This is a genomic window from Pseudobutyrivibrio ruminis DSM 9787 (assembly GCF_900218035.1).
GTDB lineage: Bacteria > Bacillota > Clostridia > Lachnospirales > Lachnospiraceae > Pseudobutyrivibrio > Pseudobutyrivibrio ruminis.
The window spans coordinates 57,672-115,342 of the sequence record NZ_OBMR01000011.1 but is presented as its reverse complement, the minus strand read 5'-3'; the positions used below and the strand labels follow the sequence as shown (position 1 = coordinate 115,342).

General features: G+C 38.4%; 51 protein-coding genes (2 of these 51 cut by a window edge). 43 read left to right on the top strand and 8 right to left on the bottom strand.

Features of this window, described 5'->3' with window-relative positions; translation table 11 throughout:
• The 11 genes from CRN97_RS11705 to holA all read left to right on the top strand — a co-directional run.
• Nucleotides 1-101: the 3' portion of a response regulator transcription factor gene (locus tag CRN97_RS11705; RefSeq protein ID WP_097077001.1), read on the top strand. 598 nt of this gene lie to the left of the window's left edge; the window shows 101 of its 699 coding nt (coding positions 599-699); its start codon lies off the left edge, out of view; its stop codon occupies nt 99-101.
• 12 nt (nt 102-113) lie between these two features.
• On the top strand, nt 114-1,550 hold the full coding sequence (locus CRN97_RS11700; protein ID WP_044934035.1) for a sensor histidine kinase: 1,437 nt from the start codon (nt 114-116) through the stop codon (nt 1,548-1,550).
• Complete coding sequence (locus CRN97_RS11695) at nt 1,550-2,539, top strand: GerMN domain-containing protein (RefSeq protein ID WP_097077000.1); 990 nt, start codon at nt 1,550-1,552, stop codon at nt 2,537-2,539. Before CRN97_RS11700 ends, CRN97_RS11695 begins: the two co-directional genes overlap by 1 nt.
• A 19-nt stretch (nt 2,540-2,558) precedes the next feature.
• Complete coding sequence (locus tag CRN97_RS11690) at nt 2,559-4,874, top strand: DNA internalization-related competence protein ComEC/Rec2 (protein ID WP_097076999.1); 2,316 nt, start codon at nt 2,559-2,561, stop codon at nt 4,872-4,874.
• A gap of 612 nt (nt 4,875-5,486) precedes the next feature.
• Nucleotides 5,487-6,278, top strand: a complete 792-nt coding sequence (locus tag CRN97_RS11685; RefSeq protein ID WP_097076998.1) for a hypothetical protein — start codon at nt 5,487-5,489, stop codon at nt 6,276-6,278.
• Nucleotides 6,279-6,394: 116 nt separating this feature from the next.
• Nucleotides 6,395-7,474, top strand: coding sequence for a lysozyme inhibitor LprI family protein (locus CRN97_RS11680; RefSeq protein WP_097076997.1), 1,080 nt, complete (start codon nt 6,395-6,397; stop codon nt 7,472-7,474).
• Between the two features lie 7 nt (nt 7,475-7,481).
• On the top strand, nt 7,482-7,952 hold the full coding sequence (locus CRN97_RS11675) for an NUDIX hydrolase (RefSeq protein WP_097076996.1): 471 nt from the start codon (nt 7,482-7,484) through the stop codon (nt 7,950-7,952).
• Nucleotides 7,953-8,060: 108 nt separating this feature from the next.
• Entirely contained in the window at nt 8,061-8,336 is a 276-nt protein-coding gene (locus tag CRN97_RS11670; protein WP_090394050.1) for a hypothetical protein, read from the top strand.
• 362 nt (nt 8,337-8,698) lie between these two features.
• Entirely contained in the window at nt 8,699-10,468 is a 1,770-nt protein-coding gene (thrS, locus tag CRN97_RS11665; protein ID WP_074790319.1) for a threonine--tRNA ligase, read from the top strand.
• A 47-nt stretch (nt 10,469-10,515) separates the two neighbouring features.
• A complete protein-coding gene (locus tag CRN97_RS11660) occupies nt 10,516-11,427 on the top strand; it encodes a radical SAM protein (RefSeq protein ID WP_097076995.1) in 912 nt (303 codons plus the stop codon).
• Nucleotides 11,428-11,495: 68 nt separating this feature from the next.
• Entirely contained in the window at nt 11,496-12,476 is a 981-nt protein-coding gene (gene holA / locus CRN97_RS11655; RefSeq protein ID WP_097076994.1) for a DNA polymerase III subunit delta, read from the top strand.
• Between the two features lie 38 nt (nt 12,477-12,514).
• On the opposite strand, the gene CRN97_RS11650 is transcribed toward holA, so the two are convergent.
• Nucleotides 12,515-14,284, bottom strand: coding sequence for a sensor domain-containing diguanylate cyclase (locus CRN97_RS11650; RefSeq protein WP_179670747.1), 1,770 nt, complete (start codon nt 14,282-14,284; stop codon nt 12,515-12,517).
• A 159-nt stretch (nt 14,285-14,443) separates the two neighbouring features.
• On the opposite strand from CRN97_RS11650, the gene CRN97_RS11645 reads away from it, so the two are divergent.
• Nucleotides 14,444-15,259, top strand: a complete 816-nt coding sequence (locus tag CRN97_RS11645; protein WP_097076992.1) for a PilZ domain-containing protein — start codon at nt 14,444-14,446, stop codon at nt 15,257-15,259.
• Nucleotides 15,260-15,321: 62 nt separating this feature from the next.
• Here the strand turns inward: CRN97_RS11645 and rpsT are convergent, their stop codons facing one another.
• From rpsT to lepA, 3 genes are all read right to left on the bottom strand, one after another.
• Complete coding sequence (gene rpsT / locus CRN97_RS11640; protein WP_033153945.1) at nt 15,322-15,585, bottom strand: 30S ribosomal protein S20; 264 nt, start codon at nt 15,583-15,585, stop codon at nt 15,322-15,324.
• 158 nt (nt 15,586-15,743) lie between these two features.
• Nucleotides 15,744-16,946, bottom strand: coding sequence for a radical SAM family heme chaperone HemW (hemW, locus tag CRN97_RS11635; protein ID WP_097076991.1), 1,203 nt, complete (start codon nt 16,944-16,946; stop codon nt 15,744-15,746).
• Between the two features lies 1 nt (nt 16,947).
• A complete protein-coding gene (gene lepA, locus CRN97_RS11630) occupies nt 16,948-18,753 on the bottom strand; it encodes a translation elongation factor 4 (RefSeq protein WP_074790330.1) in 1,806 nt (601 codons plus the stop codon).
• A 248-nt stretch (nt 18,754-19,001) separates the two neighbouring features.
• Here lepA and hrcA point away from each other — a divergent pair, with 248 nt between their 5' ends.
• From hrcA to CRN97_RS11600, 6 genes are all read left to right on the top strand, one after another.
• Nucleotides 19,002-20,057, top strand: a complete 1,056-nt coding sequence (gene hrcA / locus CRN97_RS11625; RefSeq protein WP_044934060.1) for a heat-inducible transcriptional repressor HrcA — start codon at nt 19,002-19,004, stop codon at nt 20,055-20,057.
• Between the two features lie 45 nt (nt 20,058-20,102).
• Nucleotides 20,103-20,708, top strand: a complete 606-nt coding sequence (gene grpE, locus CRN97_RS11620) for a nucleotide exchange factor GrpE (protein ID WP_097077012.1) — start codon at nt 20,103-20,105, stop codon at nt 20,706-20,708.
• 23 nt (nt 20,709-20,731) lie between these two features.
• Complete coding sequence (gene dnaK, locus CRN97_RS11615) at nt 20,732-22,621, top strand: molecular chaperone DnaK (RefSeq protein ID WP_097076990.1); 1,890 nt, start codon at nt 20,732-20,734, stop codon at nt 22,619-22,621.
• A 155-nt stretch (nt 22,622-22,776) separates the two neighbouring features.
• Nucleotides 22,777-23,946 carry a molecular chaperone DnaJ gene (gene dnaJ, locus CRN97_RS11610; RefSeq protein ID WP_097076989.1) on the top strand — a complete coding sequence of 390 codons (1,170 nt, stop codon included), beginning with the start codon at nt 22,777-22,779 and terminating at the stop codon, nt 23,944-23,946.
• A gap of 10 nt (nt 23,947-23,956) precedes the next feature.
• Nucleotides 23,957-24,898, top strand: coding sequence for a DUF1848 domain-containing protein (locus CRN97_RS11605; RefSeq protein ID WP_097076988.1), 942 nt, complete (start codon nt 23,957-23,959; stop codon nt 24,896-24,898).
• Between the two features lie 17 nt (nt 24,899-24,915).
• On the top strand, nt 24,916-25,641 hold the full coding sequence (locus CRN97_RS11600; RefSeq protein ID WP_097076987.1) for a sulfite exporter TauE/SafE family protein: 726 nt from the start codon (nt 24,916-24,918) through the stop codon (nt 25,639-25,641).
• Nucleotides 25,642-25,679: 38 nt separating this feature from the next.
• On the opposite strand, the gene CRN97_RS11595 is transcribed toward CRN97_RS11600, so the two are convergent.
• Together CRN97_RS11595 and CRN97_RS11590 are read right to left on the bottom strand one after the other, a co-directional pair.
• Nucleotides 25,680-26,159, bottom strand: coding sequence for a chemotaxis protein CheW (locus CRN97_RS11595; RefSeq protein ID WP_097076986.1), 480 nt, complete (start codon nt 26,157-26,159; stop codon nt 25,680-25,682).
• Nucleotides 26,160-26,188: 29 nt separating this feature from the next.
• Complete coding sequence (locus CRN97_RS11590) at nt 26,189-28,186, bottom strand: methyl-accepting chemotaxis protein (RefSeq protein ID WP_097076985.1); 1,998 nt, start codon at nt 28,184-28,186, stop codon at nt 26,189-26,191.
• A 296-nt stretch (nt 28,187-28,482) separates the two neighbouring features.
• Between CRN97_RS11590 and galT the strand changes: the two genes are divergently transcribed.
• Nucleotides 28,483-29,976, top strand: a complete 1,494-nt coding sequence (gene galT, locus CRN97_RS11585) for a UDP-glucose--hexose-1-phosphate uridylyltransferase (RefSeq protein WP_097076984.1) — start codon at nt 28,483-28,485, stop codon at nt 29,974-29,976.
• Between the two features lie 45 nt (nt 29,977-30,021).
• Here the strand turns inward: galT and CRN97_RS11580 are convergent, their stop codons facing one another.
• Nucleotides 30,022-30,804, bottom strand: a complete 783-nt coding sequence (locus CRN97_RS11580; protein WP_179670746.1) for a GGDEF domain-containing protein — start codon at nt 30,802-30,804, stop codon at nt 30,022-30,024.
• Between the two features lie 433 nt (nt 30,805-31,237).
• On the opposite strand from CRN97_RS11580, the gene gltX reads away from it, so the two are divergent.
• Nucleotides 31,238-32,689, top strand: coding sequence for a glutamate--tRNA ligase (gltX, locus tag CRN97_RS11575; RefSeq protein ID WP_074790347.1), 1,452 nt, complete (start codon nt 31,238-31,240; stop codon nt 32,687-32,689).
• A 60-nt stretch (nt 32,690-32,749) separates the two neighbouring features.
• A complete protein-coding gene (locus CRN97_RS11570; protein ID WP_097076982.1) occupies nt 32,750-34,576 on the top strand; it encodes an ATP-dependent helicase in 1,827 nt (608 codons plus the stop codon).
• Here CRN97_RS11570 and CRN97_RS11565 read toward each other — a convergent pair.
• A complete protein-coding gene (locus CRN97_RS11565) occupies nt 34,549-34,860 on the bottom strand; it encodes a DUF1292 domain-containing protein (RefSeq protein WP_074790351.1) in 312 nt (103 codons plus the stop codon). The two genes, CRN97_RS11570 and CRN97_RS11565, sit on opposite strands and share 28 nt — an antisense overlap.
• A gap of 130 nt (nt 34,861-34,990) precedes the next feature.
• On the opposite strand from CRN97_RS11565, the gene CRN97_RS11560 reads away from it, so the two are divergent.
• The 22 genes from CRN97_RS11560 to CRN97_RS11455 form a co-directional block, all read left to right on the top strand.
• Nucleotides 34,991-36,838 carry a GlgX family protein gene (locus CRN97_RS11560; protein WP_097076981.1) on the top strand — a complete coding sequence of 616 codons (1,848 nt, stop codon included), beginning with the start codon at nt 34,991-34,993 and terminating at the stop codon, nt 36,836-36,838.
• A 3-nt stretch (nt 36,839-36,841) separates the two neighbouring features.
• Complete coding sequence (locus tag CRN97_RS11555) at nt 36,842-37,378, top strand: DUF5662 family protein (RefSeq protein WP_044934095.1); 537 nt, start codon at nt 36,842-36,844, stop codon at nt 37,376-37,378.
• Between the two features lie 15 nt (nt 37,379-37,393).
• Nucleotides 37,394-38,401, top strand: a complete 1,008-nt coding sequence (gene trpS, locus CRN97_RS11550) for a tryptophan--tRNA ligase (protein ID WP_044934097.1) — start codon at nt 37,394-37,396, stop codon at nt 38,399-38,401.
• A gap of 84 nt (nt 38,402-38,485) precedes the next feature.
• Nucleotides 38,486-40,021, top strand: a complete 1,536-nt coding sequence (locus tag CRN97_RS11545; RefSeq protein WP_097076980.1) for a YifB family Mg chelatase-like AAA ATPase — start codon at nt 38,486-38,488, stop codon at nt 40,019-40,021.
• On the top strand, nt 40,021-41,118 hold the full coding sequence (gene dprA / locus CRN97_RS11540) for a DNA-processing protein DprA (protein ID WP_097076979.1): 1,098 nt from the start codon (nt 40,021-40,023) through the stop codon (nt 41,116-41,118). Before CRN97_RS11545 ends, dprA begins: the two co-directional genes overlap by 1 nt.
• Before the next feature lie 124 nt (nt 41,119-41,242).
• Nucleotides 41,243-43,315: a type I DNA topoisomerase gene (gene topA / locus CRN97_RS11535; RefSeq protein ID WP_090394036.1), complete on the top strand. Its 2,073-nt coding sequence runs from the start codon at nt 41,243-41,245 to the stop codon at nt 43,313-43,315.
• A gap of 137 nt (nt 43,316-43,452) precedes the next feature.
• Complete coding sequence (gene codY / locus CRN97_RS11530) at nt 43,453-44,229, top strand: GTP-sensing pleiotropic transcriptional regulator CodY (protein ID WP_044934105.1); 777 nt, start codon at nt 43,453-43,455, stop codon at nt 44,227-44,229.
• Nucleotides 44,230-44,516: 287 nt separating this feature from the next.
• A complete protein-coding gene (gene flgB, locus CRN97_RS11525) occupies nt 44,517-44,912 on the top strand; it encodes a flagellar basal body rod protein FlgB (protein ID WP_033153966.1) in 396 nt (131 codons plus the stop codon).
• Between the two features lie 31 nt (nt 44,913-44,943).
• Nucleotides 44,944-45,399 (top strand): flagellar basal body rod protein FlgC, encoded by a 456-nt coding sequence (flgC, locus tag CRN97_RS11520; protein WP_033153967.1) that lies wholly within the window; start codon nt 44,944-44,946, stop codon nt 45,397-45,399.
• A gap of 17 nt (nt 45,400-45,416) precedes the next feature.
• Nucleotides 45,417-45,719, top strand: a complete 303-nt coding sequence (gene fliE, locus CRN97_RS11515; RefSeq protein ID WP_033153968.1) for a flagellar hook-basal body complex protein FliE — start codon at nt 45,417-45,419, stop codon at nt 45,717-45,719.
• Nucleotides 45,720-45,745: 26 nt separating this feature from the next.
• Nucleotides 45,746-47,356 carry a flagellar M-ring protein FliF C-terminal domain-containing protein gene (locus CRN97_RS11510; RefSeq protein ID WP_097076978.1) on the top strand — a complete coding sequence of 537 codons (1,611 nt, stop codon included), beginning with the start codon at nt 45,746-45,748 and terminating at the stop codon, nt 47,354-47,356.
• A 3-nt stretch (nt 47,357-47,359) separates the two neighbouring features.
• Entirely contained in the window at nt 47,360-48,367 is a 1,008-nt protein-coding gene (fliG, locus tag CRN97_RS11505; RefSeq protein ID WP_033153970.1) for a flagellar motor switch protein FliG, read from the top strand.
• Nucleotides 48,360-49,247 (top strand): FliH/SctL family protein, encoded by an 888-nt coding sequence (locus CRN97_RS11500; RefSeq protein WP_097076977.1) that lies wholly within the window; start codon nt 48,360-48,362, stop codon nt 49,245-49,247. The genes fliG and CRN97_RS11500 overlap by 8 nt, the downstream gene beginning before the upstream one ends.
• Before the next feature lie 10 nt (nt 49,248-49,257).
• Nucleotides 49,258-50,568, top strand: a complete 1,311-nt coding sequence (gene fliI / locus CRN97_RS11495; RefSeq protein ID WP_305809632.1) for a flagellar protein export ATPase FliI — start codon at nt 49,258-49,260, stop codon at nt 50,566-50,568.
• Nucleotides 50,569-50,581: 13 nt separating this feature from the next.
• Complete coding sequence (gene fliJ, locus CRN97_RS11490) at nt 50,582-51,037, top strand: flagellar export protein FliJ (protein ID WP_044934116.1); 456 nt, start codon at nt 50,582-50,584, stop codon at nt 51,035-51,037.
• A gap of 3 nt (nt 51,038-51,040) precedes the next feature.
• Nucleotides 51,041-51,901, top strand: coding sequence for a MotE family protein (locus CRN97_RS11485; RefSeq protein ID WP_097076976.1), 861 nt, complete (start codon nt 51,041-51,043; stop codon nt 51,899-51,901).
• Nucleotides 51,902-51,949: 48 nt separating this feature from the next.
• Nucleotides 51,950-53,395: a flagellar hook-length control protein FliK gene (locus CRN97_RS11480; protein WP_097076975.1), complete on the top strand. Its 1,446-nt coding sequence runs from the start codon at nt 51,950-51,952 to the stop codon at nt 53,393-53,395.
• Nucleotides 53,396-53,411: 16 nt separating this feature from the next.
• Nucleotides 53,412-54,365 (top strand): flagellar hook assembly protein FlgD, encoded by a 954-nt coding sequence (locus CRN97_RS11475; RefSeq protein ID WP_097076974.1) that lies wholly within the window; start codon nt 53,412-53,414, stop codon nt 54,363-54,365.
• Nucleotides 54,366-54,380: 15 nt separating this feature from the next.
• Complete coding sequence (locus tag CRN97_RS11470; protein WP_074790374.1) at nt 54,381-54,782, top strand: TIGR02530 family flagellar biosynthesis protein; 402 nt, start codon at nt 54,381-54,383, stop codon at nt 54,780-54,782.
• An 89-nt stretch (nt 54,783-54,871) separates the two neighbouring features.
• Nucleotides 54,872-56,518, top strand: coding sequence for a flagellar hook protein FlgE (locus CRN97_RS11465; protein WP_097076973.1), 1,647 nt, complete (start codon nt 54,872-54,874; stop codon nt 56,516-56,518).
• Between the two features lie 244 nt (nt 56,519-56,762).
• Entirely contained in the window at nt 56,763-57,560 is a 798-nt protein-coding gene (locus CRN97_RS11460) for a motility protein A (RefSeq protein WP_044934124.1), read from the top strand.
• Nucleotides 57,560-57,671, top strand: partial view of an OmpA/MotB family protein gene (locus CRN97_RS11455; protein WP_097076972.1) — the start only. The gene runs 791 nt beyond the window's last position; only the first 112 of its 903 coding nucleotides appear in the window; the start codon lies at nt 57,560-57,562; its stop codon lies off the right edge, out of view. Before CRN97_RS11460 ends, CRN97_RS11455 begins: the two co-directional genes overlap by 1 nt.

The window sequence follows — 57,671 nt, the reverse complement described above, 5'->3', positions numbered from 1 at the left end:
TAGACGTTCATGTTAGACGTCTTAGAGAAAAGATAGAGCCAAATCCAAAGGAGCCAAAATACGTTCGCACAAAATGGGGCGTTGGCTATTATTATATGTAAAGTGGGTTGTTAATGAAAAAGTTATTTAGTCACGGTTATTTTCGCAGTATAGGTTTTAAAATAGCATTTATTATCATTTGCGTAGGCATCATTCCATTTGTGGTTTGCGTGCCTATTTCTATGCGTGCATATGAATCAGTTTCAATCAGAACTGATGCCACAAATCTTATGGCACAGGCCATTTCCTACAATAATCAAATAGTAACAAGCGGTTATCTTACAGGTGATGAGAATTCACTTCTTGACACCCAGCTTAAGGCTGTAGCGGAGAGTTACAATGGTCGAATTCTTGTGGTGAACTCTACCTTAAAGATAGTGAGAGATTCTTTTTCTGCAGATGTGGGAAAGACTGTTATTTGGGAAAATATCATTTATTCAATGCAGGGACAGTCATTGTATTACTATGATAAGTTGACCAATTATCTTATAGTTACAGTTCCTCTCACCAGCTCAGAGGGGGAGACTGTAGGTGTTTTGGTTATTAATAAATCAATGGATTACATCCTTACAAATGAAGATACTTTCCTTTCTTACATGTTGATAGGCGAGATTATTATTGTTTCATTGACACTTATAGTAGCGGTATTTTCTCATATTCATTTCACAAAGCCAATAAAGCGAATGTCTAAGTCGTTGGATGCTATTGTTCGTGAATATACAAGTGAGATGCCGGAGGAAGATTCATTCACAGAGCTACAGGATATTTCTTCTAAGTTCAACGAAGTAATTGGTAAACTACATTCCATAGATGAGTCTCGTCAGGAGTTTGTTTCAAACGTATCCCATGAGCTTAAGACACCACTTACGTCTATGAAGGTTTTAGCGGATTCTTTAAATGGATCAGAAGATGTACCTATAGAAATGTACAAGGAATTCATGCTTGATATTGGTGATGAAATCGACAGAGAAACCAAGATTATCAACGATCTTCTCAGTCTTGTTAGAATGGATAAGAGTGGTGCGCAGCTTAATGTTACAGCTGTAAATATCAACGAGCTTATTGAGCATATCTTAAAGAGACTTAAGCCTATTGCAGAGAAGTCTGATATTGAGGTTGTATATGAATCCTTCAGACCAGTTGTTGCTGAAGTTGATGAAGTTAAGTTTACACTGGTAGTTACAAATCTTGTTGAAAACGCTATTAAATATAATAACGAAGGTGGATGGGTTCATATTTCTTTGAACTCAGATCATCAATTCTTCTATATCAAGGTAGAAGACAATGGTCTTGGAATCCCTGAGGATTCAGTGGAACATATTTTTGAAAGATTTTATCGTGCAGACAAATCTCATTCTAGAGAAATTGGTGGAACAGGTCTTGGTTTGGCAATTACCAAGAGCGCCATTGCTATGCACAATGGTGAAATCAAGGTTCGTTCAAAGCTTAATGAAGGATCTACATTTGATGTGCGAATTCCTCTTAACTACATTGAAAAGGAGGTGCACTAATGAAAAGACTACTTAGCTTAATTCTTACAATTACATTAGCACTCTCTATGGTTTCATGTGGTTCAAAGAATGAAGAGTCGGACTATCAGATCTATTACTTGAAATCTGACAAAGCTGGAATCGTTCCAACTGCTTATACATTCCAGTCCGATGACACTGCAGAAATGGTGGAAGAGGCTATCAACGAGTTGGCTGAATCGCCAGATGACATAGACTACATCAATACAATCCCATCAGAGGTTGAAGCTAAAAGCTGGGAGATTAATGATGGAAACCTTAGTCTGTATTTAGTTGGCGGCTATGATTCGTTAGATACTTACACAGAGATACTTGTTAGAGCAGCTATCGTAAAGACGTTAGTGCAAATCGATGGTGTAGAATCTGTTTCTATCTACGTAAATGATGCGCCACTTGCTGATTCAAATGGCGATAGCATTGGTGCAATGACTGCAGATACTTTCATCGAGGATTTTGGTCAGGAGACAGACTCGCTTCTTTCTACAAATCTTACATTATATTTTGCTAGTGCAGATGGTATGTCTACAGTGGCAGAAACGAGAGAAGTTTACTACAGTCGTAATGTTACAATTGAGCGACTTGTCATAGAACAATTACTGAAGGGGCCTGATTCCGATGAGCTTCTTTCAGCAATTCCACCAGGAACAAAATTAAACTCAATTTCTGTTTCAGAAAGTGGAGTGTGTATAGTAAACTTTGACGCTGCTATTGAGTCTACAGTAACAGGTGTCACTGAAAATGTTACTGTGTACTCAATTGTAAACTCATTGACAGAACTGGATAATATTAAGCAAGTGCAGATTCTTGTTAATGGAGATACCCCCCACATTTCAAATGTGGATGTGGATTTATCGTCTTCAATTTCTCGTAATGAGGATATTATCAATGAGCTTGCTGATCAAGAGGAAGAGGACGAAGAGCTATATCTAGAAGATGATAGCGATTTCGACTATACAGAAACAGAAGAATAATTTTTAACAAGGAGGACATATGTTACGAGGTCGAAGACTTTGTAAGATTTCCTTGTTGATAATAATAACGATTGCTTTTAGTGTATATGGCCCCTGGGATTATCTGGGGGTCTATACAAAAGCTAATGCAGCTGATTGTATGCCAGAAGGCACTCAGGTGCAGGCTGTTGGCAGGGTTTATCATAAGGAAATCAAAAACGACAGTGTACTCTATTATGTAAGAAATGCTACCGTTGACTCTGAAATAGGTAGGCTTTCAAATACATCATTTATTTTCAAATTTAATTCAGATGAAATCCCAAATTATTGCAAACTAAATATTAAAGGTAAGGTTAGTCATTTTATGACTGCTAGAAATGATGGCGCTTTTGATATGAACAATTATTATCAGTCAATGGGGCTGTATTTTGAGCTGTCTAATCCTGAAGTTTTAGGATACAGCTGTGGCTTATTATCAGGAAAAGATATTTTATATAAGCTTAGCAAAGCGCTTGACGGTGTTTATCACTGGGCGCTACCAGGTGAAGAAGCAGGCTTTTTATCTAGCATTGCTATTGGTAATAAAGGTGATTTATTAGGAGACCTAAGAGAGCTTTTTCAAACGGTAGGAGTGGCGCATGTGCTTGCTGTTTCGGGACTTCATGTATCTGTTGTGTGCATGTCATTCTATAAACTTCTGAGACGACGGGGAAAAAGCTTTATTTGTGCTGGAATCCTTGCTGGAATAGTGGCTGTTTTTTACGGATTACTTACAGGGGGAAGTATATCTTCAGTGAGAGCGATTTGCATGTTTCTGATATTTCTTTTGGCGGACATTTTAGGAGAGGCATATGATTCTTTGACAGCGTTGGCTGTTGTGGCAGATTTTCTACTTCTGGGAAATCCATTGCTTATCAGAAATGGAAGCTTTATTTTTTCCTTTGGAGCAATTCTTGGTATTTGGTATGTAGCGCTACCTTTAAGTGGGATATATGGAAAGTATTGTAACGAAAGAAAGAAGCTTATGAAATCAGATGACGGCTTTGGAAAAGCAATTAAAAAGCCAATCCATAGAGTCATTGTTGAATATTTCGTATCTAGCTTTATTTTTTCTATTGGTATATATGGGGCAATGCTTCCGATTGTTACTCAAATGTATCATGAAACTCCGGTTTATTCTTCAATCCTTAATTTATTAATCTTGCCGCTTATGCCGGTGCTGCTTGGGCTAGGTTTGTTTGGTGGATTTCTTGGACTAATCTATTTACCACTGGGAAAGCTTATTCTGATGCCATGTCATTTTGTTATTTACATTTTTGAAATGATAGCGTCAATGTTTTCGAAGCTACCAAATGCTAATGCAATTGTTGGGCACCGTGGAATTATAAGAATTGTCATTTATTATGGATTAATATTTGTGGCATGGCGTCTTTCTGAATTGTTTAATAGCCATATCGATGCTGAGCTAATTAATCCTAGAACCAGAATATCGTATATACGAAGGAAAATGCTTGTTACAATGGGGCTTTTCATAGTAGTGATTTGCACATGGTTCATCCCTTCTAAACAATCATTCGAAGTGGATATCTTGGATGTAGGACAGGGGGATGGCATATATATTTCCTCTCAGGATGGTGTGAGATTTTTCATAGATGGAGGAAGCACCAGCTCCGATGCTGTTGGAAAATATACGTTGCTTCCTTTTCTTAAATATAAAGGAGCCAGCCATATTGATTATTGGTTTCTGTCTCATATGGACATGGATCATGTATCCGGTGTATTAGAACTACTTGAGTCTGGGTATAGAATCGATAATATTGTGCTTTCAGCAGAGATACCTAGCGACGAAACTTTGGGCCGATTACTGGAATTATGTATAGCTAATGGCACCAATGTTCTATACATGAACCAGGGAGATAAGTGTGGCAGTAGACATCTCACATTTACTTGCATCTATCCCTTTGATGGAATAGTCAGTGATGACATTAATGCACTGTCATTGGCATTATTGATGGAGTATGACAAGGATGGTGACGGAACTGTTGATTATTCAGGATTCTTTGGAGGAGATTTAGGCGCTGAGCAAGAGATAGCTATTGCCCAGTCGGGAAAAGTGGGACATGTTAACCTACTGAAAGTTAGCCACCATGGCAGCCGATTCAGCTCTGATTCAGAGTTTTTATCCCTACTGGCCCCTGATGTTGCTGTTATCAGTTGCGCCAAGGTAAATCGCTACGGCCACCCAGCCGCCGAAGCCGTCGAACGCATTGAGGCCGCGGCAGGAAGCATTTATTACACCATGGACTCAGGCCGCGTGAGAGCGAGGGCAGGGGGAGTTGATGTGTTTACACGGTAGTTATGCCTATTCTGGATGAACTACTATCTATGACTTCTTGTGGGCTACTTAAGGAAAAAGCCCACAAGAACTTGGCTTCGCCAAGCAATATTTTCTTTCAGAAAATATTGGTCTATGTCCGGTTCTTGTTTTTCTGATGAAAAACAAAAACCTATAGTTGATTTTTGCGCTTAGATAGTAGGGAATGAGCTGGTTCTTACTATCTAATGGCGAAAACATTATTTAGATAGTAATGAACTGGTGAAATCTTACTATCTGGTAAGAAAAAAGAGTTATAGATAGTAAGCCATGACAGATTTCTTACTATCTAATGGCGAAAATATTATTTAGATAGTAATGAATTGGTGAATTCTTACTATCTGGTAAGAAAAAAGAGTTATAGATAGTAAGCCATGACGGAAATCTTACTATCTGATGGTGAAAACATTATTTAGATAGTAATGAACTGGTGGTTTCTTACTATCTAGTGAGAAAAAAGAGTTATAGATAGTAAGCCATGACAGATTTCTTACTATCTAATGAGAAAAACTAGATTTAGATAGTAGGACATGAGTGAATGCTTACTATCTTGTGGATAAATAGTAATTTTGATAAAAGAAAGGAATTAAAAGTATGAATATAGAAGTATTAAAAGAGGAACTAACACAAATTACAGAACAGAAAAAATTTGTATTGAATGAACTATCAAATTATAGTGATCTTCTAGATAAAACTCTTGTATTGAAGAAAAGCAATGGCATTTACCAATACTATTATAGGGATGCAGATGATAATTTAGAGTATATTTCTGCAGCGGATAAGGATATAGCAAAACGTTTAGCGCAGAAAGATTATTATGAGAAAATGCTAACAAATCTTCATAGGCAGGAGATGGCCATAAAAAGATTTATATTAAAATATAATTGTGCTAGTGTTAGTAATTTGTATGAAAAGTTATCTGATGGAAGGAAACAATTGATAAATCCTATTATCAAATCAGATGCTGATTATATTAAAGAGTGGTATGGGAAGTATTGTGGAGCACAAAATAAATATGACAAGTCATCATCTTATACGACAAACAATGGTGAGGAGGTGAGGTCTAAATCAGAAAAGATTATTGCTGATTTGTTTTACCAATATGGTGTTATTTATCAATATGAGCCTGAGATAATCCTACATAATGGGATTAAGTGCTATCCAGATTTTGTTTTATTGAACATACGAGAAAGGAAGACTTATTTTTGGGAACATTTTGGCTTAACATCCGATAATACATATTCAGATAAAAATCTAGAAAAGCTTGCAAGATATGAGAAATCTGGAATTATTTCCGGAGAAAATCTAATAATATCTACAGAAGCCTATGGAATAAATTTGGATGTGAATTTGATTGAGCATAAAATTAAGTTATTTTTGTTGTAGTTCATATTGCGTGTAATCTAAATTCAGTAATTGTTCGGTGGTTCTTGGATGAAATAATAAATTGTTTGTAATACAATGTCTTTAGTGATGTTGTAAACAGAAAGGGAGAATGCTAGATGAAAACACAACATAAGAAAAGAAAGAAAAAAAGAATTAGGACTATTTTGATAATTGACTTTGTTTTATTATTACTAGCTGGAGGTTGCATTTTCTACATATTAAATGGAAAAGAATCAGATGATACAGCCACGGAGCTAAATGGAAATAACGAGATTCAGGAAGAGAGTTCGAAGGATTCAAGTGGTGATAATGGCAACGCTTCAGAAACTAGCGAAGATATTGATGATTCTACAATCACATTTGCAGATTTAGCGAAGTATAGCTATTCGTTTTCCAGCGGAGCTGGTGGTTGGGAAGATGATTTTGATATAGAAAAAGATGGATATTTTCATGGCAGTTATCACGATTCTGATATGGGTGATACTGGTGAAGATTATCCAGATGGCATTCGATATTATTGTGACTACGAAGGACATTTTGAGAATATTCAAAAGGTGGACGAATATACTTATAAAATGCAGATGAAGGATATTACAATTCTTAATGATGATAAGGAGTATATTGCTGATGGAGTGAAATATGTTCCACTTTCGCCATATGCCCTTAGTGGTGCAGATGAGGTTGATATTTATATGCCAGGTAAAACTGTTTCGGAAATTGATGAACAAGTACAGAGATGGTTATTCATAGACTATCAAGAGCAGCAGGATACATTAGAAAATTTGGCATTAGTAAATGTAGCAGAAAATCAAGGTATTGTCAGCAGTGAGAGAATTTCTGCAAAGAAAGAAGCTGAAGGTTTCTATAATACAACAGAAAACAGCTATGATTATTATAGCGATATGCTCTCTGAAGCGTTAACTACTGCTGATATGGTTGAAATAACTTCTTCACAGGTAAGAATTAGTGATGATTGCCTCAATAATATTTGGAGAGTAATAAAGTACAATACAGATGAGGTTGAATTTAACAAGATTCTTGAAGAACAGAGGCAATGGTTAAAGGACAGAGATGCTAAAGCACAAGAGTCAGCGGACGAATATGATGGTGGTAGCTTTGCGTCTGTTGCATATAATGATACTTATGCCAGTGTCACAATGGAGCGCTGCAAAAAGTTACTGGAGTATATAGAATAGGAAAAATATGACACTTACAACTTTATGCTATTTAATAAAAGATAATAAATATTTGATGCTACATCGCACCAAGAAGGAGCATGACATAAATGCTGGAAAATATATTGGTGTTGGTGGACATGTTGAAGAGGGAGAATCGCCTACTGATTGCATTAAGCGAGAGGTAATGGAAGAAACTGGATTGACACTAAATTCTGTAAAAATGCGAGGCTATATCACTTTCGTTATGGGGGATGAGACTGAGCATGCTATTCTTTTCACCAGCGATGATTTCTCTGGGGATTTGGCAGAATCTTGTAGCGAAGGTGAGCTGACTTGGGTTGATATTGATAAGGTGATGGACCTGAATCTTTGGGAGGGGGATAAGGCTTTCCTGAAGATTCTTATGAACCAAGACCAAGAGAGGAAGTGTGAGTTTTTCTCGATTAAGTTGGTGTATGATAGTCACGATAATCTTATTCAAACTATATATGAATAATAGTATATTTAATCTATTATTTACTTTATAACAGTAATTCAAATTCTGTATGAATCATATTAGCTATATGATATCAGTATTAATAATTTTGAAGGACATAAAATCGATATGACAAAACTAGAAGAATTACACAGCAAAATGGTACAGGTACATGACAAAGCTCAGAGTTTATTTGAGATGGATAATGTACCATCTATGCTAAAAAATGAATATAGAAACAAGGTGTCACAGTATGATAACATGTTTGATTCTATAGAAACTATGAAGGGACTTACATCAAAAGAGGATACGCTAGAGAATCTCATAAATCAGCAGATAGAAATTCTAAACGTAAGAATCAAATGGGAGCTTGACTGGGCAAAAAGAGTTATAGAGCGACTTTAATGAATATAAGATAACCAAACTGTTTTATTGATTTAACAGTATTTTTGTGGTAGGATAAGACACGAAAAGCGATGACAGAAACAGTAGTATTTGTGAAAGCTAAGAGAGAGGACGCCTAGGCTGGAAGCGTCTAGCGGAAGCATTTATGAACACCATTCTCGAGCTGAGCGTAGAAGCCTTTTGGTGAAGCGCCTCCGGGTAGTTCCGTTAAAGACAAAATGAGTGAAACACTAAGGTGGAACCGTGTATTAAAATGAATGATGCACCCTTAGGATTGCTAGAAGTAGCTTTCCTATGGGTGTTTTTTATTTTACACCCTTGGTAATGTACAGATTTCATTACATTTTAAAAGGAGAAAAGCAATGGTTAATTTCAAAGAAGATGAGGCATTAAACACTCTCAATCACTCATGTGCTCATATGATGGCACAGGCTGTAAAGCATCTTTATCCAAACGCTAAGTTTTGGGTTGGTCCAGTTGTAGAGGAAGGATTCTACTATGATATGGATCTTGGCGATGTTATGCTTACAGATGAGGATATCGCAAAAATCGAAAAAGAAATGAAGAAGGTCGCTAAGACAGGAGCTAAGATTTATCGTCGTGAGATTTCTAAGGCTGAGGCATTAGAGGAGTTCAAGGATGATCCTTACAAGGTAGACCTTATCAATAATATGGATGAGGATTCAACAGTAATTTCTTGCTACGATCAGGGAGATTTTACAGATCTCTGTCGTGGACCTCACGTTGACAATGTAAAGCTTTGCCGTTACTTCAAGCTTATCAAGCACTCTGGTGCATATTGGAAGGGCGATGCTGAGAATCAGGTACTTAACCGTGTATATGGTGTTTGCTTCCCAACACAGGAGCAGCTTGATGAACATCTTGCACTTCTTGAGGAAGCAAAAGAGCGTGATCACAGAAAGATTGGCAAGGATATGCAGCTTTTCATGGCTGACGATTTAATTGGTCGTGGACTTCCAATGTACCTTCCAAATGGTTATACAATCTGGACAGAGCTTGAGAATTACATCCGTAATAAAGAGCGTAAGCTTGGTTACCTTCACGTTATGACACCATGTGTTGGTACAGTTCAGCTTTACCAGACATCTGGTCACTGGGATCACTACAAGGAGAACATGTTCCCAGCTATGGAAGTAGAAGGTGAGAACTTTGTTCTTCGTCCAATGAACTGCCCACACCACATGAGAATCTTCGCTAACCGTCCACACTCATACAAGGAGCTTCCAATTCGAATCGCTGAAATCGCTCACGATTTCCGTTTCGAGTCTTCAGGAACACTTAAGGGTATTGAGAGAGGACGTCACTTCTGCCAGAATGATTCACATATCTTCTGTACACAGGAGCAGATTAAGGACGAGGTTAAGAGCGTTTGTGATCTTATCTTCAGCACATACGAAGATTTCGGAATCACAGATTACAGATGTGTTCTTTCTCTTCGTGATCCAGCTGATACAAAGAAGTATCACCAGGATGATGATATGTGGAACACTGCAGAGCAGGCTCTTCGTGAGACTCTTACAGAAATCGGTATTGAGTTCACAGAGGAAATCGGAGAGGCAGCATTCTACGGACCAAAGCTTGATGTTAACGTTAAGCCAGCTATTGGTAACGAGATTACACTTTCTACATGCCAGCTTGACTTCTGCTTACCAGCTAAGTTTGACCTTACATACACAGATGCAGAGTCTAACAAGCAGACACCTGTAGTTATCCATAGAGCTATCCTTGGTTCACTTGATAGATTTATGGCTTACATTCTTGAGGAGACAAAGGGAAATCTTCCACTTTGGCTTGCACCTACACAGGTTAAGGTGCTTCCTGTAAAGAATGATGATGAAGAGCTTAATGCATACGCACAGAAGCTTGTTGATGCACTCAATGATGCAGATGTACGTGTTGAGTTTGATACTCGTTCAGAGAAGCTTGGATACAAGATGCGTGAAGCACAGATCCAGAAGGTTCCTTATCTTGCTGTACTTGGTAAGAATGAGGAAGCTGAAGGAACAGTTTCATACAGACTTCATGGCGAGCAGGGCACTACAACAGTTTCATTTGATGAGTTTGTAGAGCTTATTGTTAATGAAATCAAGACAAAGGGTCGAAATAAATAATTAAAAGATAGGGTGCCTGGTATTATGCCAGGCACTTTTTGTTTATTATGGAAAATATGAATGAATGTAGGCTTTGTCCTAGAGATTGCAAAGTTAATAGAGTAAATTCAAGAGGGATATGTCAGGTATCTGATAAGCTTAAGATAGCCAGAATCGCCTTGCATTATTGGGAAGAACCATGTATTTCAGGCGAAAGCGGCAGCGGAGCTGTGTTTTTTTCAGGATGTAATCTTCACTGCGTATTTTGTCAGAATGAAGAGATAAGCCATGGGAAGGTTGGCAAGGAAATCTCTGTAGAAGAGTTGGCGCGTCAGTTTGTTAAGCTCCAAAAACAAGGTGCAAACAATATAAATCTTGTAACAGGTACCCACTATATCCCGCAGATTGTTCAGGCGGTGAAGCTGGCTAAAGCTGGTTTGGAAGATGGTAGTCGTCTTGAGATACCTGTAATTTACAATACCAGTGGCTATGAGAAGGTGGAATCATTAAAGCTTCTAGAAGGAATAGTAGATGTATATCTGCCAGATTTTAAATATATGGATGAAGCGTTGGCTGGAAAATATTCACATGCATCAGATTATCCTGAGGTAGTAAAAGCGGCTATTGATGAGATGGTTCGCCAGTGTCCGACTGTGGAGTTTGATGAGCAGGGGTTTGTTAAATCCGGCGTCATAGTTAGACAGCTTTTATTGCCAGGCCATGTTAAGGATGGGAAAGCGATTATAAAATACTTGTATGACAAATATCAGGATAATATTTTCATTAGCATGATGAGTCAATATACACCGAGGCCTCATGTAGCTTCAAAATATCCCGAATTAAACAGAAGAGTTACTAAACGTGAATACGATAGCCTTATTAATTACGCTTTGGATTTGGGCATAGAAAACGCTTTTATACAGGATAGAAAAGTAGCAAAGGAGAGCTTTATTCCAGAGTTTTCTAACGAATGGGATTAGTTTATAGAATATTATTTCTTTTCAATATTCACTAGTAGTTAATCTGGATTTAGGCTATACTTTTACCTATGAGACGTATAGATGAAGATATTAGTTCAGGACAATTTCAAAATATATATTTGCTTTATGGTGAGGAAGACTATTTAAAGCTTCAGTACAAGAACAAGCTCTTGAAGGCACTTGTAAATGAAGGTGATAATATGAACTTCACCAAATACGAAGACAATGGCATCAATGTAGGCCAGGTAATTGACCAGGCTGAGACAATGCCATTTTTTGCTGAGCACAGAGTCATTCTTATAGAAAATAGCGGATTTGGAAAAAAGATGCCTGAGGATTTGGGCAACTATTTATCTAGTATTCCGGATTTCACTATATTTATTTTTGTAGAGCCTTCTGCAGATAAAAGAGGAAAGCTATATAAGGCAGCGAAAGCTGCAGGTCGTGAAATCGAGATGAATATGCCAAATGAAAGTGTTTTGGCTAAATGGGTTGGTGGTCAGCTAAACGCTGCTGGCAAGCAGATGAAAAGAGACGCATGGTCTCAGTTTTTGAACATGACCCACGATTCAATGGATAATATGGCCACAGAGCTTGATAAGCTTGTTTCTTATGTTGGGGATAGAAATCAAATAACACTTGAAGATGTTAATGCTATTTGTATTGCTCGAGTAGAGACAAAGATTTTCGATATGCTAAATGCTATTTCTGCCAAGGATCTGAAAAAGACATTGGATTTGTATCAGGATATGCTTTCTGCGAAGGAGCCTCCTATGCGAATTCTGACTATGATAGTTCGCCAGTTCAGACAGATGAAGGTTATCAAGGAGTTGTCGGCATATGGCAACAATGCAGGAACGATAGCAAGCAAAGTTGGAATGCCAGATTTTGCTGTCAGACGAACAATGCAGCTGGCTAACAATTTTTCTGCAAAGGAAATTACTAATCTATTAAATGATGCGGCTGATTTTGAGGAGCAGTTTAAGACTGGTCGTTTGGATGAAAAGCTTGCAGTAGAACTTATTATTATGAAATACGCAGGTAAATAAAAATGGCCCTGTCCCTATGTGTGGGACAGGGCTTTATTTTATTTTACGCATGTCTTGTTTTTTCCTGTTTCCTTGGCTTCGTATAAGGCAGCATCAGCTCGTTTAAATACTGATTCGGCAGTGTCGCCGGCGATGAAAGCGGTAAGCCCAAGGCTTACAGTAGGAGAGTCTATTCCATCAAATTTGATGCTGGAGACTCGTTTTCTGGCTTCTTCAATATTGGATAGAACATCATCTAGCTTTAATGTAGGGGCGATAAACATGAATTCTTCGCCGCCCCAGCGTCCGATAATTCCACTAGGAAGTTTTTCGACTTCATTATCCAGCTGCTTAGCTAGCTCTACCAGAACCTTATCACCCATTACATGGCCGTAGGTGTCGTTTATTTCTTTAAAATTATCAATATCCGCAATACCGATAATCATATCAAAGCCGTTTTTATTCGCTCTATCAATAGCGTTTGAAACAAGCTTGTTGAGCATTCTGCGATTATATAATCCTGTTAGTTCGTCAGTATCTGCAATCTCCTGCAGCTTTTCGTTGGCCTCTTGAAGCTCGGCAGCTGTGACGTTAATAAAATTGGCCAAACGACGTACCATAGAAACCTGACTGTGCATTTTTTGCTCTTCTGGAATAGGCAGAGCTTTGTCGCCGTTAAATGATGGCTGAGCAATAGCCTTTTCACCTTCGCGAATGCTAATTGCTATCAATGTGACATGATGCTCGATGATGTGGTCCTCCATGCGCATAATCTCACCACTAGAGTAGAATCCAGAGGTTGGAGAGATGGCTGCAAATGGTGCTGTTTCCTTGTTAATAAGGTATTTCCAGTAAAGTCGCCGAACTCCACAGCTATACAAGAATATTGCTTGTGGTGCGAAGGACTTTACTTTTTTTACAAGAGCAATTACGTCTTCCTTGATTACATCAGGGTCTCCGTAGGAAAGATTGATTGGAGTTCCCGGGTCGATATCTGCGGCGAGTATAATGGAGTTATCATCGTGATTGCAGGAAAATGGTAGTCTAAGCACCTCGTTGCCATGCTGATGAGACATTATTGGGAATTCCAATATGTTTGAAAAGAAGTTTTCATCAGCCTGGATATCCAAGTACTTGCTATATACTTTACCGGCAGGGGTATTATTAATTTCGAATAGCTGCTTACCTTTTATTTTTGTGACTGTTAATTCCTTGCCTAATGCTTTCCAGCCTATTGCGTGGTGCACATCGATATGAAAATCTGGACCGGAATAGGTTATCACAAGGACACCATTAGGAGAGATGTCATTGTCATTTATAACACATGTATTTTCGTCTGATATATTAACAGCGGCACTTCCTCCGCCGAATACGAAAATATCTTTATGGCATTTTTCTACGTTATTTAAAATTATATGACTGTTAATTGATTTGAGGGTAATAAGTAATTCGGCGGCAACGATATTATTTGTTGAATCAATGAAATCAGAGATACTTTTACCAATAGTATCTTCGTTTCCAGGGATGCATTTGAAAAGTTTTACTTGGGTTGATGTGCTTTCAAAAACTGAGACAGAAATAACCATTCCTTCGTCGACTAGATGGCCATCGCAAATGCCTCCATTTGTACTTGTTCCACCAATAGACGCAGTTGGAAAAGCATCAAGAATCTCAGATTTAACAATGTCTATTTCTGATTTGTCGATACCGTTTGTATAAATATGAAAGAGAATAGATGAATATGAATCATTGTCGATGTCTTTGTGTAAAGAATCGAGCGCATTTTCTAGATGAGATATATTCTCTAGTTCAAAGTTATATTGTTTCAAATTATCGCCCTCATTGCATTTACATACTCCCTCTTTAAATATACATAATACTGTATGATAAATCATGCAAATTGTGTGAAGTATTTGTTACAAATGAAGGGGGATATCATCGGTAATTCTTTAGTAGTCAGGAACTTTTTTCTTTGCTAAAATTAAAATATGGATAAAGAAAAAACAATTACGAAAATACATATTTCAGAGGTGACGGAAAAGGCGCGCATCTCAGTGCAAGCAACTCTTGAGAATAAAAAGCTGGAGTTGCCGACAGAGTATGCTGTTCTAGATGAAAAGGAGCAAGAAGAGTTTACTACTAAGTTTGGCAATAAAGGTATCCCTATAGAAAACATCATTCAGATGTGGCAAAACTCAGTTAGAGAAGTTGATTTTACTGGAAGCGTTTCAAAACTTGATTTGATAGTAGTGAATGATCAAGGTGTTTTCCAGTGGGAAAATATTAAAATATATAAATTTACATTTTCATCAGGTCGTGCAATCCACGTTGTATTGCCAACACTAGAAGAAGGATACAAATATAATCGACGTCGGGGAGTTCGTATTAATATTGATAAGGTAATGGAGGTTGAGCAGGACGATATAATGTATTCGGTTATCGTTCGAGATTTATCATATTGCGGTGTGGGCTTTGTGGAGCCTTTAGGTTCTCAAATTGATCCGAATCGAGAGTTTATACTGCATCTTCTTGAGGATACAGATGATGGAGAGAGAGAAGTAGGAAAGTTTTTTGGAAGGGTTATCAATCAAAAGGAAGATGAGAATGGTGGCGTTTTTAGTGGATGTACTATTTCTTCAGATCATGCCGCCTTTCTACAAAGATATATTGCAACAAAACAAATTGAGGCTATTAGGGGAAAAGGCGCTCAGTCTGGTATAAAACGAATTAAAACAGGTGAGTTTTGGAAAGAAGATATAGCGGAAGAGATTAGTAAATCTGAAGAAGATAACATTGAGGAATAAAAAATAACACAAAAAAAGCATCGGCTGACGGGACCGATGCTTTTAATTATTTCGTATTTAAATTAAGCAAGTGTGTTTACAAGCTTTGAAAGACGAGATACCTTACGGCTAACTGTGTTGTCGTGGTAAACGCCCTTAGAACCAGCCATCTCGATAACCTTGATAGCAGCCTTAAGCTCAGCCTCTGCAACAGCCTTATCTCCAGCCTCTACAGCAGCCTCAACACGCTTAACGTATGTCTTAACCTCTGATCTGATTGCCTTATTACGCTCTGTTCTGATAGCTGTTACCTGAACACGCTTCTTAGCAGACTTAATATTTGCCATGTGTTGCTACACCTCCAATTTGTATAATTATAAAATGTTCAAATTAAATACGTTGTAGCCGGACACGGACAGTTCAACGCATACTCAAATATAATAGTTAATGAATCCCAAGTTGTCAATAGTTTGAGAATATTTTTATTGAAATAATGTAAATATTTCTACTTATCTAATAAAAACTGGGCAAGAACCTGATTACTTACATCTATTCCTATGTCGGTAAGGAACAGACGACCTTCTTTTGCGTCCATAAATCCCTGGTTTCTAAGGGCAGTAATGATTGGACCATATATTGCTTCGATATCAATTCCGAACATATTAAAGAAGTCAGAACGATTGACACCATCTATTTTTCTAAGACCTAAGAACATGAATTCTTCCATGGCCTCTTTTTTGGAAAGGGTTTCTTCATTGTCATAGAAAGGAGAGGAAAGCTCAGTAGATATTTCCTTGCCTTCAGCGATTTGCTCGGCAATTTCGCAGTATTTGTATATGTCACGAATGTTGTCTGCACGTCTGTTTTGATACAGGGTAGCAGCGCCAAGGCCAAGTCCTAAATAAGGAACACGGTCCCAATAGCCAATATTGTGGCGGCAAACCTTTCCACCGCGGGCATAATTGGAGATTTCGTAACGTTTATAACCTTTCTTTTCAAGATAGTCCATTGTGTATTTATACAAATGATAAGACTCTTCGTCGGTAGGTAAATCCTCGGTTTCCATGCCTGCATGCTGCTTAACAGCATCAAACTTGTATTTATCGTAGAATGGAGTGCCTTCCTCGATAATCAAAGAGTAAGCAGAGATATGTTCTGGTCGAAGCATAGTGACTGCGTTTAGGGTGTGTTCAAGTTTTTCCACTGTTTGGTGAGGCAATCCTGTCATGATATCCACATTTACATTATCAAAACCTGCCTTTCGAACTAAATCAAAGGTGTGAAGGAAACGATTGTAGTCGTGGATTCGGCCAAGCTCCTTTAATTCATCATCATTTGCTGACTGCAGACCAATGGACAGTCTGTTGATTCCGACGCTACGGTATACATTGAGCTTTTCAGCGGATAATGTTCCCGGGTTACACTCAACAGATATCTCAGCCAATGGATTGACTCTAAAGGATGATTTGACGGTGGTAATAATTGAATCCATCAAATCCTCAGAAAGCCAAGATGGAGTGCCACCGCCAACGTAAATTGTAGCAACCTCTACACCGTGGACCTGACTTGCCATATATTTTATTTCAGTGCACAAAGCAGCGACATAACGCCGCTGCATTTTTTCATCAAACACTCCTGAAAGGAAGTCGCAATATAAACATTTTTTTACACAGAATGGTATATGAATATATAGTTCGATAGGAGTCATTTTAATCCTCGTCCAATTTAAGAACACTCATGAAGGCTTCTTGTGGAATTTCTACATTGCCAACCTGACGCATTCGTTTTTTACCTTCCTTTTGCTTTTCAAGAAGCTTTTTCTTACGTGAAATATCACCACCGTAGCATTTTGCTAAAACGTCCTTACGCATAGCCTTAACAGTTTCTCTGGCGATAACCTTTGAACCAACTGCAGCCTGGATAGGAATTTCGAAAAGGTGACGTGGAATCTCTTCTTTAAGTTTTTCGCACATTTTACGTCCACGCTCGTAAGCAGTACCAGAGAAGACGATGAATGAAAGTGCATCAACCTCTTCTTTATTAATAAGAATATCAAGCTTAACCAAGTCAGACTTCATGTATCCCTTCATTTCATAGTCAAATGAAGCGTATCCTCTAGAACGACTCTTTAGAGCATCAAAGAAATCATAGATAATTTCATTGAGTGGAAGAGTGTACTTGATAAGTGCTCTGGTTTCTTCCATATATTCCATTGAAATATACTGGCCACGACGCTCCTGACAAAGGTCCATAATTGCACCAATGTATTCGCTGGTAACCATGATTTCAGCCTCAACGATTGGCTCTTCCATGTATTCAATCTCACTAGGATCAGGGAGATTACTTGGGTTTGTAAGCTCTATCATTGTGCCATCTGTTTTGTAAACTCTGTAAACTACGCCCGGAGCAGTAGTAACAAGGTCTAGATTATATTCTCGCTCGAGACGCTCCTGGATGATTTCCAAATGAAGAAGTCCAAGGAAACCACAACGGAATCCAAAACCAAGTGCAACTGATGTCTCTGGCTCGAACTGCAAAGCTGCATCATTAAGCTGAAGCTTTTCAAGGGCATCACGAAGATCTGGATACTTAGCGCCATCTGCTGGATATAATCCGCAGTAAACCATAGGATTAACTTTTTTGTATCCTGGAAGTGGCTCGGCAGCAGGAGCATCAGCGTGAGTGATTGTATCACCAACACGAGTGTCGCGAACGTTTTTGATGGATGCAGTCATATAACCTACCATTCCAGCTGGGAGTTCATCACAAGGAATGAACTGACCGGCACCGAAGTAGCCTACTTCTACAACATCAAATTCTGCACCAGTAGCCATCATTTTGACGCTGTCGCCAACCTTTAATGTACCTTCTTTTACTCGACAAAATACGATAACGCCCTTGTAAGGGTCATACAGTGAATCGAAAATCAATGCCTGAAGAGGTGCGTTAACATCCCCTGATGGTGGTGGCAATTGATTAACTATTGCTTCAAGAACGTCATGTATATTAAGACCAGTCTTGGCAGAAATCTGTGGAGCATCCTGTGCCTCAAGACCAATGACATCTTCAATTTCTTCGATTACTCGTTCAGGATCTGCAGATGGCAAATCGATTTTGTTGATGACAGGAATAACATCCAAATCGTGATCAAGTGCAAGGTAAACATTGGCAAGAGTCTGCGCTTCAATACCTTGAGCTGCATCAACAACGAGAATCGCACCATCGCAAGCAGCGAGAGAACGAGAAACTTCGTAATTAAAATCCACGTGACCTGGGGTATCAATAAGATTGAAAATGTATTCATTTCCATCATCGGCTTTATAAATGATTCTTACAGCCTGTGATTTGATTGTGATTCCACGCTCACGCTCCAAATCCATGTTATCAAGGACCTGGGCCTGCATTTCACGCTCAGTAAGAGTGCCAGTCATCTGTATGATACGATCGGCAAGGGTTGATTTGCCGTGATCGATATGTGCAACAATGCAAAAATTTCTGATTTTACTTTGATCCATAAAACACCTCTATATTAATGTAATTATTTTTGCAAAAAACGATGATATTTACAAAAATGATTGCCCTCATATATTACCAAAGCTTAGGAAAAATAACAATTATATAACATTAATAAAGAAAGTATAAAAAATATCTTAAGGCGGTTGACAAAAGGGGACCCTAGGTGTAAATTAACATCAGAAAATGATTAGCACTCCAATCGGATGAGTGCTAACAACATAAAACTGAGTGGGAGTGAGGTGAATGTATGGCTGATATCGAACTAGATGAGAGAAAAGTTAAAATCTTAAATGCAATCATTAAGAATTACCTTGAAACTGGTGAGCCAGTTGGTTCAAGAACAATATCAAAATACACTGATTTGAATCTTAGTTCAGCTACCATCCGAAACGAGATGTCAGATCTTGAGGATTTAGGCTATATAGTTCAGCCACATACATCGGCAGGTCGTATTCCTTCAGATAAAGGTTACAGATTTTATGTAAACAACCTGATAGCTGAGAAGGACAAAGAAGTTGCTGACATGCAGGAATGGATGATTGAGAAGACAGAAAAGATGGAAAGCCTTCTCAAGAATGTAGCAAAAACACTTGCAAACAATACCCAGTATGCCACATTAGTTTCAGCTCCTTCAGTTGTTTCAAATAGATTAAAGTTCGTTCAGCTTTCAGCTGTTGATGAACACCAGGTACTTTCAGTAGTTGTCATGGATGGCAACATCGTTAAGAACAAAATTATCAATGTGGATAAGCCACTTGATAATGAAACAATGTTAAAGCTTAACATGCTCCTTAACACAAATCTTAACGGCCTGACAGTTGACCAGATTAATCTGGCAGTTATATCCAGATTAAAGGAGCAGGCAGGTATCCATGATGAGATTGTAGAGCAGGTACTTGACACCGTAGCAGAGACAATCACTGAAGGCGATGATTTACAGGTTTATACTTCAGGTGCTACCAACATCTTCAAGTATCCAGAGCTTGCAGATTCAAAGAAGGCTTCTGAATTATTAGATACATTCGAAGAAAAACAATCACTTATAGAGCTTCTTAATGATAGCTCAAGTGAAAATGAGAGCACAGGAATTCAGGTATATATCGGAGATGAATCTCCAATATCAACTATGAAGGATTGTTCGATTGTTACAGCAACATATGAGCTTGGCGATGGAGTCAAAGGTACAATTGGTATCGTTGGTCCAAAGCGTATGGACTACGAAAATGTTGTTGACAATATAAAAAGTCTTAAAGGTCAGCTAGATAAATTACTGAAACAGGAAGCTGACAGAAATAAAGGATAAAAGAAATTAAGGAGATGTAAATTCGTGGCAGAGAATAAAGAAAAAATGGAAGAGTTCTCTACTGAAGAAGCAGTTAAAGAAGCTATGGAAAATGCGGAAGCGATGGCTGAGGAAGCCGAAGCTGATGTGACAGAAGCTTCTGAGAAAAACACTTCAGAAGAATCTTCAAAAGAGGAAAAGGATGGCAAGAAGCCATTCAAGAAAAAAGAAAAGAAAAAAGATAAGCGTGATGAGCAGATAGAGCAGCTTACTGATAGAGTTACTCGTCAGATGGCAGAATTCGAAAACTTCCGTCGTCGTACAGAGCAGGAAAAGGCTCAGATGTTTGGAAATGGCGCAAAGGCCATCATTGAAAAGGTTCTTCCTGTAGTTGATAACTTCGAAAGAGGTCTTGCTACAGTTGAGGAGGGAGCAGATCCATTTGCTGATGGAATGCTCATGATATACAAGCAGTTACTTACAACTCTCGAGGAAGCAGGTGTTAAGCCTATCGAGGCTGTAGGAAAGGAATTCAATCCTGATTTCCACAATGCAGTAATGCATGTTGAGGATGAGGAAGTTGGCGAGAATATCGTCGTAGAAGAATTCCAGAAGGGCTACATGTACAACGATTCAGTAGTTCGTCATTCAATGGTTAAGGTTGCTAACTAAGTAATATATAGGAGGAAATAAAAATGGGAAAGATTATTGGTATCGATTTAGGAACAACTAACAGCTGTGTTGCTGTTATGGAAGGTGGAAAGCCTACCGTTATCGCAAATACAGAAGGTGCTAGAACAACACCATCTATCGTAGCATTTACAAAGACAGGTGAGAGACTTGTTGGTGAGCCAGCAAAGCGTCAGGCTGTTACAAATGCAGAAAAGACAATCTCTTCAATTAAGAGAGATATGGGTACAGACAATGGTCGTATCATCGACGACAAGAAGTACAGCCCACAGCAGATTTCAGCTATGATTCTTCAGAAGCTTAAGAGTGATGCTGAGAACTACCTTGGTGAGACAGTTTCAGAGGCAGTTATCACAGTTCCAGCTTACTTCAATGATGCTCAGCGTCAGGCTACAAAGGATGCTGGTAAGATTGCAGGTCTTGATGTAAAGCGTATCATCAACGAGCCTACAGCAGCTGCACTTGCTTATGGTCTTGATAACGAGCAGGAGCAGAAGATTATGGTATACGATCTTGGTGGTGGTACATTTGATGTATCTATCATTGAAATCGGTGATGGCGTTATCGAAGTACTTGCTACAGCTGGTAACAACAGACTTGGTGGTGATGATTTCGATCAGAAGATTACAGATTGGATGCTTGCAGAGTTTAAGGCAGCTGAGGGTGTAGATCTTTCAACAGATAAGATGGCACTTCAGAGACTTAAGGAAGCAGCTGAGAAGGCTAAGAAAGAGCTTTCATCTGCTACAACTACAAACATCAACCTTCCATTCATCACAGCTACAGCAGAAGGTCCAAAGCACTTTGATATGAACCTTACACGTGCTAAGTTTGATGAATTAACACATGATTTAGTAGAAGCTACAGCAGGTCCTGTTAACCAGGCACTTAAGGATGCTGGTCTTAACGCTTCAGACCTTTCAAAGGTACTTCTTGTTGGTGGTTCTACAAGAATCCCAGCAGTTCAGGATAAGGTAAAGGCTCTTACAGGTCACGAGCCAAGCAAGACTCTTAACCCAGATGAGTGTGTAGCTATCGGTGCTTCAATCCAGGGTGGTAAGCTCGCTGGTGATGCCGGTGCAGGCGATATCCTTCTTCTTGATGTAACACCACTTTCACTTTCAATCGAGACAATGGGTGGTATTGCTACAAGACTTATCGAGAGAAACACAACAATCCCTACAAAGAAGAGCCAGATCTTCTCTACAGCAGCTGATAACCAGACAGCAGTTGATATCAACGTTGTACAGGGTGAGCGTCAGTTCGCTAAGGATAACAAGTCACTTGGACAGTTCAGACTTGATGGTATCCCACCAGCAATGAGAGGTGTACCACAGATTGAGGTTACATTCGATATCGATGCAAACGGTATTGTAAACGTATCTGCTAAGGATCTTGGAACAGGCAAGGAGCAGCACATCACAATTACAGCTGGTTCTAACATGTCTGATGAGGATATCGATAAGGCAGTTAAAGAGGCTCAGGAGTATGAGGCTCAGGATAAGAAGCGTAAGGAAGCTGTTGATACAAGAAACGATGTTGAGAGCTTTGTATTCCAGACAAAGAAGGCTCTTGATGAAGTAGGCGATAAGATTGATGCAGCTGACAAGGCAGCAGTAGAGGCTGACATCGAAGCAGCTCAGAAGCTCCTTGATCAGTACCAGACTCCAGAGGAGATGAGCGATTCACAGATTGGTGAGCTTAAGGCAGCTCAGGAGAAGCTTACAGAGTCAGCTCAGAAGGTATTTGCAAAGATGTATGAGCAGTCACAGGCAGCTCAGGGAGCAGCTGGTGCAGGCCCAGATATGAGCCAGTTCACAGGAGCAGGCGCTGGTGCAGGTGCACAGTCTAACCCAGCAGATGATGTCGTAGACGCTGATTTCAAGGAAGTTTAGAATTGAATAATTCATCAGAATTATTCAATTCGTATATGGCAGGATTTTCTGAGTGAAGCGATGAAAATCATGTCTTGCGAAGCAAGATTAAAGAGCACAATTCCTATTTTGTGCTCTTTAACCGTATGTAAAGATAATAGAAGGATTGATAAATAATGGCAGAACAAAAACGTGATTACTATGAGGTGCTTGGAGTTTCTAAGACAGCCTCAGATAGTGAGATCAAAAGTGCATATAGAAAGCTTGCTAAGAAGTATCACCCTGATATGAATCCAGGTGATGCAGAAGCTGAGAAGAAATTCAAAGAAGCTTCTGAAGCATATGCTGTTCTTTCTGATGCAGACAAGAGACGTCAGTATGATCAGTTTGGTCACGCAGCATTTGAAAACGGCGGTGGCGGAGCTGGTGGCTTTGATTTCTCTGGTATGGACTTCGGCGATATCTTTGGTGACATCTTTGGTAGCTTCTTTGGAGGCGGCGGTGGCCGTGCTTCTAATGGTCCAATGCGTGGTGCAAACCTTAGAGCAGCAGTGCATATCACTTTTGAAGAAGCAGCTTTCGGTTGTGAGAAAGAGCTTGAAATCGTTCTTAAGGACGAATGTGCAGCTTGTCATGGCACAGGCGCAAAGCCTGGTACAAGCAAGCGTACATGTACAAAGTGTGGTGGTAAGGGACGTGTAATGATGTCTCAGCAATCACTCTTTGGTATGGTTCAGAATGTTACTACATGTCCTGATTGTCAGGGAACAGGTGAGGTTATTGATACTCCATGTCCTGATTGTAATGGTACTGGATATGTTGCTCGCAAGAAGAAGATTTCTGTTTCTATTCCAGCTGGTATCGACAACGGACAGAGCGTTCGTATTCGTGAGAAGGGCGAGCCAGGTAGAAATGGTGGCCCAAGAGGCGATTTACTTGTAGAAGTAATCGTTAAAAATCATCCTATTTTCCAGCGTAGAGATATGGATGTATACTCATCAGCACCTATTTCATTTGCGCAGGCTACTCTTGGTGGAGAGGTTATCATTGATACTCTCGACGGTAAGGTATCATACGAGGTTAGGCCTGGTACACAGACTGATACAACAATCAGACTTCGTGGAAAGGGTATTCCTTCACTTAGAAATAGAAATGTTCGTGGCGACCAGTATGTTACACTTGTTGTACAGGTTCCTACAGGACTTTCTAAGGAAGCTAAGGAAGCACTTCGCAAGTTCGATGAGCTTACAGGCAACACAACAGTCGGCGGTCCAAAGTCAGTAAAGGCTGAGAAAAAGAAGAAGGGCTTTGCTGATAAAATAAAGGACGCTATCGACGATCTATAAAGGATAATAAATGATTATTAATACAGGGCAGCGCACTGACATACCTGCATTCTTTCCGGAATGGTTTGCCAATCGCTTGAAAGAAGGCTATGTATGTGTGCGCAATCCTTACAATCAAAGTTCAGTAAATAAATATATGTTAAACCCACAGGTGGTGGATGCTATTGGCTTTTGCACAAAGAATCCAGCACCTTTTTTTTCGTATTTGGATTTAGTAAAAGACTATGGTCAGTATTGGTATGTAACAATCACACCCTATGGCAAGGATATTGAGCCAGGTGTTCCAGATAAAAAAGAGGTAATGGAGTCCTTTAAATTCCTCTCTAAAACGGTGGGGATTAATCGCATTGGCTGGCGATATGATCCAATCTTTGTAAATGAAAAATATACAGTCGATTTTCATATTGAAGCCTTCACAAAGATGGCAGAAAATCTTAAAGGATACACCAATCATGTGGTAATCAGCTTTATAGATATTTATGAAAAGGTAAAGAAGAACTTTCCTGACGCAATGGCTGTATCTGCAGAGGATAAGATACGTTTGGGTCGGGAGATTATTCGTATCGCAAAAGCCAACAATATGGTTGTAAAGCCATGCGCCGAAGGAGATTTTCTTGCTAAATACGGAGCTGATTGCAGTGGCTGCATGACAGTCGATATGTATGAAAAGGCCATTTCTGCTCATTTGAATGTGCCTAAATCAAATGTTAAGCCTGCCAGAGCAACTTGTGCTTGTTACCTTGGTGCGGACATAGGAACATATGATACTTGCAGACATTTTTGCAAATATTGTTATGCAAATAATGACTTAAGTCAGGTAAGAATAAATGAAAAACTCCACGATGTGAATTCTCCATTTTTAATTGGAGGCTTTCGAGAGGGAGATATAATCCATGAGGCTAATCAAAAGTCTTGGATTGACAATCAGATGAGCATTTTTGATTTATTATAGATTAGGTGGTTATTTTTATGTTTTTATGGATTTTAGCAGCCTTTTGCGCCTTCTTTGTTAAGGGATTATGTGGCTTCGCAAATACGTTAGTATTCGATACAATCCTGGGATTTGGAGTAAACAATGTAAATATTTCTCCAGTGGAGCTTATTCTAGGGTATCCTGCAAATATCACATTAGTTTATAAAAATAGAAAACATATTAATAAAAATATCGTAATTCCGTTAATTATAGTAGTGATATTAGGGAGCATTCCTGGAGCCCTAGTACTTCGATACGTAAATGCGAATATCGTTAAAATGATATTTGGTGTTATGGTTACACTTGTAGGTATAAATATGATGTACCGAGAGTACAAGCCATCATCGGGAAGGAGTCATAAAGTATTCGATATTGTAATAGGAATACTTGCAGGCGCTATGTGTGGAATGTTTGGTGTAGGCGTGCTTTTGGCAGCATTTGTGAGCAAAGTTACAAAGACTAGCACAGATTTTAAAGCTAATCTAAGCCTAGTATTCATAGCAGAAAACACCTTTAGGCTTATTACATACATATTTCTAGGTGTAATGACTTTTGATAGCCTTACAAAGGCAATATGCCTCGTTCCTGTAATGTTTATTGGTTTGTGGGTGGGTATGAAGGCTGGAGATATCTTGGATGAAAAGCTGATAAAGAAGCTTGTAATTATTTTCTTGATTATCTCTGGAATTGCTATGATAGTAAATAATATGAACATAATATAAAAAACGCCTAGAGCATTTGCTCTAGGCGTTTTTTTATATTATGCTACGCATTCCTCAATAGCCTTTTCATCAACAAGTGAATTGATGTCAAGAATAGATATAAGCATATCTGTCTTTTTACCTACACCTGAAATAAATGACTCATCAGACTTAATGAAAGGAGATGGGTATTCGATTTCTTCGCTAGAAATAACCATTACTTCTTTTACGGAATCAACTACGATGCCAACCTGCTCGTTTTCGTTGATGTTGAATACGATGACACGTGTGTCTTTGGTGATGATTTCTTCTCCGTAATTCATTCGCTTATGCATATCAATTACAGGAATTACGTGACCACGTAAGCTAATCATTCCTTTGATGTAATCAGCAGCGAGAGGTACATCTGTAATCTCTGGCATCATAATAATAGTGTTGATATTGATGATGTCGATACCGTAAAACTCGTTATTTAAAGTGAAAATAATATATTGCTTTTCGTCAGCACTGTTGTCTGTCTTAGTAATTAAATTAGACATTTCTAATCCTCCAAATGACTATAATTACCTTACTTGAAGAACTTCATCTCTTCATTTAACTGCTCAGCGATGTCTCTAAGATTAGTTGCAGATTCTGCAAGGTTTGTAACTGTAGCTGAAAGCTCTTCAACTGAAGCACCTGTTGTTTCTGATGATGCTGCGTTTTCCTCTGAAATAGCAGAGAGTGATGACATAGCGTTTGCTACTACTGTGTTTGAATTTACACAATTGGTTGCTTCGCCAGAAATCTTTGAAACACTAGATACAGTTTCTTCGATATCCTGAAGCATTCCCTCTACAGCGAAAAGTGTCTCGCCAAGGGCCTTCTGCTGTTCTTCATTTCCGTTCATAACAAGAGCAGCAGCAGTAACAGCCTGCTCAGCCTCAGCTAAAAGCTGATCCATAAGAATTCTAATTTCCTGTGCGAGGTTTTCTGAATCATCAGCAAGCTTTCTGATTTCCTCAGCAACTACTGCGAAGCCCTTACCAGCCTCACCAGCTCTAGCAGCCTCGATAGAAGCGTTAAGTGAAAGAAGGTTAGTCTGAGCAGCGATGCCAGAAATACCCTCAACACGCTCGTTGATGTTTGCAACAGCGTTCTGTGTAGAAGAAATCTTTGAAGAAATCTCTTCAATCTTAGATGTCATTTCAGAGCTTGTAGCCTGAAGTGTAGCAAGAGAGTTGCTTGATGCTTCTGATGCTGACTTCATACGATCTGCAAGGTTAGACATATCGTTTGTAGAAGATTGTACGTTGTCTACAGCTGTTGTAATCTGGTTTGTGCTATCTGCAGCTGACTGGATTTCCTCTGCCTGCTCTACAGCACCACTAGCAATCTGCTGAACTGCTACAGCAACTGATTCTGTTGTAGCTGCAATCTGGTTTGCCATCTCTGATAACTCGTCTGAAGACTCGCCTACAGTGTTTGTAGAATCCTTAATATGACCTACGATTGTTGAAAGCTTATCAATAAGAGAGTTTGCGTTGTTGATCATCTGACCAAATTCGTCAGCACGCTTTGTAAATTTATCTGTTTTCTTAAACTCACCGTTAGCTAAAGCTGATAATACCTTGTTTACCTCAAGCATTGGCTTTGTGAAGTTGTTTGCAATAATGATAGAAAGAACTAATACAGCTATAACCATAGCGATACCAGTCAAAATAATTAACATTGCGCCCTGTCTAGCTTCAGCGACAATGTCCTTCTGTGCCTTAGCAGCACAGATTACGTAACCTGATGAAGCATTTCTTACGTAGCTTACGTATACAGGGTACCCTTTTGCTGTACTAATATAGAAACCAGTCGCATCTTCTGATGACATATATGGTGAAGAAGAGAAGTTCTGAGCTTCGTCTGTTGCTGCGATTTCGAAATCTGAGTGAGCTACCATATCAGCATTCTTATCTACAACGAATGCTTCCTCAGCATCTTCTGCTAATAATGTATGAATATCATCTGGGTTTAATGTTTTATGTACAACACCGAGAACTGTAGTACCGTTTGTATCAAAGATAGGTACGGCTACACAAATGTTTCTTGAGTTTGTAACTGAGCTTACGAATACATTTGATACGTAAGTTTCACCCTTGATTGCAGCCTGGAAGTAATCTCTTTCGCCGATGTTCTTTAAGTCTCCATCATCACTACGAAGCACCATATCACCGTTTGAATTTGACATAACGATTGTGTTGCTATCGTGGAATGACTCGTTAATCTGTACCATCTGCTGTTTTACTACTGTAGTATCTTCAAGCTCACCCTTTAAGAATGCGATTGTCTCTGGGGAAGAAGCGAAGCTTCCAAGTGATGTCTCAGCTTTGATTAACATCTTGTCTACTTCAGACTCAATGTATTTTGCCTGCCAGTCCAAATTCTGCTTTGCTGTTTCCTTTGCACTGTTAGTTGAGCTGTTATAGCTGATTGCTACGGCAACTAACAAAGGAACAATTGATACCAAGAGCATAATAGAGATAAGTTTTGTTCTTACGCTCTGTTTTTTTGTTTTCTGTGTTGTTGTCTTTTTCATTTTATTCCTCCGTGAATAATGAACATGTTATTGCTATCAGTGTTTTAAGTTATACTCGAAACACGAGTCGCAATAATAACATGGTTTTGTAACTATGTATAGTGTTTTTGCACAATTTTTTATCTCCAATTTGTTTATGTTGCTCAACTGTAGGTTGATGAATGGTTTTTTAGGAATAGTCGTTTTTGCAAATTTTACATCCAAGAATACTTGAAGAAGAAAACCGAAAAGGTGTAAAATAGTTTCCAGAAGAATAAGTTTCATATTAAATAACTACAATTTTTCGGAGGGGAAATATGTTGCAGGAAAGTATAAAGAAATTAGTTCAGTATGGAATTGATACAGGGCTTACACCAGAAAGTGAAAGAATCTATACCACAAATCTTTTACTAGAGTGCATGAAGGAAGATGAGTACACTGATCCTGATTGTGATTTATCTAATATAGTATTGGAAGATGTTTTAAAGGATTTGCTTGATGAGGCGGTCAAAAGAGGAATTATAGAAGATTCCATTACATATAGAGATTTATTTGATACAAAGCTTATGAACCAGCTTTGTCCTAGACCATCGCAGGTTATTGATAAATTCAATGCTATATATAAGAATGAAGGGCCAGAGGCTGCTACAGATTTCTTCTATAATATGAGTCGTAATTCTGACTACATTCGTACATATAGAGTAAAGAAGGATTTAAAGTGGACCACAGAAACCGATTACGGAACACTTGATATCACTATCAACCTTTCAAAGCCTGAAAAGGATCCAAAGGCTATTGCGGCTGCAAAGAATGCAAAACAATCAGCATATCCTAAGTGTCAGCTTTGCATGGAAAACGAGGGATATGCAGGACGTACAAATCATCCTGCTAGAGAGAATCATCGTATTATTCCTATCACTATTAATGATAGCAAGTGGGGATTCCAGTACAGCCCTTATGTTTACTACAATGAGCACTGCATCGTATTCAACGGTGAGCATACACCAATGAAAATTGAGCGCGCTACATTTGTAAAGCTTTTTGATTTTGTAAAGCTTTTTCCACATTATTTCCTTGGAAGTAATGCAGATCTTCCTATTGTTGGTGGTTCTATCCTTAGCCATGATCATTTCCAGGGTGGTCATTATACATTTGCAATGGAAAAAGCTCCTATTATTAAGGAGTTCTCTGTAAAAGGATATGAGGATGTGAAAGCAGGCATAGTTAAGTGGCCTCTTTCAGTTATTCGTCTTCAGTGCAAGGATGAAAAGAGAATCATTGATTTAGCTGAACATATCTTAAATGCATGGAGAGGATACACAGACGAATCAGCATTTATATTTGCAGAAACTGATGGAGAAAAGCACAATACAATTACTCCTATTGCTAGAAAAAGAGGAGATTTGTTTGAGCTTGATTTAGCTCTTAGAAACAATATTACAACAGAGGAACATCCTCTTGGAGTTTATCATCCACATGCTCATTTACATCATATTAAGAAGGAAAACATTGGTCTAATCGAGGTAATGGGACTTGCAGTTCTTCCTAGCCGTCTTAAAGGTGAAATGGAGCAGCTTGCTGATTATATTGTTAATGGCAAGGATTTAAGAGCTGATGAAGCACTTGAAAAACATGCTGATTGGGTTGAAAGCTTTTCAAAGAATTACGATAAGATTGATGAAAGCAATGTAAATGAAATCCTTCAGCAGGAGATTGGTAAGGTCTTCTGTGAAGTTCTTGAGTGTGCTGGAGTATATAAGTGCACAGAAGAAGGAATGGAAGCATTTATGAGATTTGTAAATACTTTATAATGATATAAATTAAGCCATCTAGTTAGAAGCTAGATGGCTTTAGTTTTATAAGTCATTATAGTTAATAATTTGATTACGACCGTGATTCTTTGCGTAATATAAAGCCTTGTCGGCTTTGTCTACACATTGATGATATGTTTCGTTTTTATTGTATTTGCAAAGGCCCATAGAGATTGTTATAGGGCAGATTCCATTGTTGGAATTCTCAACATCTGAGCGGAGCTTTTCAGCTAATTCTAAGGCATTATCAATTGCATAGTCTACGAGAATGACGATGAATTCTTCGCCGCCCCAGCGAATGATGTAATCATCTTTTGAAAGATGACTTTTAATTTTAGCAGAAACATATTTGAGAATCTCATCACCAGCCTCGTGGCCATAGGTGTCATTTACTTTCTTAAAGAAGTCGATGTCAAACATGAGAACTACAATATCTTTTTGCAATGAAAACTTATCTGTTGATTGGTCGATTATTTCATTTATGATATATCGATTATTTACACCAGTAAGCTCATCTGATACAGAGCTTATTTCTAATTGTTTCTTTACAAGGTATTGATCAGCGTATGAGTTTTCCAAAATCCAAAGCATAATAACAACACCGATATAAAGGGGAATCGCAAGCGCTAACATGATGGTGTAATACTCATAATGATTCCACATATTTGAAACGATGATGTTGGCCATCAAAAGAGCGTGCAAAACTATATGATACTTCAGTGGAGTAGCAAAACCGATAGCCAGGAAAGCAAAGTGCATGATAATGAAGCCTTCACGGGCATAATCCCTATTCTCCAGATGATAAATGGCCCATATTGTACACCACATAGCTGCATGTGGCATCAAATAATATAGAAGGGTTCCCCACTTATAATTAATTACCCTTGGATACAAAATTAGAAATAGGATAAGTGGTATGATAATTGAAAAACGTGGAATGACTGTTTCGGTTGCAAATCTTCCATATAAGACACAATCGGAGATGAAATAGGACATCTCTAAAAGACCGATTAATATGGCAGAATATCCACTAACAACCCTGAAATAATCAAATTTAGATTGATAAAAACTATTTAATTCATCTTTTCTTATTTTTCGAGTCACCATAAATTTGATTATACGACAGGATATTATTATACACAACGTTACATTGTATAACGTAACGGTATATACTTGAAAATTTACAAAATTAGTATAGAATAGTTTAGGACTGCATTTTTATGTAAGTCTTAAATTAATTAGATTTTATGCGAGGTATAAAATGAGTAAGGTTAGAACACGTTTCGCACCATCTCCTACAGGAAGAATGCATGTAGGAAATCTTCGTACAGCTCTTTATGCTTACCTAGTAGCAAAGCACGAGGGCGGCGATTTTCTTCTTAGAATAGAAGATACAGACCAGGAGCGTCTTGTTGAGGGTGCTGTAGATATTATTTATAGAACACTTGCTGCTACAGGTCTTATCCATGATGAGGGACCAGATAAGGATAAGGGCTTTGGTCCTTACGTTCAGTCTGAACGTCAGGCGCAGGGCATCTATCTTGAATATGCAAAGCAGCTTGTTGAAAAAGGAGAGGCATATTATTGCTTCTGTGATGATAAGCGTCTTGAAGAGTGCAAGCAGGTTATTGGTGGTAAGGAAATCCACATCTATGACAAGCATTGCTTAAACCTTTCAAAGGAAGAGGTAGAAGCAAATCTTGCTGCAGGAAAGCCTTATGTTATTCGTCAGAACAATCCTCGTACAGGTACAACTACATTTGTAGATGAGTTGTACGGAGATATTACAGTAGATAATGCAGAGCTTGATGATATGATTCTTATCAAGTCTGATGGATATCCTACTTACAATTTTGCAAACGTTGTTGATGATCACCTTATGGGTATTACACACGTTGTTCGTGGTAATGAATACATTTCTTCGTCACCAAAGTACAATCGTCTTTACGAAGCATTTGGTTGGGAAGTTCCAAAGTATATTCACTGCCCACTTATCACAAATGAGGAGCACCAGAAGCTTTCAAAGCGTTCAGGTCACTCATCTTATGAAGATTTAATTGAGCAGGGATTCTTGACAGAAGCAGTTGTCAACTTTGTTGCTCTACTTGGTTGGTCTCCAGAAAATGATAACGAAATCTTCTCATTAGAAGAGCTTGTTAAAGAGTTTGATTATCACCGTATTTCAAAGTCACCAGCAGTCTTTGATATTACAAAGCTTAAGTGGATGAATGGCGAATACATGAAAGCTATGGACTTTGATAAGTTCTATGAGATGGCTGAGCCTTATCTCAAGGAATACATCAAGGGTGATTATGATTTAAAGAAGATTGCAAAGATGGTTCAGACTAGAATCGAAATCTTCCCAGACATCAAGGATCATGTTGATTTCTTCGATGCAGTGCCTGAGTATGACAGTGCAATGTATACTCATAAAAAGATGAAGACAAACGAAGAGTCTTCACTTGCAGTTTTGAAAGAGCTTCTTCCTGTACTTGAGGCACAGGATGATTACTCAAATGATGCTTTATATGCACTTCTTTCTGGATTTGCTACAGAGCATGAATACAAGAATGGATATGTGCTTTGGCCAGTACGTACAGCTGTTTCAGGTAAGCAGATGACTCCTGGTGGTGCAACTGAGCTCATGGAGATTCTTGGAAAAGAAGAGTCAATTAAACGAATTAAAGCAGCTATCGAGAAGCTGTCTAAATAATTAAATACTTGCAGATAGAGTTGGGAAACCTCTATATAGAAACACGGTTATCAATAAATTATGAATCTTAATGATAGCCAGCAAAAAGCAGTTTCACACAAGAATGGACCTTGTCTTGTTTTGGCAGGTCCAGGCAGTGGCAAGACTGCTGTGCTTACAAGGCGCGTTTGTGCTCTTATAGAATCTGGTGTACCGGCTCGAGAAATCCTGGTGATTACATTTACCAAGGCTGCAGCTTTAGAAATGAAGGAACGTTTCGAAAGGTTATCAGATGATATTCATCCTGTGACTTTTGGAACGTTCCATTCTTTATTTTGGGGAATTCTACAAAAAGAAATTGGCTTTAAATCTACAGATATTATCCTTGGAAATACCAGAACGAAAATTATCAGAGAGGCAATGGCAAAGGTTAACTTGGACCATGATGATAGTTTGCTTGTAAAAAGCTTTTCGTCGGAACTATCTGTGATAAATAATCGAGTGGGAGGAATGGATAATTATCTGCCAAAGGCTGTTGATAAGAAAGAACTTAGAGATTTTGTTTTAGCCTACGAAAATCTTAAGGCTAAATATCATGTCATAGATTTTGATGACATGCTAAAGAAGGCTTACGAGCTTTTTGTACAAAAGCCAGAAATTCTTAAAAAATGGCAGAATCGGTTTTCATATTTTCTTGTAGATGAAATGCAGGATATGAATGATTTGCAGTTTCAACTGATTAAAATGTTATCCGCCAGGACTAATAATATTTTTTGCGTTGGAGATGATGACCAGTCTATATATGGCTTCAGAGGAGCGAATCCTAAATTAATGGAGGATTTTAGAAATCATTATCCGGATTCTAATGTTGTGGTACTTGATTATAACTATAGAAATCCTATTAATATCGTAGAAAAAGCAGGAAATTTAATATCAAAAAATACAATGCGCTTTCCAAAGAAAATTATGGCTACTGCTGATGAGGGAAACTTGTGTATTAAAGAGCTTAAATCCGAGGGCGATGAAGCAGAATACATTATTTCAAAGATTAATGAGCTTTCTGCTGAGGGAACATCCTTTGATGAAATATCAATTCTGTATCGTAATCATTCTGATGCAAGGTATATAGTTGATAAACTACTGGAGTCAAAAATACCATTTTATCTAAAAGAGAAAATGCCTAATATTTATTCTCATTTCATCATTTCAGATTTGGAAGCATATTTTCAAATTGCTATTGGAAATGAAACGAGAGCCAGGCTTTTATCTATCCTTAATCGCCCAAATCGCTTTCTGCACAGAAGAAGTGTAGAGTACAGAGGAAATTTACAGGGGATGAAATCCTTCTATAAAGATAATCCAGGCTGCCTAAGGGCTACTGAAGCACTAATTGCGGATGTAAACTTGATAAGTAAAATGTCTCCATGCGCGGCAATTAATTACATAAAGAATGTGATGGGCTATGATAGCTTCTTGAGGGAAGAGGCGGTAAAGCAGAATGCAGATGTTAGCGAATACTATGATGTCTTGGATTTTTTTATTGAAATGACGAAGGATTGCAAGACTATAAAGCAGGCGATTGATAAGCTAAATATTATGAGGCTTAAAGTGGATTATGAAAACAAGACAAAGGTGATAGATAAAAGGAATAAAATCGGACTTTATACGTTGCATTCTAGCAAGGGATTGGAATTCGAAAATGTCTTTATAATAGGCGTAAATGATGGAATAATCCCTAGTAATAAAGCTGATTCTAAGGAGGAGATGGAGGCGGAGCGTCGATTGTTCTATGTTGGAATTACAAGGACAAAAAGGAATCTGTTTTTGACTTATACAAATAAAAAGAATCGGGATAAATCCCGATTCTTAGATGAGCTGAATTATTCTTCGTCTAATGCTTCACCGTAAAGCTCATCGAACTTTTTAGCTACAGCATCGTATTCTTCATCAGACTCGATGTTGTCAAGAGAAGGAGCGCCTGTTTCATCCTCGAAATAACGATAGATGTAAACCTGTCCCTCAGAATTTTCCTCGCCGTTTTCATCGAGAGGAAGAAGTACAATATAGTCCTGATCGCCTATGTCGAAGATTGTGAGAATTTCACATGTTACTTCTGAGCCATCATCCAAACTTAAAGTGACAACAACATCATCATCTTCATTGTCAACTGGAAATACCTGATTTTCGTCCATTCTATACTCCTTTTGTTTATTTTATTTGTTTAAGGCATGTCCTTATGATATAATTCATCAGGAATATTGTCTAGTAAAATTAATTATTTATTGAGTTTAATATACAGCTTTTTGGAATCGAGGCATAGTTATGAAGGTATTGAGGGGCGATTTTAGAGAATATGGTCCAAGGATAAGTTCAAAGGATGGTGTTGTTTTCACAGTAGCAATCAAATCTACTACGGAAAAAGCATCCATTCTTTTATTTGATATTAAGACTAAAAAACAGTTACATGAAATAGAGCTTTTACCAGAGTTTGCTGTGGGAAGAGTATATTCTGTTGAGGTTACTGGTATAGAGATTGATAAGATTTGTTATCTCATAAAAGAAGATGATAAAACTGCACTTGATCCATATTGCACAGCGATTGTAGGCCGCGATAAATGGGGAGATATAAAAGAGCGTCAGACAAAAGAGTTTGCGGTATATTCTGGAATCTCTCATGTGGAGAAGAAGTGGAAGGATACAAAAGTGGTGGTTGCACCATCGGATATGATTCTTTATAAGCTTCATATGCGCGGATTTACTGCTGGATTTAATATGGCAGCATCCAAGGTAGGCAATTTCAATGGGCTCCTTTCGAAAAAATCCTATCTGAAAAGCATGGGCGTTACCAGTATTGAGCTTATGCCTCTCTATGATTTTGAAGAGCTATTTTTAGATAATAAAATGCTGATATCTCCAAAGGGAATGATTACCGAGACAAAAGAATTCTCTGGTAAGAAGAACTATTGGGGATTCGGAATTGCTAATTATTTTGCGCCAAAGGCATCTTATTTTGGTGGGGCTTCCAATGCATGCGAAGGCCTGCGCAACATGGTGAGCAATCTTCATAGCAGTGGTTTTGAAGTCATTATGGAGATGGCTTTTGCTGCTGAAACATCAGATGATCTTATCTTAGAATGTTTAAAATATTATGTTAAGTATTTCCACATAGATGGATTTCATATAGTAGGATGTAATGCTCCAATAGGGCGTATTGCATCTGAGCCTTATTTAGCAGATACAAAGATATTCTACGAATTTATTCCAGAGGAAATCCTTTGTAATGAAAAAGGCAAAAAGCATTTGTTTGTATACAACGATTCATTTATGAATGTGACTCGTCAGATAGAAAACCATATGAACGGAAGTATGGTTCAGTTTGCAAATCATATGCGCAGACAAAACAGTGCCTATGGATTTGTTAATTACATGGCGAATGTTAATGGATTCTCATTGTGGGATTCATATTCATACGGTGAAAAACACAACTGGGATAATGGCGAAGATAACAGAGATGGTACTAACAACAATTATTCTTTCAACTATGGAGTTGAAGGAAAGACTACAAACAAGACCATCAATGCTAATAGATTCAGAGAGATGCGAAATGCTTTTGCAGCGTTGATGCTTTCTCAAAGTGTTCCATTGTTTGTGGCAGCAGATGAAGCTGCAGCTACACATCTTGGAAATAACAATCCATATTGCCAGGATAATAAGGTTGGATACACTTGTTTTACAAAGACAAAGAGTAAGGATTCACTTACAAGCTTTGTCAAAAACTTAATTGAGTTTAGAAAGAACCATAAATGTCTTAGAGTTGAAAGTCCATTTTTAATGAACGATTACAGACATTTAGGTCTTCCAGATATGTCATTTCATGGTACTGAGCCATGGATGATGTCTATCGGTGAGGAGCAAAAGGCATTGGGCGTCCTTTATAATGGCGCTTATGTTGATGAAGAAGAGGAAGTTTTTGTTTGCTATAACTTCCACTATGATGCTGTAGATATGGCACTTCCACTTTTGGCTCCAGGAAAACGATGGCGTTTGTGCTTTAACACGGCTAAATATACTGATGATTTTGAACCAAAGCCTATACATGACCAACAGTCAATCAATGTTCCAGGCAATTCCATCAGCGTGCTTGTTGGGGTAAAGCCAGGAAAGAGGTAATTAATGAAGGCTTGGGAGCATTTTAAAACAATCACCCATCATCGTCGTTTAGTTAGAAAAGGATGCTTTGCTGTAGGTTTATATATGCAAGGGCTTCTACATGATTTATCTAAGTATTCATGGGTTGAATTCAGAGTGGGAGCTAAGTATTATCAGGGGACACAAAGCCCTAATAATGCTGAAAGATTAGAGACAGGAGTTTCTATGGCCTGGCTTCATCACAAGGGTCGAAACAAACATCATTTTGAATATTGGATAGATTATAGTTTGGATGAGCATCATCACATGACTGGCATGGAAATGCCTGTTAAATACGTGGTTGAAATGTATTGTGATAGAGTGGCAGCCTGCAAAACATATCAAAAGGAAAAGTATAATGATGCTAGTGCCTTGGAATACTACAATAGGGGCAAGGGCCGATACATGATGCATCCTAAAACAGCGGCTTTATTGGAAGATATGCTTACATATCTTGCTGAACACGGTGAGAGTGCGACAAACGAATACATTCGTAAAAATATACTAAAGAATAAAAAGTAATTTGGAGATAACATTATGGAAAAAGAGAAGAAAGTATTATATTCAGGTATGCAGGCAACAGGAAAGCTTACCATTGGCAATTATATAGGAGCATTAAAGAACTGGGTAAATCTTCATGAGGATTATGATTGCTTCTTTGGTGTTATGGATTTGCATTCCCTTACAGTTAGACAGAATCCTACAGAATTTAGACAAAATGCAAGAAGAATCTATACACAGTATGTGGCTGCAGGACTTGATCCTCAGAAAAACTGTATTTATTTTCAGTCACATGTGCCAGCACATGCTCAGTTAGGTTGGATTCTTGATTGCTACACATACATGGGCGAGCTCAACCGTATGACTCAGTTCAAGGATAAGTCTGCAAAGCATGCAGATAATATCAACGCTGGTCTATTTACATATCCTGCATTAATGGCTGCAGATATTCTTTTATATCAGGCTGATTTAGTTCCAATCGGGGCAGATCAGAAGCAGCATTTGGAAATCTGTAGAGACGTGGCAGAGCGCTTCAACAACATCTATGGTGATGTATTTACTATTCCTGAGGGATATTTCCCTAAGGCAGGTGCAAGAATTATGTCTCTTGCTGAGCCAACAAAGAAAATGTCTAAGTCAGACGAGAATGTTAATGCTACAATCTATCTTATTGATGACAAGGATACTATTATCCGTAAGTTTAAGAAGGCAGTTACAGATTCAGATGCTGAAGTAAGATATGATGTTGAAAATAAGCCAGGTGTATCAAATCTTATGGAAATCTACGGCGTTGTTACTGGCAAGTCTATGGATGAAGTTGCCAAGGAGTTTGAGGGCAAAGGATATGGTGATTTTAAGCTTGCTGTTGGTGAAGCAGTAGCGGATATGCTTGAACCATTCCATGTTCGTTGTGCAGAGCTTGAGAAGGATAAGGCATATATCGACGGTTGCATAAAGGAGAACGCTGAAAAGGCATCTTATTTTGCAAATAAAACTCTTCGCAAGGTTCACAAGAAGCTTGGTTTAACAGAGATGATTAGATAATAATGATATTGTTTTTAAGACAGGAGTGTGCTATGATAGCTCCTGTCTTTTTCTATTTTCAATTTTAATTCCAGAGGAGTTTAATTGTATAGTATTGTAAATACCGCTACTATTTTCGGTATTGATTCTAAACTTATATCTGTGGAAGCAGATATATCTGAAGGTATGCCCATTTTTGAGATGGTGGGTTATCTTTCATCAGAAGTGAAGGAAGCGAAGGAAAGGGTGAGAGCCGCATTAAAGAATGCAGGCTATGCACTTCCTATAAAGCGAATCACGGTCAATTTATCACCAGCAAGTATTAGAAAAACAGGAGCAGGCTTTGATTTGCCTATTGCTGTGGCTATTTTATCTGCTATTGGAATAATTAATTGCGAGAAGCTTCCATCTATATGTCTGTGTGGTGAAATAGGCTTAGATGGCAAAATTCAGCCTGTAAATGGTGTATTATCCATGGCTATGGAGGCCAGAAGGAATAATTTGCAGATAATGATTGTTCCTAAAGATAACTTAGTAGAAGCTAGGTTGGTAAACGATTTGACAACAATTGGCGTAAGCCAGATTTCAGAGGTAATCGAGCTACTAAATGAAGGCGTATTCGAAGTTAAAGAAGAAGCACTTGAAATAGAAGAAACATCTCAGGAAGACATGGAGTACGATTTTTCCATGATAAATGGACAGCAGGCCTTAAGAAGAGCTTGCGAGGTAGCTATTTCAGGCATGCATAATATGCTTATGGTTGGACCGCCAGGAGCAGGGAAATCTATGATAGCGAAATGTATTCCTTCTATATTACCTGCTATGGATTCAGATGAGCAGTTAGAATTATCAAAGATATATTCGGTTTGCGGAATGTTTGATGAGAGAGGCGGTCTCATGAAGAAAAGACCTTTTAGAAGCCCTCATCATACCGTGTCCCCTCAAGGATTGGTTGGCGGTGGACAGAATCCAAAACCAGGGGAAATATCCTTGGCCCATGGAGGTGTGCTGTTTTTAGATGAGCTTACTGAGTTTACAAAGTCCACCATAGAAATGCTTAGACAGCCCCTTGAGGATAAAAAGGTCAATATTTCTAGGGCATCAGGAAGCTTTACCTTCCCGGCAGATTTTGTAATGGTGGCTGCAATGAATCCTTGTTCTTGCGGATATTATCCGGATTTGAATAGATGTCATTGTAGTAGGATGTCAATTCAAAGATATTTGGCCAAGATATCTCAACCGCTACTTGATAGAATAGATATTTGTGTAGAAGCGCCTACTTTGAATTTTGCACAGATTGCCTTACGTCAGAAAAACGAATCATCTGCTGATATAAGACTCAGAGTTGAGCGTGTTCACGAAATTCAACGTAATCGATACAAGAATTATGACTTTAAGTTTAACAGTCAGATTCCTAGTAGCCATATAGATATGTTTTGTCCACTGAAGGCTGAAGAAGCTAAATATATGGAAGAGATGTATGAAAAGTACTCCCTTACAGCCAGAACCTATCACAAGGTACTGAGAGTGGCTAGAACTATAGCGGATATGGATGGCTGCGAGGACATTAGTCTTTTACATCTTCAAGAGGCTATCTGCTATCGAGGGCTAGATAAGCATTACTGGGAGGAGGGAATCTGATGGATAAACACCTTTACCAGTATTGGTTTATGCGAAACGAAGATATAACATATTCAAAGAAGCATAAACTTATTGATTATTTCTACGATAGTTATAATATCTATTTTGCAACGAAAAAGGATTTGGTGGATTCAGGGCTCGTGGATAATAAAACAGCCGATGTTTTTATAAACAATCGAGCAAAGTTTGACTTATCCAAAGAGTATGAGGAGTTTTCGCATTCACCTTTTTTTTTTGTAACGATGGAGGATGTGACATATCCAGATAAGCTAAGAAACATCTATGACAAGCCATATGGCCTTTATTATGTTGGAAAAATGCCTTCTTTTGAAAGGGCGATTTCCATTGTAGGGGCTAGGCAATGTAGCGCTTACGGCAAAAGACTTGCTCTCCAAATTGGAGAGAAGCTTGGACAAAATGGATACACTGTTATAAGTGGAATGGCCAGAGGAATTGATGCTTATGGCCATAAAGGATGTATAGATGCAGGGGGTAAAACTATAGCAGTTTTAGGAAGTGGCTGTGATGTAATTTATCCTACTGCTAATAGATTATTATATGAAGAGATTGTTTCATCTGGTGGAGCAATTATTTCTGAATATCAGATGGGAACAAGCCCGGTAGCAATGAATTTTCCTAGACGAAATAGGATAGTTTCAGCTCTTTCAGATATTGTTGTTGTAATTGAGGCGAGAGAGAAATCCGGTTCTTTAATTACGGCAGATTTTGCATTAGAGCAAGGCAAAGATATTTTTGTTACTCCTGGAAGAATAGGGGATTCATTGAGTGCTGGGACCAACAAACTTATTGCCCAAGGGGCAGGAATCATATACGACACAGATCAGTTTATAGCTGATATAACAAATTTTTATGGACTAAATCCGAAGACAATAAACACCGAAAAGAAGCCTAAAATTATTCTTTCGGAGGAGCAGAAAAGAGTATATAAATTGTTTGATGATTATCCAAAAAGCATTTCCACAGTTATAGAGGAAAGCGGCATGGATTATCTCGATTTATTGTCTGTTGTGCTGTCTTTAGAAAGGCTTGAATTGCTTTCAGAAGTGTTCAAAAATAATTACGTAAAAACAGCGTGATTTGTTGATGGATTTTATATGAAAATTATTAAATTGTTTTGTCAATAGGTAAAATTTTCCTTGAAAAGAAAAAAATAATGTTGTATAGTGATTTTCGATTTCTTTGTGAATAGGAGCAAAAAACATGGCAAAAAATCTAGTCATTGTGGAGTCACCAGCAAAGGTGCATACAATCAAAAAGTTTTTAGGTAGCAATTACGAGGTAATGGCATCCCAGGGCCACGTTCGTGATATGCCTAAAAGCCAGCTTGGCTTTGACCCTGAGAATGATTTTGAACCTAAATATATAACAATTCGTGGAAAGGGCGAGCTTCTTGCTGCACTTCGTAAAGAAGTGAAGAAAGCAGATAAGATTTATCTCGCAACTGATCCCGACCGTGAGGGAGAAGCTATTTCATGGCATCTTACTCACGCACTCAACTTACAAGATAAAAAGGTATATCGAATTACCTTTAATGAGATTACAAAGACTGCTGTAAAGAATTCACTTAAGAATCCTAGAGAAATTGATATGGATTTAGTTGATGCACAGCAGGCGAGACGTATGCTTGATAGAATGGTTGGATACAAGATTTCACCACTTCTTTGGGCAAAGGTTAAACGTGGCCTTTCAGCAGGTCGTGTACAGTCTGTTGCTCTTCGCATTATTTGCGACAGAGAAAAGGAAATTGAACAATTTATTCCACAGGAATATTACACTCTTGATGTATTGCTTGATGCAAAGGATGCGAAAAAGCCTATAGTGGCTAAGTATTATGGTGATACATCTGGCAAGAAGGATATTTCTGACAAGGAAAGTCTTGATAAAATCATGTCTGATTTAAAGGGCGCTGATTTTAATATTGCTTCAATCAAGCGTGGAACAAGGGAAAAGAAAGCTCCATTACCTTTTACTACATCTACAATGCAGCAAGAGGCATCAAAGGCTTTGAATTTCTCAATTCAAAAGACAATGAGCGTTGCTCAGCAGCTTTATGAAGGTGTTAGCGTTAAGGGGCACGGAACAATCGGTCTTATCACTTATCTTCGTACTGATTCAACAAGAGTATCAGATGAAGCAAGAGCAGCAGCAGAGCAGTTTATCACTGGCAATTACGGTCAGGAATATTTATCAGCCCCTGTAAATGCAGGTAAGAAAAATAATGGCAAGGTTCAGGATGCTCATGAAGCAATCCGTCCTGCTAATATCGAATTGATTCCATCTGAGATTAAAGAAAGTCTTACTAGAGATCAGTTTAGATTGTATCAGCTTGTATGGAAGAGATTTGTGGCAAGCCAGATGGCTAATGCTGTTTATGATACAGTTTCATTAAATGTTCAAGCAAAGAATCATGTATTTACAGCATCTGATTCTTCAATTAAGTTTGATGGATTTATGATGATTTATGTTTCAGCAGATGATGAGGCAGAGTCAAAGACTCATCCATTATCAAAGCTTACAGAAGATACAAAGCTTGGATTTAATTCTTTTGAGGAAAAGCAGCATTTTACACAGCCAGCGCCTCATTTTACAGAAGCATCTCTTGTAAAGACATTGGAAGAGCTAGGAATTGGTAGACCATCTACCTATTCACCTACCATTACAACTCTTTTAAAACGTCATTATATTACCAAAGAGGCTAAAAACCTTTTTGTTACAGAGCTTGGCGAAGTAGTCAATTCAATTATGGAGGCTTCATTCCCTATAATTGTTGATGATAAATTTACTGCAAACTTGGAATTGCTGCTTGACGGTGTTGAAGAGGGAACAGTTGAATGGAAATCAGTTGTAAGAAACTTCTACCCAGACCTTGAAAAGGCAGTTGAAGTGGCAGAAGAGGAACTTGCAAAAGTTGAGATTCATGATGAAGTTACTGATGTTATCTGCGAAGAGTGCGGAAGAAACATGGTAATTAAGTTTGGGCCTCATGGAAAATTCTTAGCTTGTCCAGGATTTCCAGAATGTAGAAATACAAAACCATTCCTTGAAAAGATAGGAGTGCCATGCCCTAAGTGCGGCGGCGATGTAGTTATTAGAAAGTCTCAAAAGGGAAGAAAATTCTTCGGATGTGCAAATCATCCCGAGTGTGACTTTATTAGCTGGTCAAAGCCAACCACTGAGAAGTGTCCAAAGTGTGGAACTTATATGGTGGAAAAGGGTAATAAACTTGTTTGTGCAAATGATGATTGCAGATTTGTAGAAAATCAGAATAAATAGTAGTAAATTTTCTGATATTTATTGCGATTTGTTCTAATCGGTGCTATAATTGGTACAAATTTCACATTAGTTCGGGGACGACAGTTAGATTGATTTGGCACAATACAGTGTTTAGATTCAGGAGGAATACATTTTAAATGAGCGTACAGTTATTAGACAAGACAAGAAAGATTGGAAAACTTCTTCACAATAATAATTCATCAAAGGTTGTTTTCAACGACATTTGCTCTGTACTTACAGAGATTTTGGATTCTTCAGTACTTGTTATTTCTAAGAAGGGTAAGGTCCTTGGACTTTCACACTTACCAAACACAACAGAAATCGGTGAGTTAATCGTTGACGAGGTTGGCGGATTTATTGATCCACTTTTAAACGAGAGATTACTTTCAATTCTTTCAACAAAGGAAAATGTTAACTTAAAGACATTAGGTTTTGAAAAGTCTGATATTGATATGTACTCAGCAATCATCGCACCAATTGATATTGCTGGTGAAAGACTTGGAACACTTTTTGTATACAGATTCGATAAGCAGTACGATATCGATGACATCATCCTTACAGAGTACGGTACAACAGTAGTAGGACTTGAGATGATGCGTTCAGTTAATGAAGAGTCTGCAGAAGAGAACAGAAAGCTCCAGGTTGTTAAGAGTGCTATTTCTACACTTTCATACTCAGAGCTTGAAGCTATTATCCATATCTTTGATGAGCTTGATGGAAACGAAGGCGTTCTTGTTGCTTCAAAGATTGCTGATAGAGTTGGTATTACAAGATCAGTTATCGTAAATGCTCTTCGTAAGTTTGAGTCAGCTGGTGTAATTGAATCTCGTTCATCTGGTATGAAGGGTACATACATCAAGGTTCTCAACGACGTAGTATTTGACGAGCTTAACGAAATCAAGAAAAATAAATAATTAGGATTTTGTTTTAAAGGGACTTACATTTGTAGGTCCCTTTTTGTTATATTTCATAACTTAAACACAAAATTATTTTATTATGAAAGTGATTATAAGATGGAGATTTGTATTCTATATTTCCACAATATTCGCGAAATACAACACTATTAATGGCAATTGAGTAAATGAATGAAGGACACTATTTCTTGTGTTTAGATTTTATAAAATATACTACATGATGTAAAAAAGCCTTGTGTTTTTTTACATATAATTTATAATTAAATTAGTCTAGGAGGATTGTATATATGATTAGTTCAGATGCATTTGGATATATCAACTTACTTGATAATACAGCAGATGTGAGCTGGCAGCGCCAGACACTTATTATGAATAACATTGCAAACGCTACAACTCCTGGTTATAAGAGACAGGATATAGAGTTTGAGAGTGTTCTTAGAAAAGAACTTATCAATACTCATGAGCGTTCCTTGGAAAGAGCAGTTAATGTCTTAGACGATGATGGAAATCATGTTGATGGCATTGAATATACAGATTACGAGAATTATTCTTACAGACTTGATGGCAACAATGTTGACATGGACACAGAAAACGTAGAGCTTGCTTCTGAACAGATCAGATATCAAACTCTTACAACTAGTGTCAACAACGAAGTTGGACGTTTTAAGTCAGTTATTTCATAAGCATGATTGTTAGATAAACGGAGGAAAGGCTATGGGATTATTTCAACCTTTTGACATTGCTGCATCAGGTATGACAGCACAGCGTTTCAGAATGGATGTTATCGCTGAAAATATTGCAAATGTCAACACCACTCGTACAGAGAATGGCGGCCCTTACACACGTAAAATAGTTACATTTCAGGAAAAGCAGTTAAAGGCAGGCACTCCTTCTTTTAGAAATATTCTCAAAGAGAGTACAGCTGCATACAATGGAAATGGTGTAAAGGTTTCGAAGGTATCTGAGGATACAGAGACAGACTACATCATGGAGTACGATCCATCTCATCCAGATGCTGATGAAAATGGATACGTTCGCTATCCAAATGTAAACACTGTTACAGAGATGACTAACCTTATCGATGCCAGCCGTGCATACGAAGCAAATACCACTGCATTCCAGGCTATTAAGTCAATGGCGACAAGCGGTATTTCAATTGGACAGGGATGATATTAAAGGAGAATTAAATGGACGTTAGTTCTATTCAGAGTTTATATGGCGCAACGCCAGTTACATCAAGCGAAACAAAAGTAAACGCAGATACAGGATTTCAAAGCATGCTTAATTCTGTTATGAGCTTATTAGAGGATACAAACTCACAGATTCAACAGGCTCATAAAGAAGAAGTTGCGTTTCAGCTTGGTGAGACAGACAACACTCATGATTTGATGATTGCAGAGCAGAAGGCAAACATTGCATTACAGTATACTGTAGCAGTTCGTGATAGAGTGCTTGAGGCTTATCAGCAGATTATGCAGATGCAAGTCTAATTAGGTATTATTAAAGGGAGAAAAATATGCCAGAACAAATTCAAGCTATCATTAATCGAATACTTGAATGGTGGAGAAAGTTTACTAGAAGACAGCAAGTGTTGATTGTATCAATTACTGCTGTTGTTATTGTGTCATTTATAATATTAGGAGTGATTATTTCTCGTCCTACTATGGTTCAGTTAATCCAGTGTGAGGACGGAGTGCAGGCAGCAGCGGTTAAGCAGCTCCTTGACGACGAAGGAATCGCATACGAGACAAGTGAGGATGGCTTTACTTTCTATATTGAGGACAAGGATAAAGCTAATGCCAATGTTTTACTTGGATCTAATGACATTCCTAGTTCAGGATACTCTATCAATGATGTTGTAGACGGAAGCTTTTCTACAACCGAGGCTGACAAACAAAAGAAATATAAGCTTTATCTTGAAAATCAGTTTGAGGAAATGTTGGAGTCTCAGACTGCTGTTAATTCTGCAACAGTTATTCTTACTATTCCTGAGCAGGATGGAACAATTCTTGCTAGAGAAGCAGATTCCTACGCCAATGTTACACTTGATTTAAATTCACAGATTTCAGGAGATACAGCTGCTGGCTTAGCTAGAGCTCTTGCTGTCAATCTTGGAAATGATGATACAGAGAATATCTTTATCATGGATACAAATGGTAATGTTTTATTCTCCGGTGGTGATGCAGTTTCAGCTGCAGGAAATGCTAGCGCAAATCAGGATGTTCGAGAGAGAGCTAGTAGTGAAATCGTAGATAGAGTGCATACTGTTTTGGAAGGTACAAACCTTTATGATGATATTTCTGTAGGCGTTAATCTTTCAATGAATTTCGATGAAAACAGTTATGTTACTTACGATTATTCTGTAGATGAAGGTCGTACAGAAGGCTATTTAGATAGTGAATCTGGTTCTAACTCAACTAACACTTCAGGTGCTGGTGGCGTGCCTGGTACAGATTCAAATGACGATGACACTACATACGTTATAGAGGATGGTAGTCAGTCGGAAAGCACAACGGAAGAGTTTTACAAGGATTATCTTCCAGATGAAACCATCACAAATCACACAGATGAAATGGGTAAGAGAGAGCTTGAAAATTCTTCAATTTCTGTTACCTGTAAAACATATGCAATCTACAATCAGGACAAGATGGAAGACGACGGTACTCTCGAGGAATTGGGACAGACATTTGACGAATTTGTCAAAGAAAATTCTGATCCAGTTCAGCTTGAAGTTACAGATGATATTGTGGAAGTAGTTGCACAGGCCACAGGATTTCCAGCATCAAGCGTTAAAATCGTAGCTTACGAGATTCCAATGTTCCAGTATTCTGAGGGTTCAGGAATTGGTCTTACAGATATCCTTCAGATTGTACTTGCAGCACTTATCTTCTTAATGCTTGGCTTCGTTGTATTCAGAAGCATTCGTACAGAAGAAGAGGAGCCTGTGGAGCAGGAGCTTACAATTGATGATTTGATTGCTTCTACACAGGAAGAGGAAGAAGAGCTTGAGGATATCGGTTATACAGAGAAGTCCGAAGCTCGAATATTAATAGAAAAATTCGTAGACGAAAAACCAGAGGCTGTAGCACAGCTTTTGAGAAATTGGCTAAACGAGGATTGGGGATAAGCTATGGCTACTGAAGATTTAAATGGCGTACAAAAAGCGGCTATACTTCTCATCGCTCTTGGTCCGGAGAAGTCTGCTCAGATATTTAAACATCTCAAGGAAGAGGAAATCGAAGAATTAACACTTGAGATTGCTAATACTAGGAGCATTTCTCCTGCCTTGAAGGAAGAAGTTATAGAAGAGTTCTATCAGGTTTGTCTTGCACAGCAATATATCGCAGAAGGTGGTATTGGCTACGCAAAAGAGCTTTTGGAAAAGGCTCTTGGCGACGACAGAGCTCAGGACGTTATCACAAAGCTTACTGCATCTTTGCAGGTTCGACCATTCGAGTTCATTCGAAAGACCGAGCCTTCTCAGGTGTTGAACTTCATACAGGACGAACATCCACAGACAATAGCTATGATTTTGTCATATCTGTCTGCTGGTCAGGCATCTCTTATTATCGGAGCTTTGCCTCCAGAAAAGCAGGCTGATGTTGCAAAGCGTATTGCTATGATGGATAGAACCAGTCCTGAAGTTATTAAAGAGGTTGAGCGAGTGCTTGAAAGAAAGCTTTCTTCACTTATCAATCAGGATTACACTATCGCCGGCGGTGTAGATGCGGTAGTAAACATTTTGAATACAGTGGACCGTGGTACAGAAAAGCGTATCATGGAGTCTCTGGAAATCGAAGAGCCAGAGCTTGCTGAAGAAATTAGAAAGAAGATGTTCGTATTCGAGGATATCTTGCTTCTTGATGATAGAGCTATTCAGCGTGTTCTTAGAGATGTTGATAACTCTGATCTTGGTGTGGCTCTTAAGGGAGCAAATGATGAGGTTCAGGCGGCTATATTTAAGAACCTTTCTTCTCGTCTTGCTGCAATGATCAAGGAAGATATGGAATTCATGGGCCCTGTACGTATGAAAGATGTAGAGGAAGCACAGCAGAAGATTGTAGGTATAATCAGAAAGCTGGAGGATTCCGCAGAGATTGTAATTTCAAGAGGTGGAGGAGACGAGCTTGTTGTCTAGTAATAATGTCATTTACGGCTTCCAGGTTGCACCAAATCTTCCAGATGAGGAAGGCGAAGCTGAGCAGCTTGTAATTGACTCAAATGAATTAGCTAAGCAGCTGATTCTTAAACAAGAAAGAGAATATAAAGCGAAGCTTCTCGAAGAAGAGCGAGAGCGTCGTTTAGCAGCTATGCGTGAAGCTGGCGAGGAAATTCCTGATGGAATGGATGCTGATGAGTTCTTAGGCTTAGCCGATACTATCATGCAAAAGGATGAGCCGGATGTATCTGCTCAGGTAGAAGAGCTTTTAGAAGACGCCAGAAATCAAGCGCAGGCTATTATTGATGATGCAAATGCTCAGGCTCAGGAGATTCTCAATGCAGCTCAGCTTAATGCTGATGCTATGAAAAATCTTGCACGTCAGGATGGAGAAAAGGAAGGATACAACGAAGGTACTCAAAGAGCAGCGTTGGAGCTTCAGGATGCTCAAGTTCAAATGAGAGCAGAGGTTGAGCGTGTCCAAAATGAGTATATGGAGCGTCAGCTTCAAATGGAGCGAGAAATCGTAGAAATGTGCCTTCCTGTATTTGAGCATGTGTTTGCTGCAGAGTTATCAGGTCGAAAGGATGTAATATATCATCTTTTAGATCATTGTATTATGAAAATTGAGCGTACTGGCCAGATGCAAATCAAGGTCAGCGATGCAAATGCAGAATATATAAAGAGCAAAAAAGATGAGATTCAAGGAAAGGTAGGAGCTGAGGTAGGACTTGATATTATTGCAGATCCCCTTTTGAATGATGACCAGTGCATTATCGAAACTGACGGTGGAATATTTGATTGCAGTATTGATACTGAACTGGACAATCTTATTAGAGAGATAAAAGCCTTGAACTAAGGAGAATGATTTGGACCAAAATTCACTAATGCAGCTTGTTGAAAAGGATTATTTTAAATCTCTCGGCAAGGTGGTTAAAGTAGTTGGACTTACAATTGAATCAGTTGGACCTGAGGCCAAGCTACGTGATTTATGTGAAATCATTGTAGAAGGTTCCGAGGAAAGAATAAAAGCAGAGGTTGTCGGTTTTAAAGATAAACGTCTGCTTTTGATGCCTTATGAGAATGTAGAGGGAATCGGCGTAGGATGTATGGTTGAAAATACTGGGCATCCTCTGGAGGTTGCTGTTGGAAATGAGTTATTAGGCCATTTGGTTGATGGACTTGGAGTGCCATCGGATGTGGATGATTTAACTCAGTTTGACAACATGGTTAATTATCCTGCAGAAGCTGATCCACCAGATCCAATGTCTCGTGTAATCATAAAGGAGCCTTTATCTTTGGGAGTAAAGGCCGTTGATGGTTTGATTACTGTAGGTAAGGGGCAGAGAATTGGTATTTTTGCAGGCTCAGGTGTTGGTAAATCTACACTTATGGGTATGTTCGCTAGAAATACAAAGGCTGAAATAAATGTTATTGCTCTTATTGGAGAGCGTGGACGAGAGGTTAGAGAATTCGTAGAAAATGATTTGGGCCCAGAAGGTATGGCACGTTCTGTAGTAGTTTGTGCTACCTCTGATAAGCCAGCCCTAATCAGAAAGAAGGCTGCATTGACAGCTACAGCTATTGCTGAATACTTTAGAGACCAGGGAAAAGACGTCCTTCTTATGATGGATTCACTGACTCGTTTTTCTATGGCACAAAGAGAAATCGGCCTTGCATCAGGTGAGCCTCCTGTTACAAGAGGATATCCACCTTCAGTATATTCGGAAATGCCTCGTCTTTTGGAGAGAGCAGGCAATTCTGCCGTTGGATCAATTACAGGTCTTTATACCGTACTTGTTGATGGTGATGATTTCAACGAACCTATCACTGATACAGCCCGTTCAATTTTGGATGGACATATTATGCTTAACAGAAAGTTGGCTCAAAAGAATCATTACCCTGCTATTGATGTGCTGCAGTCTATTTCCAGAGTTATGTCTGCTGTAGCTACACCAGAGCATAAGGCTGTGGCAGGTAAGCTTAAAAATGTTCTTGCTACCTATCAGGAAGCAGAAGATTTGATAAATATTGGTGCATACAAAAATGGTTCAAACAAATCTATTGATTATGCTATTAAAAAGATTGATGCTGTTAATGAATTCTTGTTACAGCAGACACACGATAGATTTGAGTATGATGATATTATTGAGCAAATGACAGCTATATTCCAGGATTAATAAGGAGTGAATTATGGCGAAGTTTGTTTATAGAATGCAAAACATTCTTGAGCTAAAACAGAAAATCGAAGAACAAGAAAAAGCTAATTTTGGAATGGCTACTGCCAGGTTCAACGAAGAGCAGCAAAAGCTGCGAGAGTTGATGATAAAGCAGGCTGGCTATGAAAGACAGTTAAAAGAGCTTTCTATTGGTGATATTGATATTAGTAAAATCAAAACCTGCAAAAATGCAATTTCTTCGATGAAGGTTGCCCTTCGTGATCAGATGATAGAGCTTTCAAAGGCACAAAAAGCAATGGAAGTTGCTAGAAAAAAGCTTAATGAAGTTATGATGGAGCGAAAGATGCATGAAAAGCTTAGAGAGCATGCGTTTGAGGAGTTCCTGGATGAGCTTGATTATGAAGAAAGCAAGATAACAGATGAGTTGGTTAGTTATTCATATTTTAATGCAGAGAAAGAGGAAGAGTAAGTTATGGCAGATGTAACAGAAGAAGTAGGAAACACTACTGAAGAAGATCCAAAGGCTGCAAAGAAAGCTGAAAAAGAAGCAAAAAAAGCTGAGAAACAGGCTAAAAAAGATGCTAAGAATAACGGCGAAGAGGGAGCTGATGATGAGGAAAGCTTAGGTATTGGCGGAAAACTTATCATGGGCTTTGTTGTGCTGTTGATTATTCTGATTTGGCTCGTTATTTTTGCGTTTCTTGTAAAGATGGACGTTGGTGGATTTGGTTCGACAGTACTATTTCCTGTTTTAAAGGATGTACCATATGTTAATCGAATCTTACCTGGTATTGAGGAATATATCCCAGCAGAAGAAGATGAATATGCAGCTTATACTACAGTTGAAGAGGCTGTAGATCGAATCAAAGAGCTTGAGGTGGAAATCGAAGAACTCAAGGAAACAGGCACACAAAATAGTGATTATATTGCAGAATTAGAGGCGGCTTCAGCAGAACTTGCTGAATACAAGGCTAACGAGGCAGCATTCGAAGAAACTAAAGAAAAATTTTATGAAGAGGTTGTTTTTTCGGATAATGCACCCGATATAAATGAATATAAGACTTACTATGAGTCTATAGAGCCTGAGAATGCTGAAGCTATCTATAAACAGGTGGTTTCTCAAATCCAAACGGATGAAGAAATCGAAGATTATGTTAAGGCATATTCAAGCATGAAAGCCAAAGACGCAGCTGCCATATTTGATACTATGACAGATGATTTTGACCTTGTATGCGAGATTCTCTCAGCTATGGACGCTAGTACAAGGGCAGATATTTTAGCTGCTATGTCCGAAGAAAATGCAGCTATTATAACCAAGATGATGGAGCCTTAGTCTTATATTTGCAATTTGAAAAGAGAATATAAGAAAGGAGGACAACACATGACAAGTAGCAATGTTTCTAACTTGCTGGTTCAAGTGGGAAATGTCAATGTGGATCTTGTGGATGCTAAAACAGAGCTTCCAAAATCAGGATTTGGATTTGGCAAAACATTGCAGAATGCCATCAAGCCTAGTGATGTACCTGCACCTGCGGATAATTCTAGTCAAGCAGATGTAAGCAACAAATCCTTCAGTGTATCGAAGGAACCAAAGGTTATCAAAGCCGAAGAAAAGCCTGATACAGTAAATGAAGAAGTTGTTGAGAAGGTAAATGAAGCGGCAGACAAAGTTAAGGCGGTCATTGAGGAAGAGCTGGACGTTACTGAAGAAGACATTGAAAAAGCAATGGAAACTTTGGGGCTTACAGTTATCGATTTATTAAATCCTCAGGATTTAGCTCAGCTTGTAGCTACACTTACAGGCGAGGATGATTCTTTCGCATTAGTAATGAGCGATGAATTTAAAGGTATTCTTGATGTAGTTAATGAACTCACAAATCAGCTATTTGAAGAAACAGGTATTTCCTTTGTTGAGGTAAAAGATATTGTTATTTCTTATGCTTCACAGGAAATGATTGATGTGGATGTGCCTAAGGATGAAAGCCTTACCCAGGTTAATCCTGAAGAGGTTCTTGAGGTTGCTGAAGAGATGCCAGAGGAGCCAGTTGCAGTCCAGGTTGAAACAACTATTGTTAAACCTGAAGATAGCTCTGAAAGTACTAGCGTAGTATCAGAAAATACTGAATCTAGTCAGCAAATCACATTAAAAGAAAATGTTGATGCAAAGCAGTCGGATTCAGAAGATTCATCTTTTGAACAGCCTAATGCTAAAACTCAAGAAAACGTAGTTTTAAAACAGACTACAAAGCCTTCGGAACCAATTATTCGAAATGATGGAATGATTTTTGGAGAGCCAAGAATCGAGATTCAATTCTCACCAGAAGAACAGTTGGTATCACTTCCTACAGGTCAGACAGTTTCATCTGAGGAAATTGTTAACCAGTTAGTTGAACAGGCTAGAATTCTTAATGAGGCAGAATCTACAACAATGGAAATGACTCTTAACCCAGAGGGATTAGGAAAGATTTTCATGGAGGTCACTCAAAAGGGTGATGAAATAACTGCAAGAATTTTCACTGAGAATGATGCAGTAAAACAGGCGCTAGAGTCGCAAATGGCAAATCTTCGAGTAGAGATGACTCAGAATAGTTCTACTAAGGTTACTTCAATTGAGGTTTCGGTTGGAACACATGAGTTTGAAAAGAATCTTGAAGAAGATGCTAGAAATGAGCAAAGACGTGATGAACAGGCAAATCAGTCGGAGAGACGAAGCAGCAGAATTAATCTTAACAGCATGGATGATTTGACAGGGCTCATGTCGGAAGAAGATATTCTTATAGCTCAGATGATGAAAGATAATGGTAATACATTAGATTTCCAAGCATAACGGGAGGAGGAAATAAATGGCGGAAAATTTATTAGTTGGTGCTCTTACAAATGGGCAGTACAAAAAGACAACTGCTTCCACAGAGGCAACTAAAACTGAAACTACCAATTCTACTTCGAAGACGGCATCTAAAAACAAAGGTACTGAGTATAATCAGGAGATGTTTTTAAAGCTTTTGACAGCAGAAATGCAGTATCAGGATCCGTTGGAACCAACAGATAATAGTCAATATATTACACAGCTGGCTTCATTTACACAGATTGAAACTCTTCAAACAGTTCAATCTAGTATGGAAAGCCTTCAAGCTAATAGCATGGTAGGTAAAGTGGTATCTCTTACTGTAGATGGCGAAACTATCGAAGGTAAGGTTGATTTTATTAAAAAAGGCGACGATGGTGCCATGAAAGTTTCTGTTAATGGCAACCTGTATGACATGTCAAAAGTTGATTCTGTAGTAGATGAAGAATACTATTCAGCTAGATACATGGCAAGTCTTTTGACAGATGCTATTAATCAACTTCCAAAGGCAGAAGAGGTTACTCTTAAAGATGAAGAAAAAGTAGGATTAGCTATAAGTTATTACAACGCAATGGATGCCTACAGTCTTTCATTTGTGGGTAAGGAAGCCTTAGAAAAGTACAATGCCGTAGTTTCTCAGTTTAATAAGCTTAAGGCTGCAAAGGAAGCTGCCGATAAAGAAAGAGAAGAGGCAATTAAAAAGGCGGCTGAAGAAGCAGCAAAGGCAGCAGAGGCTGCAGCAAATCAATCTTCAACAACAGCAGAGACTAGCAGTACTTCCAGCCAGACATCAGAAGAGACAAATACAACTACTGATACAACTACTCAGGCTGAAGAAAATGCAGCTAGTGCAATCGTTGCAGAGACTACAACCACAGAAGGTACAACAGAATCAGAAGAGACCACAGGTACATCTCCAATTGAAGAAGTTGTAAGTGGTGAAGAAGCTTAATTTAGGAGGGATACAATGAACAATTTAAATATTAATCCAAATTTCACCTCCATTGAGCGGGTAGCTGGAACTTACCTTAATCCAGCACAAGAGTCCAAACCTTTGGGCAATTTTAATGGCGCATCCTTTGAGGATATTTTTAAACAGAAGCTTGATAATGCTTCGGAATTAAAGTTTTCAAAGCACGCCGCTCAGAGACTTGATGATAGAAATATCAAGCTTTCTGAAGAACAATCCCTTAGATTAGAAGAAGGCGTACAGAAAGCCTCAGAAAAGGGAATTACTGATTCGTTGGTATTAGTAGATACTTTAGCATTTATTGTTAATGTACCTAATCAGACCGTAGTAACAGCTATGGATCAGACTGAATCAGACGAAAACATTTTTACAAATATTGACGGTGCTGTTATAGTTTAGCTGGACCTTATGGAAGCTAATTGTTCCCGACTGACAGAAGGAACAAACAGTCACCTCAATAGCATTACGCTTTGAGGAGGTCATTCATTATGATGAGATCACTTTTCTCTGGTGTTGCTGGTCTTAAGACACACCAGACAAAGATGGATGTTATTGGTAATAACATCTCAAACGTAAACACAGTTGCGTTCAAATCATCTTCAACCACTTTTTCTGATATTATGTATCAGACAACTTCACAGGCATCAGGCGCCACAGAAACTCGTGGTGGTACAAATGCTAAGCAGATAGGTCTTGGTGTTACTAATGGAGCTACAAAGATTTCTATTACTTCATCAGGTGCTGCTCAGTCTACTGGTGATGCTCTCGATATCAGACTTTCTGATACAAACACAACAAATTTCTTTATCGTTAATAATGGTACAGAAAATGTATTTACTAGAGCCGGTTCTTTCTATATCGATGGAAATGGTAACCTTGCTATGACAACTACTGGTTATCTTGTAATGGGATGGCAGACAGATACTTCAAGTGGATCTCCTGTAATTATGAAGGATACAGTATCTCCACTTAGAGTTATGGCCCCAGAGAACCTTACAAGTGCACCGGAAGCTACTACACAGGCTACATTTACAGGTGTTATCGATAAGAATGACCCACAGTTTAGTGCTTCAACGGGCTATGTTCGTGCATTTACACTTTATGATAATCTTGGATATGCATACACAGCTAAGTTTTCTTTCAAACTTACAGATCCAGTGAAGGGCTCATATACTGTAGAACTTACAAATCTTTATGATAAAGATAATAATGATTTGCTTGCTAATTATATTAACAATGGAGGAAGTAAGGCAGATATCTTTGGTGAGGAGAATACAAGTACATTAACTTATTCAAAAGTTGATGGTTCGGACTACATGTTCTCAACCTCAGGTGGAGCTTTGGCTTTGAGCACTGACGGCGGAAACACATATCCTTACACTTACTATGGTCCTACAGCAACTGAACCTGCTAGATTTAGCGATGGAACAACATCAATTCCATTGTCATCAGTTGTAGCTGGACTTCCAACAGATGCTGAAATTGACAATGTAACCCATGCAAGTGCTACAAGCTTATCTATTACAACTAAGAATATTAGTTACGATTTACAATTCGATACAAGTGAAGGTAATCTTACATTTGCTGGTCAGAATAATCAGACACAACTTACTATGAATACATCATTGCTTGGCCCTAATACATTGGATTCTGCATTGTCTAACATTACAATTGATTTTTCAATTCTTACAATGTACGACAATGGTGGCACATCAACTGCTGTAGGTAATAGAGGTACAGTTACAGATGCTTCACTTGGTGCTGGTAAAAAGCTTGGTACTATGACAGGTCTTTCTGTTGCCAATAATGGTAAGATTTATGGCTCTTATAGTAATGGTAATACAGTTCTTTTAGGACAAATCGCCGTAGCTCAGTTTGCTAACGCATCAGGTCTTGAAGAAATAGGAGATAACTGCTATAAGACAACACTTAACTCTGGTGAATTTGATGGAATCGGTGTAGATATTTCTGCAGATGGTTCATCAATGAACACAGGTCAGCTTGAAATGTCTAACGTTGATTTGTCTGCAGAGTTTACTGATATGATTACTACACAGCGTGGTTTCCAGGCAAACTCACGTATTATTACAGTATCAGACACAATGCTTGAGGAACTTATTAATCTTAAGCGTTAATAATTTATAGTCTCTAAAAGCCAAGTCGTTAAGGCTTGGCTTTTTTGCTGAAAATCTAAAAATTCTGTGAAGAAACTATATTTTGTGGTTTGGACATGGAAAAAACACAATAATATGAGACGATTTTACTGATAAAAGTAGACAATAATTTACAAATCTAGTAAAATAATCACAAAAGTGTATACCGTGTATTTCTATACATTTTACTAGTTTTTACTCAATTTTTTATAGGATGGTGATTGCTTTGGATATAGCTTCTTTAGCTGGTTTAGTACTCGGTGTCGTAATGGTTATCTTCGGTATCGTGTCTTCTGGTGGTGTCGCAGCCATGGCAAACTTCATAGATGTTCCATCAGTTATTATTACTATCGGTGGTTCTTTGTCCTCTTGTATGGCATGTAACAAAATGCCAGACTTTATCGGAGGACTTAAAGGTATCACACTAGCTATCAACGAACCAAAGGTTGGTAGCCCAGCTGATAGCATATCTCAGATTATAAATCTTGCGAATATTTCCAGAAAAGAAGGTATATTGGCACTTGAAGAAGCTGCCAATGGAATAGAAGATGAATTCCTTAAAAAGGGAATCAATCTGGTTGTAGATGGTACTGATCCTGAATTGGTTCGTGCTATTCTTGAAACTGATTTGGACTGTATGGAGGATAGACATAAAGTAACTATTAACTTCTGGTCTAAATGGGGTGAAATGGGACCTGCCTGGGGAATGATTGGTACACTGGTTGGTCTGGTTAACATGTTAAAGAACCTTGAGGATGCATCAACAATCGGTCCTAACATGGCGGTTGCGTTGCTTACAACTTTGTACGGTTCACTAATTGCAAACTGGCTTACAGGCCCAGTTGGTACAAAGCTTGGTGTTAATCATTCTCTCGAGGTTATGACAAAGAGTATTACTGTGGAAGGCTTGCTTTCAATACAGGCAGGTGAAAACCCACGTGTAATAGAAGAAAAGCTTAAATCCTTCTTGCCACCTGCATCTCGTGGTGCTATCGGCGAAGGCGAAGGAGGAGGTGAGGGCTAATGGCAAAGAAGCAAAAGCAAGAGGAAGCTCCTGCTGGTTCTCCTGCCTGGATGGCCACCTTCTCAGACTTGATGAACTTGCTGCTATGTTTCTTCGTATTACTTTTCTCTA

Excerpts from the sequence above, each read along its gene's own strand:
- CRN97_RS11700 (WP_044934035.1), top strand. The coding sequence starts at position 114 with ATGAAAAAGTTATTTAGTCACGGTTATTTTCGCAGTATAGGTTTTAAA.
- CRN97_RS11695 (WP_097077000.1), top strand. The coding sequence starts at position 1,550 with ATGAAAAGACTACTTAGCTTAATTCTTACAATTACATTAGCACTCTCT.
- CRN97_RS11690 (WP_097076999.1), top strand. The coding sequence starts at position 2,559 with ATGTTACGAGGTCGAAGACTTTGTAAGATTTCCTTGTTGATAATAATA.
- CRN97_RS11685 (WP_097076998.1), top strand. The coding sequence starts at position 5,487 with ATGAATATAGAAGTATTAAAAGAGGAACTAACACAAATTACAGAACAG.
- CRN97_RS11680 (WP_097076997.1), top strand. The coding sequence starts at position 6,395 with ATGAAAACACAACATAAGAAAAGAAAGAAAAAAAGAATTAGGACTATT.
- CRN97_RS11675 (WP_097076996.1), top strand. The coding sequence starts at position 7,482 with ATGACACTTACAACTTTATGCTATTTAATAAAAGATAATAAATATTTG.
- CRN97_RS11670 (WP_090394050.1), top strand. The coding sequence starts at position 8,061 with ATGACAAAACTAGAAGAATTACACAGCAAAATGGTACAGGTACATGAC.
- thrS (WP_074790319.1), top strand. The coding sequence starts at position 8,699 with ATGGTTAATTTCAAAGAAGATGAGGCATTAAACACTCTCAATCACTCA.
- CRN97_RS11660 (WP_097076995.1), top strand. The coding sequence starts at position 10,516 with ATGGAAAATATGAATGAATGTAGGCTTTGTCCTAGAGATTGCAAAGTT.
- holA (WP_097076994.1), top strand. The coding sequence starts at position 11,496 with ATGAGACGTATAGATGAAGATATTAGTTCAGGACAATTTCAAAATATA.
- CRN97_RS11645 (WP_097076992.1), top strand. The coding sequence starts at position 14,444 with ATGGATAAAGAAAAAACAATTACGAAAATACATATTTCAGAGGTGACG.
- rpsT (WP_033153945.1), bottom strand. The coding sequence starts at position 15,585 with ATGGCAAATATTAAGTCTGCTAAGAAGCGTGTTCAGGTAACAGCTATC.
- hemW (WP_097076991.1), bottom strand. The coding sequence starts at position 16,946 with ATGACTCCTATCGAACTATATATTCATATACCATTCTGTGTAAAAAAA.
- lepA (WP_074790330.1), bottom strand. The coding sequence starts at position 18,753 with ATGGATCAAAGTAAAATCAGAAATTTTTGCATTGTTGCACATATCGAT.
- hrcA (WP_044934060.1), top strand. The coding sequence starts at position 19,002 with ATGGCTGATATCGAACTAGATGAGAGAAAAGTTAAAATCTTAAATGCA.
- grpE (WP_097077012.1), top strand. The coding sequence starts at position 20,103 with ATGGAAGAGTTCTCTACTGAAGAAGCAGTTAAAGAAGCTATGGAAAAT.
- dnaK (WP_097076990.1), top strand. The coding sequence starts at position 20,732 with ATGGGAAAGATTATTGGTATCGATTTAGGAACAACTAACAGCTGTGTT.
- dnaJ (WP_097076989.1), top strand. The coding sequence starts at position 22,777 with ATGGCAGAACAAAAACGTGATTACTATGAGGTGCTTGGAGTTTCTAAG.
- CRN97_RS11605 (WP_097076988.1), top strand. The coding sequence starts at position 23,957 with ATGATTATTAATACAGGGCAGCGCACTGACATACCTGCATTCTTTCCG.
- CRN97_RS11600 (WP_097076987.1), top strand. The coding sequence starts at position 24,916 with ATGTTTTTATGGATTTTAGCAGCCTTTTGCGCCTTCTTTGTTAAGGGA.
- CRN97_RS11595 (WP_097076986.1), bottom strand. The coding sequence starts at position 26,159 with ATGTCTAATTTAATTACTAAGACAGACAACAGTGCTGACGAAAAGCAA.
- CRN97_RS11590 (WP_097076985.1), bottom strand. The coding sequence starts at position 28,186 with ATGAAAAAGACAACAACACAGAAAACAAAAAAACAGAGCGTAAGAACA.
- galT (WP_097076984.1), top strand. The coding sequence starts at position 28,483 with ATGTTGCAGGAAAGTATAAAGAAATTAGTTCAGTATGGAATTGATACA.
- CRN97_RS11580 (WP_179670746.1), bottom strand. The coding sequence starts at position 30,804 with ATGTGGTGTACAATATGGGCCATTTATCATCTGGAGAATAGGGATTAT.
- gltX (WP_074790347.1), top strand. The coding sequence starts at position 31,238 with ATGAGTAAGGTTAGAACACGTTTCGCACCATCTCCTACAGGAAGAATG.
- CRN97_RS11570 (WP_097076982.1), top strand. The coding sequence starts at position 32,750 with ATGAATCTTAATGATAGCCAGCAAAAAGCAGTTTCACACAAGAATGGA.
- CRN97_RS11565 (WP_074790351.1), bottom strand. The coding sequence starts at position 34,860 with ATGGACGAAAATCAGGTATTTCCAGTTGACAATGAAGATGATGATGTT.
- CRN97_RS11560 (WP_097076981.1), top strand. The coding sequence starts at position 34,991 with ATGAAGGTATTGAGGGGCGATTTTAGAGAATATGGTCCAAGGATAAGT.
- CRN97_RS11555 (WP_044934095.1), top strand. The coding sequence starts at position 36,842 with ATGAAGGCTTGGGAGCATTTTAAAACAATCACCCATCATCGTCGTTTA.
- trpS (WP_044934097.1), top strand. The coding sequence starts at position 37,394 with ATGGAAAAAGAGAAGAAAGTATTATATTCAGGTATGCAGGCAACAGGA.
- dprA (WP_097076979.1), top strand. The coding sequence starts at position 40,021 with ATGGATAAACACCTTTACCAGTATTGGTTTATGCGAAACGAAGATATA.
- topA (WP_090394036.1), top strand. The coding sequence starts at position 41,243 with ATGGCAAAAAATCTAGTCATTGTGGAGTCACCAGCAAAGGTGCATACA.
- codY (WP_044934105.1), top strand. The coding sequence starts at position 43,453 with ATGAGCGTACAGTTATTAGACAAGACAAGAAAGATTGGAAAACTTCTT.
- flgB (WP_033153966.1), top strand. The coding sequence starts at position 44,517 with ATGATTAGTTCAGATGCATTTGGATATATCAACTTACTTGATAATACA.
- flgC (WP_033153967.1), top strand. The coding sequence starts at position 44,944 with ATGGGATTATTTCAACCTTTTGACATTGCTGCATCAGGTATGACAGCA.
- fliE (WP_033153968.1), top strand. The coding sequence starts at position 45,417 with ATGGACGTTAGTTCTATTCAGAGTTTATATGGCGCAACGCCAGTTACA.
- CRN97_RS11510 (WP_097076978.1), top strand. The coding sequence starts at position 45,746 with ATGCCAGAACAAATTCAAGCTATCATTAATCGAATACTTGAATGGTGG.
- fliG (WP_033153970.1), top strand. The coding sequence starts at position 47,360 with ATGGCTACTGAAGATTTAAATGGCGTACAAAAAGCGGCTATACTTCTC.
- fliJ (WP_044934116.1), top strand. The coding sequence starts at position 50,582 with ATGGCGAAGTTTGTTTATAGAATGCAAAACATTCTTGAGCTAAAACAG.
- CRN97_RS11485 (WP_097076976.1), top strand. The coding sequence starts at position 51,041 with ATGGCAGATGTAACAGAAGAAGTAGGAAACACTACTGAAGAAGATCCA.
- CRN97_RS11480 (WP_097076975.1), top strand. The coding sequence starts at position 51,950 with ATGACAAGTAGCAATGTTTCTAACTTGCTGGTTCAAGTGGGAAATGTC.
- CRN97_RS11475 (WP_097076974.1), top strand. The coding sequence starts at position 53,412 with ATGGCGGAAAATTTATTAGTTGGTGCTCTTACAAATGGGCAGTACAAA.
- CRN97_RS11470 (WP_074790374.1), top strand. The coding sequence starts at position 54,381 with ATGAACAATTTAAATATTAATCCAAATTTCACCTCCATTGAGCGGGTA.
- CRN97_RS11465 (WP_097076973.1), top strand. The coding sequence starts at position 54,872 with ATGATGAGATCACTTTTCTCTGGTGTTGCTGGTCTTAAGACACACCAG.